Source organism: Sporosarcina sp. G11-34 (genome assembly GCF_026931025.1).
In genome coordinates, this window is record NZ_JAHNZW010000021.1 from 1 (window position 1) to 44,471 (window position 44,471).

Consider the following 44,471-nt stretch of genomic DNA (forward strand, 5'->3'; position numbering starts at 1 on the left):
GTGTTCCTCAGACCGGAGGTTTGCCGCTCGCTTCCTTCAGATTCCACGTCGCCGTGGACACCCTTGCGTTAAGCTAACTGTTACTTCTACCTTCACAGTTCGGGACTTACACCCTATAGATTACGCCCATGCTGGGCGCACACAAAAATACGGCCTAGGAATGTCCTGGCCGTATTAAACTCATACTTCTGTAGTTGTAATTTCTGGTGCGCCGTATTTGTTTTTTGCGCCGTGCAAGACAGGTCCAACGAATTCGTTTAGTTTCCAACCATTTGAGATTGCTGCTGTAACGAATGTCTTCGCTTCAATGACTGCATCTTTGACGTCCAAACCGTTTGCAAGATTTGCTGTAATTGCCGCTGCGAATGTGCATCCCGCACCGTGGTTATAATCAGTATCTGCTTTTTCTGCTTCAAGAAGTGTAAATGTTTTACCGTCATAAAATAGGTCCACTGCTTTATCATGAACCAATTGCTTACCGCCTTTGATCACAACATTGCGCGCACCCAAAGCGTGAATTTTTTCTGCGGCAACTTTCATATCTTCAACCGTTTTCGGTGTTTTCGTTCCTGCTAGTTGTCCTGCTTCAAACAAGTTAGGTGTGACAATCTCCGCTTTTGGTAACAAAAATTCAATCATTGCATCAACGGTACCTGGATTGAGTACTTCGTCTTCACCTTTACATACCATAACCGGATCGATTACGACGTGGTCAAGTTTTGATTCAGCAATTGCATTACCGGCAGTCTGAATGACTTCTTCTGTGCTCAACATGCCTGTTTTAATCGCATCAATTCCAGTCGACAAAGCTGTTTTAATTTGAGCTTTCAACACATCAATTGGAAGTGAATATACACTGTGGCTCCATTTATTATCTGGATCCATCGTTACAATGACTGTAAGTGCAGTCATACCGTATGTACCGTGTTCCTGGAAAGTTTTCAAATCCGCTGCAATTCCAGCCCCGCCTGATGTATCAGATCCTGCAATTGTCAAAGTCTTTTTAAGTCGCATATTTGAGGTCCCCTTTTGTTTGAATGAATATATCCTATTTTATCAAATTAAATCAAGATTACAATTTTTTCCGACTAAGAAATCTCAATATCCTTAGCAGTTATCAATTTATATGTGGAATAGAAGAGAAATCCCACGATGATGAATGTAATTGCCGCACTAATATAATGGGTGTAAATTGTCAACGCCACAGCAAAAGCGAGCAGGCCAACGAGTCCAATCCCCGCGCAAATGGAGAAAATTAGAAAACCAATTTTCTTTGGTCGTTTTGGAATCTGTTCACCATTACTTGCTACATCCATTACTTTTCTTAATTTATGGCGTAATTGCATATCAGGCACATCGCATCCCCCCAAAAGCCATCTTACCACTAGTTTCTAGTTGTTGAAATAAGATTTTTACTATATTGTAAACATACAAGAGTCAGTCGGAAAAAGAGGAAATGGGGGATAATATGTCGGAAAAGGAAAAGCTTAACGAAATTGAGCGGTTACTCAAGGAGTTAAAAGCGAGCGAAGAAGAAACTGCAGTGACGGTGGAAGAAGCGGAAGAACGACCATCCGGATTTTGGTCCGTTGGAAAAGTATTCTTTTCAATTTGGAAAAAGTCAATCTTACTTATTATTCTTCTAATTGCTACATTGTTGATTGCGCTGTCTTTTGCAACTTTTTATATATTAAAAAATGGAAGTACGTTTACAGAAAAACAAGGGGTGTTTCTTGAACGAATCCAGGAGATAAATGAACTTGCCACGGCTGAAGCCCATACAAAAGTTGTGATTGAACAGGAAGATAACAAAGTGTTTGGCCAAAGTATCGGACTCAATGTAGCCGGCACTAAGCGCAAAATGTTTGTCTTGATCCCGGGATCAGTGAAAGCTGGTGTCGATTTGGCAGGATTGACAAAAAAAGACGTTGTGATTGATGAAGATAAGAAGACGGCTAAATTGACGCTACCACCCGCAAAGTTCTTAGGGGGAGCCGAAATATACTTTGATAGAATTGAAGTGTTTTCTTACGAAGGAATTTTCCGCGGGAAAGCTAATATAGAAGAAGGCTATAAAATCGCTGAGGAAGCCAAGGAATTGATTTTGAAAGATGCTGCGGAGCAGGGTGTATTGAAAACAGCTGAAAATACAGCTGAAAAAACATTGCATGAAATGTTTTTATTCGCAGGTTATGACGTTACGATTGAGTTCAAGGAGTGACCAATATTGTTTGAAGAAAAGCTCGGAAATGATTGGGATGCACTATTACAAGATGAATTTAGAAAACCATATTATTTAAAACTTCGACAGTTTTTAGAAAAGGAATATACCGAGGAAGCAGTTTTTCCACAAAAAAATGAGTTGTGGACGGCTTTTAAATTAACCCCGTTTGATGAGGTCAAAGTTGTGATATTGGGACAAGATCCCTATCACGGTGCGGGACAAGCGCATGGATTAAGTTTCTCTGTGAAGTCGGGTGTGAAAATACCGCCAAGTTTACGCAATATGTTTAAAGAACTAGCTGAAGATATAGGTTGTGAGGTTCCGCAAGACGGGACGCTTTCCGGATGGGCTGAACAAGGTGTGCTCATGTTGAATACAGTACTGACGGTAAGAGAGGCGCAGGCCCATTCGCATAGGAAGCAGGGTTGGGAAACCTTTACAAATGAAGTCATCCGAGTTTTGTCGGCAAGAGATAAACCGGTTGTGTTCGTTTTATGGGGTAGACCCGCACAGGAGAAGAAGAAACTAATCGATTTATCGAAGCATGCGATTGTTGAATCATTCCACCCAAGTCCGTTAAGCGCAAGTCGTGGATTTTTTGGGAGTCGACCCTATTCGAAAGTAAATAAGATTTTGGCGTTATGGGATGAAGAACCAATTGACTGGTGCAGGACAGGCGGAGTCCTTTAATTCGCCTAGTACCCATGATAAGCTAATGGTAAGAGGTCTCGATGTGACCGTTAAAATTTTAAAAAGTGAATACTTTTATTTTACTTGGAATCAGCGAAAATTCTCGTGGATGTATAGCGTACGGTTTTAAAGCACGCGAACTTCCGTCGACTGTTGCGAAAATTTGTCAGGAAGAAAAGAGATGATAGAAAATGATTTCCTACGACCGGATTTTAGAGGAAATGGAACGACAATTAATCAATGCACGCAAAAGCACCAATGAAAACGAAATGCGGGAAGCGCTCGCAGCAATTCGTTCTCTCAGTGAAGTTGCGCTTGGAGGCAGTTCAGAAATGCCTGAAAAAGTTGCCCCGAAAATGATCAAGATGAGTGAGGTTCAATCACTTAATTCGTTGGAAGCTCAACCGCTGATAGAAAAAGACGCAAATGGTGGGTCACTTTTTGATTTTTAGTAGGACTAAAGATACTATTCACTGATATAGGCGGTCTGAACGCTGATAAGTGATTGGTAAGCGCTGATATAGGCATCTGAAACGCCAATAATCTGGGTGTAAGCGCTGATAGTGAGCAAAGAACAGTAGATACATTAATTTGGAAATAGGAAAGTAGGGGAACATATGCCATTCTTCATTATTGCAGGCGCAGTCAACGCAGCAATTGCTGTTATGTTTGGTGCATTCGGTGCACATGCACTAAAAGAAAAACTATCTGAAAAGTATTTAGCGATTTGGGAAACAGCCGTTCAATATCAAATGTTTCACGCACTCGGATTAGTGCTCATAGGAATTCTGATGAGTTCTTCACTCCTCGGACCACTTACACAACTCAATTGGGCTGGTTACTTACTGCTTGCCGGAATTATCATCTTCTCCGGTAGTTTGTACATCCTGAGTCTTTCAGGAATCGGTATTCTCGGTGCAATTACACCAATTGGCGGCGTCGCGTTTATCGCCGGCTGGATTATGCTGATTGTAGCAGCTACTAAATTTGCAAATTAAAAAACTTCCGCAAGCCCAATGGGGTTTGCGGAAGTTTTTTGTTAATCTTGACGCGTATGCATGGTTTGTGGAAAATAATTCACTTGGTCATCAAATTCCGCATAATCAAAATAAATCATAGGAAAAAGATATTGGCGACCCGTTTTAGCTTCATGTACGATAACATGATCGCGGCCGGCTTCTTCTACCCAACCAGTGATATTTCTTGCGTTTAGCGTCTCCCCAACTGTATTGGAAAAAGAAAAGTGGAAAGTTCCTGGTTGACCTATATTTAAGCGCAAAATATTCTCGATGTATGATGTTTCTCCAATAGGTAAGACTGGCCTTCCGCTCGGAGTTGCCGCTGAAGGAGGCATGGGAACTTGTTGCTGTTGAGTAGGCTGTTGAAAATTAGGATTCTGGAAATTCGGCTGTTGAAGATTTGGATTCCAATAATATTGGACCATTAATTCATCCCTTCTTTGACAGAATTAGTTTGAGTTAAACTGTTGGACAGTCACTTGCAAGTGGGGCGAAAAAGCAGTGCGACTTGTAACGACCTGTATTCCATTGACCATACCACTGCGCTGGACACTGACCCGTTGGCATGAAAAACCATAATGCGCGACTAGCGGGATGAAAACGTTCGCCCGCAATGACTCGTCTTGCAAGTTGTATATCTTCAGGGCGCGCGCGTTGGTAGAAGTAGCCCTTTGTAGTTGCTTCAAAACCCCCTGGGCGTTGGAACACCATCTGTTCTAAGCTGCGAATATCGGGAAAGTCTAGGCAGTCACCGAGTACACGGTTTACGCCAACGTTACCAACCATTAGCATGCCCTCAAGGCCATCACCTTCAGCTTCGGCACGCATTAGCCTGGCAAGTAATTCAACTTCCTTCTCGTTGTGTGCTATCACTCCCAAAGAATAACCTCCTCACCTAAAATGTATGCAGTGATGGAATTGAAAATGACAAAAAGATTGCTAGTTAGTTGGGAGAGGCTAGTAATTTGTAGATGATAAATAAAAAAGGTTATCGTGTATTGACAAACAAATCACCGAGTTGGTATAGTATGTGTAACCGGTTACACATCGTGAGGAAAGGTGATCAATTTGGCTAATATTCGTGATGTTGCGAAGAAAGCTGGCGTTTCTGTTGCCACAGTATCAAGGTTTTTAAACAAAAAAGGCTATGTAAGTAAAGAGGCACAGGCAATAATTGAAGAAGCCATTAAAGATTTAAATTACACGCCAAACTCGGTCGCTCGTTCATTAAGTACAAAACAGACGAAATTTATCGGTTTGATTGTGCCAGACATCATGAACCCATTTTTTCCTGAGCTGGCTCGTGCAGTAGAGGATGTTGCTTTAACTTATGGATACACAGTTATATTATGCAACTCTGATGAAAAGGCAGAAAAAGAAATCCATTATATAGAAACACTGAAACAGAAATACGTTGCTGGATTTATCGTAACAACCAATCAATTAGAGGCACTACATTATAAAAAAATAGATTTACCTGTCGTCGCACTAGACCGTCTCATTCATAGTTCCATTCCAACTGTATCGTCGAACAACAAAGAAGGTGCCCGTCTGGGAACAGCTTATCTAATAGAGCAGGGATGTAAAAACATCGTCTGTATGAGGGGCCCTAAAGGGGTAGCAACGGCAGATAATCGGCTTGAAGGATTTTTGGAGGCAACGAAGGGCTCAACAATTGAGACCCATATTATCGAAAGTCCGTTTGACTTTGAGCAATCTGAGCTCATTGCAAGAAGTTTTCTAGAAAAATTACCAGAAGTGGATGGAATCTTCGCAAGTAGTGATGTATCGGCTGCAGGTGCTCTTAAAGCGGCGCATTCACTAGGAATCAGTGTCCCAGAAAAATTACAAATTGTTGGCTTTGACGGTATAGCCCTTGGTGGAATGTTGACGCCAGGCTTAACAACAGTCGGTCAAGATGTGTATAAAATGGGCGCCATTGCAACACGCATGCTTATCAAACAAATTGAAAGAATTCCATTAGAAGAGAAAGAAGTACAAGTTCCGGTTAATTTAATTATTCGCGGAACAACAAGGAGTGAATTATCGTGATTACGATTGTCGGTAGCGTAAATATGGATTTGGTTGTTCAAACAGCAGATTTTCCGAAACAAGGAGAAACAACTATGGGTGAATTATTTACCACGGTACCCGGTGGCAAAGGAGCCAATCAAGCCGTTGCGGCAGCGCGTCTTGGAGGAGATGTTCATATAGTTGCTAATGTTGGCGACGATTTGTTTGGCAAAGAGTTGGTGGAAAACCTCCGAGCAAATTCAGTAAATAGTGAGGGCGTATCAGTAAGTGAGGGCGCGGCTTCAGGAATTGCAAATATTTTATTGTCAGACGGTGATAATCGAATTATTGTCGTACCAGGCGCTAATTACCAATTAACAGCTACGGAAATAGACCTGATGACAAAAAAGATTGAAAAAAGTGATCTTGTAGTCTTACAACTTGAGATTCCGATTCCTACGATTAAGCATACATTGGAGCTTTGTGCCGAACTAGATGTTCCGGTATTAATGAACCCAGCACCCGCAGGAGGATTTCAGAAGGAGTTTCTCCAATATGTAAAATATTTAACGCCGAATGAAACGGAATGTGAACAGATATTTGGCACGGATATGGAAACAGCACTTGAAAATCATCCGAATCAGCTTATCGTGACACTCGGAAGTGCAGGTGCCCGTTTTTATGATGGTGAAAAACATGTAATCGTAGAAGGCTTTAAGACGGAAGTTGTTGATACGACAGGAGCAGGCGACACTTTTAATGGTGCGCTGGCTTATGCATTAGTAGAAGGATTTGGCTTGGGGGAAGCAGTTAAGTTTGGTAACGCAGCTGGCTCGCTAGCGGTTGAGGAGTTTGGCGCACAAGGCGGAATGCCTTCCCGCGAGGATGTTGAACGACGACTCGGAGGCGAACGCTGATGAAAAAGAACGGAATTCTAAATCGAGAGCTAGCTGCCGTATTCGCATCATTAGGTCATACTGACCAAGTGACGATTGCGGACTGTGGATTGCCGATACCTAATGGCGTCCGATGCATCGATTTGTCATATAAGATAGGCAATCCAGCCTTTTTGGAAATATTAGAAGAAGTACTTAGTGATTTAGAGGTGGAAACAGCCTTTATAGCGAACGAAATGAAGGATGAAAATCAGACAGTCTATAAAGAGGTACATAAATTAATACCAAATCTCCAAGGAGTAACACATAATGACTTCAAACAATTAACACATCATTCAAAAGTCATTATCCGTACAGGAGAAGCTACACCTTTCGCAAATATTATTTTGCAATCGGGTGTTATATTCTGAAAGAAGGTGAGAATACATGATTGAAATGACAGGTATTTCAAAAGCTTTTGACGGAAATACCGTATTAAAAGATGTTCAATTCTCTTTACAAAAAGGAGAAATTCACGCACTTATGGGTGAAAATGGTGCAGGGAAATCAACATTAATGAAAATACTAACTGGTATACATACGCACGATACAGGGGAAATAAAGTTGAATGGTGAACTTGTAGATTTTAAAAACCCGAAAGAAGCAGAACGGGCCGGAATCGCGGTAATTCACCAAGAATTAAATATATTACCTGACCTAACCGTGGCGGAAAACCTTTTTCTAGGCAATGAGAAAGTTTATGGCAAGAGCGGAATATTAAAGACGAAACAAATGAACGCAGAAGCGAAAAAAATCTTATCTTCACTGGGCTTGGATGAAGATGTGAGAACACTTACAAGTGAACTATCTGTAGGGAAGCAACAAATTATTGAAATTGCTAAGGCGATGTCTTCCAATGCTGAAGTCATCATTATGGATGAACCAACAGCAGCACTTACGGACAGAGAAATCGAATCTTTATTTGAAACAATTAAAGGACTTCAAGCAAACGGGGTTTCGTTCGTATACATATCTCACCGTATGGAAGAAATTTTTTCTATATGCGACCGAATTACGATTTTACGAGATGGCGATTTTGTAGGCGTCAAAAAGATCAGGGAAACATCTTTTGATGAAATTGTTCAAATGATGGTAGGCCGTGAACTTGGCGAACGTTTTCCAGCACGGAATTCGGTTATCGGCGAAGTTAAATTGGCGGCGCAAGGATTGACGAGAAACGGATGTTTTGAGGATATCTCATTTGAACTCCGTAAAGGTGAAGTGCTTGGTATTTCAGGATTAATGGGGGCAGGGCGAACAGAAGTCGTTCAATCTTTATTTGGTTATAGAAAACTTAATAAAGGAAATCTACTGCTCGATGGAAAACCCGTGAAAATAAAAAATCCGCAGCAAGCAATAAAACTAGGTTTTGGCTATGTAACTGAAGATCGGAAGTCAGAGGGACTTATTGTAGACTTTTCTGTTAAAGAAAACTTGAGCTTAACGAATTTCCAAAAAGTATCAAACAATGGTGTCCTCAATTCACGCAATGAAAAAGAATTGTACGATTCGATGGTAGAACGCTTGGGGGTTCGTGTTTCGGGACCTGAACAAGCAGCGAAGTCATTGAGTGGTGGAAACCAACAAAAAGTGGTTATTGCCAAATGGCTCGGAATAGAGCCTGAGGTATTGATATTAGACGAACCGACCCGTGGAGTAGATGTCGGCGCAAAAAAAGAAATATATACCATAATTAATGAACTTGCAGAGAGAGGGGTCGCAATCTTGATGATTTCATCTGAGCTTCCCGAAATTATAGGAATGGCAGATCGCGTCCTCGTCATGCATGAAGGAAATCTTATGGCTGAACTATCAAAAGATGAAATGACACAAGAGAAAATTATGCATTATGCTACGGGAGGTGAGAAAGTTGCTCAAATCTAAATCAACTTCGATTTTTCAAAAAATAGGACCATTAATTGGTCTGTTACTTATTGTGGTCATTATTTCGATAATGAACCCGAGCTTTCTAGCGATGAACAACTTACTCAACGTATTAAGACAAGTATCTATCAACGCGCTCATCGCTTTCGGAATGACATTTGTAATTCTGACAGGGGGAATTGATTTATCTGTAGGCTCCATCTTAGCTTTAACGGGAGCTGTAACTGCAGGTCTGATGGCGGGTGGTATGGATCCAATGCTTGCCATGTTCTTAGGTTTATTGTTGGGTGCAATACTCGGTGCGATTAACGGAATTATTATCGCAAAAGGTAAAGTGGCGCCATTTATCGCAACACTTGCGACGATGACGATATACCGGGGATTGACGCTCGTTTATACAGAAGGGCGCCCAATTTCAGGACTTGGTGATTCAACTGCGTTCAAAATGTTAGGAAAAGGGTACTTGTTCGGCATTCCAGTTCCCGTTATTACAATGGCAATTACATTTGGTATATTGTATTTCATATTGAAAAAGACAACATTCGGTCGCAGAGTTTATGCGGTTGGCGGCAATGAAGAAGCATCTAAACTATCAGGAATAAGTGTTGATCGCATAAAAATATATGTGTATGCCTTAACAGGTTTGCTGGCAGCACTCGCTGCGCTCATTCTAACATCGAGACTGAACTCCGCCCAGCCAACAGCAGGCAATATGTTTGAACTCGATGCAATTGCAGCAGTTGTTCTAGGCGGGACAAGTTTAACAGGTGGGCGAGGTTGGATTGTGGGCACGTTAATAGGAGCACTCATTATTGGCGTATTAAATAACGGGTTAAATCTAATTGGTGTCTCTTCCTTCTTCCAGCAAGTGGTGAAAGGATTAGTAATATTAATTGCAGTTTTATTAGATCGCAAAAAAACAGCTTAAGGGAGATGTTAGAGAATGAAAAACATTAAATTAGTGTTAATGATGGCGGTTATACTTGTACTTGCTGCATGTTCTACAGATGCACCAGGAGAAAAAAAGGATAGCGGATCGAAAGGTACAGATGGTGAATATAATATCGGCTTTTCTATTTCAACGCTAAACAACCCGTTCTTTGTCACGCTGAATGAAGGAGCAGAAGCGAAGGCGAAGGAATTAGGCGCAGAGATGACAGTAATCGATGCACAGGACGATGCTTCAAAACAAGCAAGTGATGTAGAAGATTTAATTCAACAAGGTGTCGATTTGATTTTGATCAACCCTACGGACTCTCAAGCGGTTGTATCCGCTGTTCAATCTGCAAATGATGCGGGTATTCCTGTTATTACCGTTGACCGCAGTGCAGAAGGTGCTGTGGTAGTTTCTCACATCGCATCTGACAATGAAGCCGGCGGAGAATTAGCTGGAGAATACTTAATAGAGCTAGTCGGTGAAGGTGCGAAAGTAGCAGAATTGGAAGGTGTTTCCGGTTCATCAGCTGCACGTGACCGTGGTGCAGGATTTAATACTGTAGTTGAAGGTAAATTGGACATCGTTGCGAAGCAAACTGCAAACTTTAACCGTGCAGAAGGTTTGACAGTTGCGGAGAATATTATTCAAGGGAACCCCGATATTAAAGGGATATTTGCTCATAACGATGAAATGGCGCTTGGTGCAATAGAAGCAGTTGAAGCATCTGGAAAAGACATTATAGTCATTGGATTTGATGCAACAGAAGATGCTGTAAAATCGGTTGAAAATGGTAAACTAAAAGGGACAGTTGCTCAGAAACCTGACCTTATTGGTTCAAAAGCGGTAGAAACCGCAATCCAATCATTAAAAGGTGAAGAGGTTGAAGAATTTATTCCTGTTGAACTGGACTTAATTAAGAAATAACAACTAAAAAATAAAGCCCGAATAACGAACACGCAAAATGCGTTCAGTTATTCGGGCTTTTTTATGGAATAAATAGAGTTGTACTTAATATGCAATTCAAAGTTGCCTATTAAAGCATTTGTATACAATACATATTCAACTTATATAGCGAAGAATTCTGCCGTTTTCTTGTCATCTAAAATCGTACCGACGAAGAATGAACCGAATTCTGCATAGCGTGCGCTTACTTCATCAAAACGCATTTCATAAATGATTTTCTTGAACTGAAGTACGTCATCTGAAAACAGTGTAACGCCCCACTCGTAATCGTCAAAACCGACAGATCCCGAAATGATTTGTTTGATCTTTCCAGCGTAGCTACGACCAATCATACCGTGGTCATACATTAACTTTTTACGCGTGTCCATGTCTAACATGAACCAGTTATCATCGCCGTCGCGTTTTTTATCCATAGGATAGAAACAGATGTATTGGCTACGTGGCAGTTCTGGATACAAACGTCCGCGAACGTAAGGGTTTTCATATGGATCTGCATCAGAATCACCTGCAAGGTAGTTAGACAATTCAACCACTGAAACGTAAGAATAAGCTGGTATTGTAAAGTCGGCAATCGCAAGTTTATTAAATTCATTTTCAAGCTCTTGTAGTTCGTCCATTGTTGGACGCAAAATCATAAGCATGAAATCCGCTTTTTGCCCGATTACTGTATAGAAAGCATGGCTTCCTGTTTTATCATCATGTGCTTTTTGAAGTTTTTCAAGGTATTGATTAAATTCTGCAACGATTGTTTGGCGCTCTTCTTCTGAAATCAGTTTCCAAGAGGTCCAGTCCATTGACCGTAGATCATGTAATGCATACCATCCATCGAGGGTAATTGCTGCTTCGTTCATTTATAAGCCACTCCTTTTATAGTGTGTTTACATCGTCTCAAGTGTAGCATATTGGTATCGGAATGACCCTTGAAGCGCGGTGTTGTCACGAATTTGACATGAAGTGTGCGCCTGTTAAGATACGGGGAATTCGTGTATGCTATAAGCAGAAGAATGGATTGAAAGGCGGGCTACGAATGTCAAATTTATTTGAAGAAGTAAAAGAAAAGTTACGCGGAAACGAAAAATCAATTGTGCTACCAGAAGGTACGGATGAGCGAGTTCTTCAAGCAGCCTCTCGTTTACAGAGTGAAGGACTAGTGCAGCCGATATTACTAGGCAATGAAACTGAAGTGAGGCAGGCCGCTAAGGTATCAAATATAGATGTTACAACAATGATAATTATAGATCCTGAACAAGCGCCATACTTTGAAGATCTCGTTAAACAATTAGTGGAGCGCCGTGCTGGTAAAACGACAGTTGAGCAAGCACGAGAATTGCTGCTAAGCGTCAATTACTTTGGAACAATGCTTGTCTATTCCGGACGCGCTGACGGGCTTGTAAGCGGGGCAGTGCATTCTACGGCGGATACGGTTCGGCCGGCACTTCAAATTATTCGCACAAAACCTGGCGTTTCGAAGACAAGTGGTGCATTTATTATGATGAAAAATGAGGAGAAACTCGTATTCGCCGATTGTGCAATTACAGTTAACCCGACATCTCAAGAGTTGGCTGAAATCGCTGTTGAAAGCGCAAAAACGGCCCGCTCATTTGGCATAAATCCACGAGTCGCGATGCTGTCATTTTCAACAAAAGGCTCAGCGGTGACTGACGAAACGGAAAAGGTTGCGAAAGCAGCAAAAATTGCACAAACGCTAGCACCTGAATTGGCAATTGACGGAGAGTTTCAATTTGATGCAGCATACGTACCCGAAATTGCACAGACAAAAGCACCAAGTTCTGTCATTCAAGGCGATGCAAACGTCTTTGTGTTTCCAACCCTCGAAGCAGGGAATATTGGCTATAAATTAACCGAAAGACTTGGCGGCTACGAGGCGATTGGTCCGATTTTACAAGGGCTAAACGCACCGGTAAACGATTTGTCGAGAGGTTGTTCAGCAGATGATGTCTATAAACTTAGCTTGATAACCGCTGCCCAAAGTCTATGATCAGGAGAGAATAACATGTCAATTTATGATTCGTATTTACACATTCCAGAGTGGCGATTTATGGATGAATCCATTAGTGCACGCAATCGCTCCGCGCTCGAATCATTTGCTGCCGACGATACACTTTGCCATCTGGTCGGCCAAAAAATGAGTACCCCAACAATTCGTACATGGGTCCATGACAATACAGTCGTTCTCGGCATTCAGGATCACCGACTCCCGCTCATAAATGATGCGGTGTCGATGTTGGAGAATAAAGGATATAAATCCATAGTTCGTAATTCCGGCGGGCTCGCTGTGGTTCTTGACGAGGGTGTTTTAAATATTTCAATGATATTTACTGAACAGGACAAGTCCATTGATATTTCTACGGGGTATGAAGTTATGCTTGAATTTGTTCGGATGCTATTTCCGGAAGCTGACGGTCAAATCGAAGCCTATGAAATTGTAGGTTCGTATTGTCCAGGCTCCTATGACCTTAGCATTGACGGACGCAAATTCGCTGGAATCTCGCAACGTCGACTGCGCCAAGGTATTGCGGTTCAAGTCTATCTATGTGTGGAAGGCAGTGGATCAGAACGCGCCGAATTAATTCGCGACCTATACGAAGTTGGCTTGCAAGGAGAGGAGACGAAGTTCTCTTATCCTGCTATTAAACCCGAAGTAATGGCCTCACTTTCCGAACTACTTGGAATGGAACTCACTGTAAACGAGGTGGTCATCCGTGTTCAATTACTCTTGCAATTCCTTGCGAACGATGTTGTGATTGGCGGATTCCAAGAAGACGAAATGGAACTCTATTCATTTTATTTACACCGCGTTTTTGAACGCAATAAGAAAATGCTTATTTAATGATGAGAAAGGTTGTTCTCTAAACAAGAGGCCACTGAAAAACTAGTTCACTTTGGATATTCTAGTTGATTGGAGTGCAGAGCGGCGACTCCGGTGGGATCAGCGGGACAGGTTAGACCCCGCAGGAGCAGGTTTATGCGATGAGGAGGCTCACCTCCCGCCCCACGGAAAGCGTCAGGGAAAGATTGAACTGTAACTTTCCGCACTGTCCGCTCGGAACGGAAATCAACGGTGTTACAGAAAGTCAGACTTTTTCAGTGGCCTCCTAAACAAGGACAACCATTTTTTACTCAGAATAATGGTGTAAGAAATATATATAACCGCATACAGAAAAAAACCACCAATCAATTGCTGATTGGTGGTTCTTTTGATACGAGATTACCGTTTTGTTCCATCATGAAGACGGGAGCACTGCGGTCTTCGATGTCGTCTAATGTGACAAGGCGACGCGCGCGGTTCATAATTTGAACAAATTGTTCATAATCAGTTCGGAGTGTTTCATTTTCTTCTTTAAGTTTATTAATTTCCTTCTCTAGCTTATCGATAGTGGCGGTCGCTGCTTTTGCAGTGTGGCGCCAGCGTATTGATTCACCATCGCCCCCACCTGTATGGTGCAATCTTACAAGGTAGGCGATAACCGTATCTAGCGTGAGTGCTGATAACGGCACCGAGACTCTATTATCCTCATTACTGCCCTGTGTGGGCGTGTACAACTGTTGTCCGCGACGCTTAAAATCTTTACCTAGCATTCTGATAGCCTGTTTACGTTCTTTCTTCGACTCTTCAAGCTCTTGATCATAATCTCGCCTAACGACTGCATTCCATCTGAAACCACAAGCCGCGGCTGTACGATTCAGTGCATCGCCAACCTCTTCAAAAGCACTCAATTGCGTGCTACCTTCACGAACATGACGAAGTACCGTTTCGGCCAATAAAATATCATTTTCTTCCATCCAAGCATCCTGCCTAACTTTTACCATAGTAGTGCCTCCTGCCAATTTAGTAGTCTCTTTCTACTGTCAGTCTGTACACTAAATCACTATTTTATTCATTGATTAAACTCATTGTGTCAGGATTGTAAAAAATATTTCATATCGGAGGCTTTCAGAGATGGCTTTTTTTGAGTACAATGGAGTGAGGGAGTTACCGGAGGTGTGAAATGGAATACAAAAACGAAAAGCTAATTGAGGAAAAAGTATTCAAAGATCCAGTGCATAGATACATACATGTAAACGACAAAGTGATTTGGGACGTCATCGGAACACGAGAGTTCCAGCGCTTACGTCGGATCAAACAACTAGGAACAACGTATCTTGTTTTTCACGGGGCCGAACATAGCCGGTTCCATCATTCGCTCGGTGTCTACGAAATCGTTCGCCGGATTGTTGATGATGGCTTTAGCGGAAGGCCCGAGTGGAACGATGAAGAGCGTCTTGTCGCGCTTTGTGCAGCGTTATTGCACGACTTGGGACATGGCCCATTTTCACATGCTTTTGAAAATGTCTTTAATCTTGACCACGAACAATTCACACAGGCAATTTTACTGGGAGATACAGAAGTGAATAAAGTCTTGACCCGTGTATCACCCGAATTCCCACAAAAAGTCGCTGATGTTATCGGTAAAACATATCCAGATAAGCTTGTTGTAAGTCTTATCTCAAGCCAAATAGATGCGGACCGGATGGATTACTTACAGCGAGATGCTTATTTTACAGGCGTATCTTACGGTCATTTTGATATGGAAAGAATATTGCGCGTAATGCGCCCCTCAGAAGAGCAAGCAGTCGTTAAGTCTAGTGGGATGCACGCAGTAGAAGACTATATTATGAGCCGCTACCAAATGTACTGGCAAGTCTATTTCCACCCAGTCTCGCGAAGTGCGGAAGTTATTTTGACGAAAATCTTACATCGTGCTAAATATTTATATGAATCTGGGTACATATTTAAACAAGTGCCTACTCATTTTCAAACCTTTTTTGACCGGACATTCCTATTAGAAGATTATATCTCCTTAGACGAAGGTGTAATGACAACTTATTTTCAACAGTGGATGAAAGAGTCAGATTGGGTGTTGGCCGATTTAAGTTCTCGGTTTATTAACCGCAGATTATTCCAATACGTCGAATTTAATCCGGCAGAAGAGTACGAAAAACTACACGAATTAAAAAGCTTATTCATAGAAGCAGGCATAGATCCTGAGTATTATCTTGTTGTAGATTCATCATCAGATTTACCATACGATTTTTACAGGCCAGGCGAAGAAAACGAACGCTTGCCAATCTTTTTAGAAATGCCAAACGGGGAACTTAGCGAGATATCCCGCTCATCTGACGTAGTAGATGCAATTTCCGGAAAAAGACGAACCGATCATAAACTCTATTTTCCAGAAGATTTACTAGAAGCTGGCAAAGAGGATAATCCATTGTACGGGCAGATTTTACAGATGTTGAATAACTAGAAAGGGTGGACAACTTGTTGCAAGAACATGCTAAAATAGTCCAGTTTATTTCAGTGGCAGAAGAAGTAACAGGACGAAAAAAACTTCAGAAAATGATTTATATAGCCAAAAGAATGCAATTCCCTTTTGCCGAAAAATATGAGCTCCATATGTACGGACCTTATTCAGAAGAATTGACGCTACGGGTTGAAGAACTATGTGAGATGGGTTTTATAAACGAGCAATTCATAAATAAAGGATCTTATTCACAATACCAATACAACGTAACAGACGAAGGTCTGCGCTTTCTAGAAACCGCAGACCCTGTTCACGACAGACTGACCGGCTTTGCCCAAAAAATGCAAGTGCAAAGTTCACGCTTTCTCGAACTGGTCTCAACACTTTTGTACTTCGATCATCTCGATAAAAAAGAACAAATTGAAAAAGTACATATTGTAAAAAACAAATTAAGATTCACCGAACAAGAAATGACTGCCGCATTCGACTTCATAGAAGAAATGGAAAACTATGTAGTAAACTAAAAAACAGGCTCCCACGACAAAAAAGTCGTAGGAGCCTGTTTTTTATAAGCCTAAGAAGGCAATGAGTCATTTTCTTAGTACACCAAACTTAGTTGATTGGAGTGAAGAGCGGCGACTCCAGCGGAAATAGCTTGAGCTGAAGACCCTGGACTGAGCGCAGCGAGGGAAGCGGCTGAAGCCAAGCCCGCGGAAAGCGTCCGCTCGTAACGGAAATCAACGATTTAGTACCCAAGTATTGGGAATCAACATCCCAGCTAAAACAAAATTACTCCTCATCAACCGGGCGTTTCCCGGCTACAGAATAATCACTTTTGGACATTTCCTCGATAAAGACAACAACATTTTCAGCAGGTGCACCAGTTGTTTCAGCAACAGCTTCAGTGACCTTTTCACATAGCGCACGTTTCTGATCATCCGTACGTCCTTCGAACATTTTTACAGTTACATATGGCATTTTCTTTTCCCTCCCTCTAACTATCCAGTATACTAAGTAATAATATCAGAGTTGGAGGGGTAAACAAATGGAAAATGAACAGAAACCAAAACCAAAACCGAAACTAGGCTTTACAATTATAAAAAATGATCCAACCGACGGTCATAAAGGATTCGGGATTGGTTCATTGTCATTGGAAAACGTGTCACCAGTTGTCATTGATGTAGAAGAGGAAATCGCTACAATCGAAATTGGGGCAATGCATGCGAGAAGTCCACTAGAGCGTGGCATTCGATTTTTACCTGACCGCGAGGAATCCGCAAACGGAAAATTATACTGGCTCGTCTGGGTGACCATAGATTATAAAGAAGAAGGTCCTTACTATGCCGGCGTAACAGCTTGTGAAATGGTTATCGACCGTCCGATTCGACGAGGCTATAAAAATTTCATCGAGCATATGAACAAATTGGATAAATCGATGAAAGGCTCAATCATGGTTGATCATATAGACGATACTGCAAAACGTGTCCTAGCTGAATTTTTAGAAGGACATAATAAAGAGTTATGGGATCGTAGCCCACAGGAACTTCACGAGGGACTTCGTATTCAAACCTCGTAAATATGGACGACGTTCTTCAAATACTTTCATCAGTAGGCTTGAATGTACGCTTAAAAGAAAGTACACTAAGGATAGCTTGCTAATGTAAGCTAGGACTGCCGAATTAGTCTACGTAATTAGGCAAAGGAAATCAACCAAACCCAAGCGCGGTTTCCTTTGGTTGAAAACGCACTAAATTGGCAAAAAAAGCTTCTTTCCTTCAAATGAGGGAAAGAAGCTTTTTTAATACATTGATATATATATATATTATTTACCTCGTTGGATAGTTAAAAATCAATCTTTCCTGTGGAAAGTTAAAAATCAATCTTTCCTGTGGAAAGTTAAAAATCAATCTTTCCTACTTAATCAAAAAATGAAAATGGGAATAAGTTGAATTCTTTTCCTTCACTTGAATTGCGCAGTTCTTGGAGTGATTTGTCCGTACATAGTTTCTGTGGCATATCTTTATCTTTCACATACACAAGGCGTTGTCGCTCGCACTCGGTAACCGCAAGTCCACCCGTTTCCACGTCAATAATTACACTACTCACACCGGTTGGAGGGATAAAGGGTTCGGGTGGCGTACCGCTTAGCGCCGTTTCCATGAACTCAATCCAGATTTTTTTAGACGCAGCTTTATCATCGCTATTTTCTAATCGTTCATCCACATCATAACCAGTCCAAATCCCAGCAGTTAGTGAAGGCGTATAACCAATTAAATATTGGTCCCACTCCGTTGTCCCAGATTTTGCGGCGTACGGCCTAGTTTGTTTAGGTCGCATGGATAACCCAGTTGCTGCGGAATAGTCATTGAAAACGGGATCGAACATCCCAGTTAATAAGTGGGTTAAAACAAATGCATCTTGCTCCGACATAATTTGTTTAGGTTTCTTTTTCGTACGTTCATAAACCGTTTTTCCGTCTGCATCTGAAATCGAGATAATTGTCGTCGGCATTAACTCAACGCCACCAGCCGCAATCCGACTGTATGCATTCGTCATTTCGACTAATGTGACGACAGAAGTACCAAGCGCAACCGCAGGGACCTCATTAATTTTAGCATCAATACCCAGGCGCTCGGCCATATCACGGTACTTTTTATAACCGATATCCTCCAACGTCTTCACCGCAAATATATTATCTGAAATCGCTAGTGCTTGCGCAAGAGAAATAGGATGATCTGCAAACTTTCCGTTCACATTTTTGGGCTCATATTTTTGTCGTCCATCATCAAATGTAAAAATCGTCTTTTCTGGCAATAAAAAACTAAGCGGATTAAATCCGTTTTCAAGCGCTGCTGCATACAACACTGGTTTCATTGCAGATCCAGGCTGTCGCTTTGCCTGAGTTGCACGATTATAAGGACTTTGTGCATAATCAACACCGCCTACAAGTGAAGTAATGGCACCATTTTTCGGATCAATCGACATAAAGCCAATTTGAAGTCCGCTTTTTGGCATCCATTTATCAATAATTTCTTCAGCGGTTTGTTGGTGGTGGACGTTAAGTGTTGTTCGGATTGTCCAGCCGCCTTCAGCGGGATAGCGACCTTTCTCGGTGAGTAATTTTTCGGCTTCGCGCCAAACCTCATCTAAAAAGTAGGGGGCAATGCGTTCGGTGTCCTTCCATTCCTTTGTTTTGAGCACAATATCTTCTTCAACCGCGCGCTGTGCCTGCTTATCCGTAATGTAGCCCTGTGCCGTCATTAATGCTAAGACAAGTTCTTTTCGTTCCTTTGAATTATTTGGATGATCAAGTGGAGAATATACGGAAGGGCCTTTTGCGATTGCTGTTATGACTGCCGACTCCTCAAGCGTAAGATCCTTTGCAGGCTTACCGAAGTAAAATTGGCTCGCCGCCTCAACGCCGTACATGCCGTGTCCAAAATAGACTGTATTTAAATAACCCTCCAAAATGTCATCTTTATCATAAAAGATTTCCATACGGTAGGTATACAATGCTTCAGTTGCTTTTCGGGTCCATGTTTTTGCTTGTGATAAATACAAATTCTTGGCGTACTGCATTGTAATTGTACTTGCGCCCTCAGCCTTACTTTGCGTTTTGATGTCTTTCAGTAAAGCCCCGGCAATTCGTTTATAATCAAATCCATTATGTTTGTAAAAGTTTTTATCTTCCGTCGCAATGACTGCATCTAGCAGAAATGGGGAAATCTCATCTAGACTAACCCAATACCTCCGCTCAGCAGAAAATTTGTCGCCAATTTGCTTTCCGTCTTCATCCAAGAAAACGGAAGCTTTCGGAACACTGAGAGACGGGGCGCCGGTAATTTGCGCATAAAGCCTCAGAGCTCCAAATAAAGTGAGGGCGGCTGTAAGTGCGGTAAGTGCTAGCAAAGATAATCGACGCCAAAAGATGCGCTTTTTTTTCTCTTTCTGGTAAACTGCTCGCCGCATAAAATCCCTCCCCGTCGATGTATTTGTTTGTAGTATGCGACGCCGACGTCAAGATTAAACGGCTATTTCACATTATTTTAAGATAAATGACAGGCTTAATTGGAATGTCATGAAGAAGAGCGATATAATAAGAAGATATTTTTAGTAAGAGGGCGGTGAACGAAATGGAATCGAAAACGTTAGGTCGACCTGTACAAATCCGGCTCCATTCGTCAATTAAACATCCAGGACAGGATAAAGAGACGCATGAAATACAAGCGACAGGCCGATACATCGAAAAAATCAATTCTTTGTATTTGAAATATGAAGAAGAACAAGATGGGCAAAAAATTCAAACGACCGTCAAGTTGGATGACAGCGAAGCATTTATTATGCGAAGTGGGGCTGTTAAAATGCGGCTACCATTTGACACTGAACGCATCAGTACAGGTGAATACGGGAATGGTCCGGCATCGATGAAGTTGCACGTGAAAACGAATCGGCTTGAGTTTATGGAAAAAGAAGATCTGGGCAATGGGCGCTTTAACGTAGCCTATGAATTGCATGCAGAAGGTTCACTTCTAGGCACGTACGAAATAACTATTACATATTCGGAGGGAATAAAATGAATGCAGTCGAAAAGATACAACAAGAAGTAAAACTAGCGCTACACAACGCCGTTATTGAGGCGAAACTCGTGGAAGAAGCGGATATGCCAGTCATTATGCTGGAAACACCAAGAAGTAAGGAAAACGGGGATTATGCAACGAATATCGCCATGCAACTTACAAAACTTGCAAAAAAACCACCACGTGCGATTGCAGAAGCAATTCTGGCAAACATCGATAAAGAGAGTGCATCCATCGAATCAATTGATGTTGCGGGTCCTGGGTTTATTAATATTACGCTGAAAAAAGATTATTTACAGGAAGTCGTAAAGACAGTTATCGACCAAGGCGCGGAATACGGACGTACGAATTCGGGTCAAGGTGAGAAAATCCAAGTTGAGTTTGTTTCGGCAAATCCAACGGGCGATTTACATCTAGGACATGCGCGTGGTGCAGCTTTAGGGGATTCACTTTGTAATGTCCTAGATTTTGCGGGATATGAAGTTGAGCGCGAATATTATTTAAATGATGCAGGTAACCAAATTGATAACCTTGCATTATCAGTTGAAGCTCGGTATTTCCAAGAACTTGGAGAAGAACGTGAACTTCCAGAAGGCGGCTATCAAGGTCAAGATATTATTGGTATTGCTAAAAAACTCGTCGAAGAATTTGGCGATAAATATAAAAATGTACCTGATAAAGAGCGCTATGACTTTTTCCGTGCATACGGCTTGAAGTATGAGATTAAAAAATTAGAAACTGACTTAGTGAACTTCCGTGTTCCATTCGACAGCTGGTTTTCAGAGTCGTCGCTATACGGTAGCGGAAGAATTGAAGGGGCAATGGACAAATTACGTGAGAACGGTTATATATTTGAAGAAGACGGTGCGACGTGGTTCCGTTCAACAGCATTCGGCGATGACAAAGACCGTGTGCTAATTAAAAATGATGGAACATTTACGTACATCACACCAGACATTGCCTATCACGAAGACAAGATTCAACGTGGATTCGATAAACTCATTAACATTTGGGGAGCGGACCATCACGGTTATATTCCTCGTATGAAAGCAGCAATAGAAGCACTTGGTTATGGGAAAGATAAATTGGAAGTAATCGTTTCGCAAATGGTTCATTTATACAAAGACGGCGAACGCATGATGATGAGTAAACGGACTGGAAAAGCAGTCACAATGCGTGAACTTGTTGAAGATGTTGGACTTGACGCGACTCGTTATTTCTTCGTAATGAGATCAGCAGATACGCAAATGGATTTTGACCTAGACCTAGCTGTTTCTGAATCAAGCGAAAACCCGGTTTACTATGCACAATATGGACACGCACGAATTTCTTCGATTTTACGTCAATCGAAAGACATGAACCTATCAGCTTCAGTAGACGGGGCCGCATTATTAACTGCGGAGCGAGAAATTGATTTACTTAAGAAAATCGGCGACTTCCCGCAAATTGTAGCGGACGCAGCGAAAACACGTTCACCACATCGTGTGGCGACGTATATTCAAGAGTTAGCTTCTGCATTCCACTCATTTTACAACGCAGAAAAAGTATTGGATGCCGATAATCGCGAAATGTCGGAGGCACGCCTTGCATTAATTACGGCAACTCGCACGACAATAGCGAACGCACTCAAACTGATTGGTGTATCTGCTCCTGAAAAAATGTAATACCTATTATTAATAAACACGTAGCGCTTGTCCACTGAAAATTGGCTGGTTGCTACGTGTTTTCTTTATAACGCCAGATAATAATTAGTTTAAGGGAGACCTTATAAGCGCAACTTAGGCTCCGCTGTCGCCTAGTTTTCATTAAATTTCAGGATGGGGGGATTTTATTGAGAAAGGTTATACCTATTCTATTCATTGTAATTGGTGCACTGTTTATTATTTATGCAGGTGGTCAATTTGCTACTTCATATTTTGAACAAGAAAAAAACCTGGAAGAAGCGAAGGGATTTATTTCTGAAGAGGTTATTCCACGTGAAGAAAGCGATGAAATTGAAGTGTATAGTGATATTAAAGAAGGCGATTCGATTGGCGTTTTGTATATTCCGCGGTTGGACCGGGAAATACCGATCATTTCAGGCACGCATGAGGATGAGTTAGCTAGAGGTGTCGGGCATTTTATAAGTACTGCCTTACCTGGCCAACAAGATCAGATTTTATTGTCGGGTCATCGTGATACTGTTTTTCGTCAGTTTGGAGAACTTGAACATGGCGATGAAATCCACGTGAAAATGGAAAAAGGAACATTTATTTATACGATTTTCGATACGGAAATTGTAGACGCAGACGATCGAACCGTAATCCGCTCCACAGCTCCGGAAGAAATATTAACCTTGTCGACCTGCTATCCTTTTACATTTATAGGAAGCGCTCCTGACCGATATATTATTTATGCAAAATAATTAAGATGACTACACGATTGTGTGGTTTTTTTGCTTATATTGCTAGAAACTGTAGTTGGAAGGTCCCGACTTGCAAGCAAATTCGGTTGAGTGCAAGCAAATGGGGTGCGGGTGCAAGGAAGGTCAAGCTGAGAGCAAGCAAACCCGACTGAAGTGCAAGGAAACTTAAAAAAACAATGTCCACAGCCAAAAAATCTTAGTATTGCATTAAAAATCTACTCCTATATACTTACAGAGAATCTGTTGGCCATTCATTAGTGGCATGAAAACTTAATAATTTGATTTTGGTATTTTTGCTTAACGCAAAATTTTAAAAAGGAATCAGGTGAAATACCTGAACGGTCCGGCCACTGTAATTGGGGAGCAAACTCTATTTATGCCACTAGTAAACTACTGGGAACACAGAGGAAGCGATGATCCATAAGTCAGGAGACTTGCCAAAGTCAGTATGCAATTAAACACCTTCCAGGAAAAAGGTATGCATCGTGTATCTGTCAATTTTTCGAGTTTATTTATTGAACATACATATGCCTTTACCTCTTTCTGGGGGTGGGGGCTTTTTTATTTGCCCGAATAATTTTCAGCGTTTTTTGTTCAAAAAAGGGGAGATTTATAAATGAGGAAGTACCGAAAGTTAACCAGTTTTACAGTCTTATTTTCACTGTTGTTTATGCTCATATTTGCGCTGATAGCACCGGTAGCCGCGCAAAACGGAGAGGAAAACATAACACAACTAGAAGTGAAGGATTATAACACACTCGTACAATCTGCTATCAATGATGCAAGCGCTAACATGCTAGACGAAGGTGTAATTAGCGAGTGGCAAGCAATTGGTCTAACAAAGGCTGGTAAAACGGTACCAGCTGGATACACGGATAATTTTAAAGAACATATCGAAAGTCAAATAACTAAAGGCCTTGATACTGGGCGCTTTAAAATTACTGACAGTGAGCGACTTGCGATGGCGGCTGTTGCCATTGGGATTGATCCCCGGGATGTTGGCGGTCATAATTTAATTGAATTAATTTACAACAGTCCTGATCGTAATCTATGGGATGGTTCGGTAGAAGATACGCTCACTTATCAAGGGAACAACGGCATTATTTTCGCATTAATTGCCCTAGATACAAAAGGTTTTGCAGTGCCAGAGGATGCTAGATGGACACGCAATCAGTTAGTTGCAGAACTGCTAAAATATCAAAAAGACGATGGTTCGTGGAGTTTATCAACTTCAACAACTGGGTCAACTAGCTATGATATTAGCGCAATGGCTCTCATAGGGTTAGCGCCATATACTGGACAACCGAAAGTGAAAAGCGCTGTTGATAAAGCAGTTTCATTTTTGTCTAAGGAACAAGGGGATACCGGCGGATTCGATGAAGCATTTGTAGGTGGAATTTCAAGTGAAGCGACATCGCAGGTGATTATTGGTCTAACGGCTAATGGAATAGATCCAACTAGTGAACGATTCACGAAAAAAGGAATTAACTTGATTGATCATTTATTAAGTTTTGCCGCTGATAATGGTGGATTCAAGCATACTTCCGGTGATCGTTCATCTAACACTATGGCCACTGAACAGGCTTTGCAGGGCCTCGTGGCTTACGACTTATATGCAAATGGTGGAGGTAGACTCTATGACTTTGCTGATAAAGTAGTAGAACCAGAACCAGAGCCAGAGCCAGAGCCAGAGCCAGAACCAGAACCAGAACCAGAACCAACCCCAACCCCAACACCAACACCAACACCAACACCAGAGCCAGAACCAGAGTCAGGGCCAGAACCAGAACCAACACCAGAGTCAGATAAAGTAATCGACTTCAATAAACAAATCGAAGTAAAGAAAGGCGAGAAGATTTTTATAAGTGACAGTAACTCATTCCTACAATTACCTAAGGATTTACCAGAAGGAACTAAATTAGAAGTACAGCATCCAGACGAAAAAACAGTACCTTTTAGTGGTTTGACATTAACTGGAGATTGGTATGATTTTCAATTTGAATATCCAAGTGGAGTCAAACAAGGAACAGGTAGCTATGGTTTAAGCATGGCGGTTCACGAAGGAATTGATGCCGAGAAAACGGGTGTTTATTACTTTAATGAACAGACGAAACTATGGGAATATGTAGCTGGATGGGGTGCTGCAAAAGATGGAGCGATTATGGTAGACGTCAATCACTTCTCAATATACGGTGTCTTTACCGATACATTCGGCCCAGAAAATCTTCAAGTTACCGAGGAAGAAACGACGGTTGACAGCATTAATTTAAGTTTATCGGCGGACGATCCTTCTGGAGTTAAAGAGTACATCATTTACCGTGAGGACAAGCAACTAGCGGTTGTTGAAGGAGCTGAAAGCGAATTTGTCGATGCTGATTTGAAATCAGCGCAAACTTATGATTATGAAGTAATGGCTGTAGATAAGTTGGGTAATGAATCTGAGAAGGTAACTCTTTCTGCAAAAACAAAAGTTGTTGAGAAAGTAGAGTCTGATGAAGTTTTAGTAGTTGAAGATATTAATAAGAAAGTACCCACTAGTGAGAGTGAAACTGTATCTAAAGGAAAAGAAACTGACACAGTCAAAGACGTTGGATTAGGGGCCCTACTTCCGAAAACAGCGACAAATACATTTAATTTATTAATAGTAGGTATTGGTTTATTAACAATTGGTAGCATTACTTGGTTCGTTCGCAGAAGAAATGTCTTGAATTCGTAAATAAAAGGGGGCTTTTATCCATGAAGTACTATTTGAAAATCATTACTTCTATTTTATTAACATTCATCGTCGTTATTGGACTGAGTGCTTGCGGAACTTCATTGCAGAAGCCTTCAGGATTAGAAGAAAGTACGGAGCAAAAAACGATAGCGAATGACACGAAAGAAGCAGAAAAGAAGAATGTCGCCGAAAGTAAAGTGAAAGAAGAGTCTGAAGATGCTAAGCCAGATGTGGCTGACTTAAGTAAAGAGGACGTTGAAAAGGAAAAGCAGACTAAGAAGGATTCTAGTGAAAAGCTTGTTAAATCGCTGAAAGAAGATAAAGATCCTTCAGCGGCTGAAACTAAGCGAAGTGAAGTAACACCTAAAAAAAATCAGGAGAAGCCAAAAGTAAAAGAACCAAGTACCAAAAGCGCGAATGAATCGGGTAATACTACGGTTACTAAGTCGGGAAATACAAGTAAAGCAGTAGAAACAGTTAAGAAAAAAGTTGAATCAAATCCAACGGCGAAAGCAACACCAAAGGCAACACCAAAGGCAACACCAAAGGCAACACCAAAGGCAACACCAAAGGCAACAGAAAAACCGACAGAAAAACTAACACCAACACCGGCTCCAAAAGAGGAGGCAAAAGAAGAACCAAAAACCGAGCCGAAAAAGAATACGATTGTCCATTCAATCGTTCTCTCTTCAAGTGAAGTCCCATTGCCACCGACGGAAATGGAAATTAAGGATGGCGATACGGTTTTAGACGCATTGATTAAAATTACCATGGCCAATAAAGTTCATATGGACTACCGCGGAGGACAAGGGGCCACTGCTTATATACAAGGAATGGCCAATGTATATGAATTTGACCGCGGGCAAGGAAGCGGCTGGATGTACCGAGTGAATGGTATTTTCCCAGACCGGGGAGCAGGGGTAGTCCCACTACTTGGCGGCGACCGTGTCGAATGGCTTTATACAACAGATTTAGGCGTTGATTTAGGCGCAAATCTAAAACCATTTAGGCGGTAAAATAGTTGGAAAATACGACCTGACGTGCTTCGCTTCAGGTCGTATTTTTAATAGATATAAAGAGGTGAATATCCAATAGAAGCTGGTTTTCGTTCGTATCATCCAATGGTTCTTGTGAGTTACTATATTGCCGTAGGCGTTCTTCTTCTCTATTTCAATCATCCGTTATTTTTACTGCTCATATTTCTGTTTCTTATAGCACTTAATCTCACGCATGACAGAGGAAAAGAAATGAAGAAATGGCTACCACTGCTCTTAATTATGAGTAGTATTATTGTTATGTTAAATCCATTTTTAGTTTCTAGAGGAACTACTATTTTGTTTTACTTTCGTGGAAAACAAGTGACGGTAGAAGCATCAGTTTACGGAGTGGTTATGTCGTTATCAATCGTAGGCATTATCATATTATTTATTTCGTTTAATTTAATTTTAAATGGAAATAAGTTCTTATATATCTTTTCACGCGTTCTGCCGAAACTTGCATTTTTGTCTATGCTAGCAATTCGTTTTGTCCCACTATTACGCGTGCGATTAGGGGAGATTACGGACGTTCAGCGTATTCGAGGGATTGATATGCGGTCGGGTTCCATTTGGAATCGAGCTAAAAGTGGAATGATCCTCTTACAAATATTATTGACTTGGTCACTTGAAGAAGCGCTGGAAACCGCAAATTCCATGGAAGCAAGAGGTTACGGAATAGGAAAGCGTAGCTCGTACCTTCCTTTTCAATGGGAAAGGCGTGATGTCGGTTGGTTGTTGATTATCTGGTTACTTTTCATTGCCTGCCTACTCGGAGGAGTATTAGGCTATGGGAAGATTTTTATTTATCCAGAACTAGGCACCCTGCAATTTTATGCGCTTGATTGGGTCCTGCTTGGATGTCTATTGATTCTAGTGGCGTTTCCACTATTAGTTGAAGGGAGAGAACAGATGCGATGGAAACTATCAAGATAGAAAACCTTAGATTTCAGTTTCCTGACGCTTCCGAATGGGCACTTCAGGGTGTAAATCTCACTGTAAAAGAAGGAGAGTTTATTGTTATTTGCGGTCCCAGTGGTTGTGGGAAGACAACCCTATTACAATTATTAAAAAACGAATTAGCGCCTGCAGGGACTCAGGTAGGTGAAATATATTATAAAAATAGCCAGTTAGCGGATTGGGACAAAAAAACGTTAATCGAGGAAATAGGTTTTGTATCACAAGACCCAGAAAATCAGATTGTTATGGACGAAGTCATGCAAGAAATTGTTTTCGGCCTTGAAAACTTAGGGTATTCGAACTTTGAAATGAGAAAAAGAGTTGCGGAAATGGTCAACTTTTTTGGAATGGAAGATATGTTAACGTTAAAACCATCCGAGCTATCCGGCGGACAAACGCAGATGCTGAATTTGCTTTCCACACTTCTTTTGAAACCGAAGGTCCTGTTGTTAGACGAACCCACTTCTCAGTTAGATCCGATAGCTGCAAGAGAATTACTGACAACATTAGAACGACTAAACCAAGAGATGGGCATAACAATCATTCTGGTGGAGCATCGTCTAGAGCAGTTATTTTCATCTGCGGACCGTATATTATTTATGGAAGAAGGTGCGATTAGTTACGGTGGAGCGAGTCGGCAAGTCATTGAAGAGTTATACGAGCGCGGAAATAAACAACTCATTCCTTATCTACCTTCCTTGGCACGCCTTTATATGGAAACTACAGAAACGGTTGTACGGGAGAAGATTCCGCTTACGGTTAAAGAAGGCAGGGAATGGTTTGTCGGTTTGCCTGAACCATCAATGCTTAAGTTAGAAGGGGAAACGGTTGACTTTAGTAGTAGGGATTTGGCCGTTAGTTTAAAAGATGTATATTTTCAATATCGGAGGGAGAGCCCACCCATCCTGAAAAAGCTTTCTTTGGAAATTAGGGAAGGTGATTTTTTTGCGCTGGTTGGTGGAAATGGATCAGGAAAAACAACGGTTTTGAAAGCATGTATTGGCAGCATTAAGACACAAAGAGGAAAGGTATTGCTACGCGGGGAAAATATAAATAAGTCGCGCAGTAAACAACGATTTGACGGTGTTGCTTATCTGCCGCAAAATCCAAGAACCTACTTTGTTCACGATACAATCGAAAAAGAAATGCGGGAAACAGTCATACGACATAATGTTGCCAATGGTGAATCAGTGATTGTCGAGCTACTTCAAACTTTTGGCATTGCGCATTTGAAAAATCGTCACCCTTATGACTGTTCGGGGGGGGAAATTCAAAAAACTGCTCTCGCTTGTATGCTGATTGCCACTCCTGAAATATTATTTATCGACGAACCGACGAAGGGACTAGATTCAGTTTCAAAAGAAGAATTATCAACGCTTTTACAGCGACTACATAAGTCTGGAATAACGATTATTATGGTAACCCATGATATTGAATTTGCGGCTAAAAATGCGATGAGATGCGCTATGATTTTTAACGGGGAAATTACTGTGACTGGTACGCCAGCGCAATTATTTAAAGGAAATTACTTTTACACGACATCCATAAACCGAGCAAGTCGAGTAAGTGAAGAAAAAGAATCGCTTACGTTAGAGGAGGCATTGTTAAAATGGTAAACAACAGACGTTACTTAACGATTGTTTCCATTTTGATATTCGTCTTGTTGGTCATATCGATTGCTGTCTTTCGGTATAATGCGTATTTAATGTTGAGCTTTCTAATTATTAGCATCATCATGCTTCCGTTTTTTATTCGTTTTGAAATGCGTAAAGTTGCGGTACGAGAAATTGTTATTTTAGCTATGCTTGCCGCAATTGCTGCGGTGGGACGGGTTCCTTTTGCCGGTTTGCCAAGTGTTCAACCAACTTCATTTGTTATTATTATGGCTGGTTTGGCATTCGGTGCGGAATCTGGATTTATTGTCGGCGCAGTCGCTGCGATAGTGTCGAATATATTTCTCGGTCAAGGCCCTTGGACGCCGTGGCAAATGTATGCTTGGGGCATGATGGGGATGAGTGCGGGGCTTCTCCGAAATACGTGGTGGATGTCAAAACTATGGGGGAAGGCCGTATTTGGATTTATATGGGGATACCTATTCGGTTGGTTCATGAATTTATGGATTATAGTAAGTAATTTGGAAAACATGACCTGGGAAGCGTTCTTGGGGATTTATTTCGCCAGTATTTATTTCGATTTAGCTCATGGCATAGGCAACGTATTCTTTATTCTCGTCTTTGGTGCCAGTTGGTTTAAAATTCTGCAGCGATTTCAGAGAAAGTATGGCTTATTGGAGGCTTAGCGAATAATTCACAGGTTTTGATTCGCATTGCTTAGAAAAGTGTTAAACATTTTATAGTCGTAAGGTCCCGACTTGCAAGCAAATTGGATTGAGTGCAAGGAAATGCTCTACCGGTGCAAGCAAAGATTGGAAGAGTGCAAGCAAAGAGTAGTCGGGTGCAAGCAAATGACATCCGGGTGCAAGCATAAAAGTCGAAACGGAATTAAAGCTAAAAAGAGATATTTAAGAAGGCTTTAAGTGTTTTTTAGGAAAACAATGGTTTTATTGCGCCGAAACTGTAGTGCCAAAGTAATAATTCGCTGATAAGTACCCCGTGGGCGCTGATATCGGGATGTCGAGCGCTGATAAACTACTTCCAACCGCTGATAACCAGTACGCGAACGCCGATAACTCGTACTCGACGGCTGATTTCACAAAAACGTTCGTTTCACGGAATGATAGTGCAATCAACCAAACCACTCTTTCTCGACACAACCTTTATATGTAGTATAATAAGAACCGGATACAAATTACATAGACCAAACATAAAGGTGCCTCGTCATAATTGTCGAGGTTAAAAGGGAAGTCGGTTTAATGCCGACGCGGTCCCGCCACTGTATGTGTGAGCAAGTCGAAAAAAAGTCACTGGAAATCAGTTCCGGGAAGACGCGACAAGCTGCGAGCACGAGCCAGGAGACCTGCCTTTATGAATCGCCCATACGCCTACGAGGATTAGGATTGGTGGAAATCGGCACCTTTGTGTTTAGATTTTTACTGACTTTATTCCTCCGTAATGATACGGGGGATTTTTATTTGGAAAAACAGGAGGAAATTAAATGAAGAAAAAATGGCAATTATGGCTCACATCAATTTTAGCAGTGTTCTTGCTTTCAGCATGTGGCGGCACGGCAACAGAAGATAAGCCGAAAGTAAATGAAACACCAGAAGTAGAAACAGTTGAAGAAGGCACATTCCCGCTTACATTGACTGATGCAGTAGGTAATGAAGTAACTTTAGAAACAGCGCCAGCAACGGTTGTTTCAATGATGCCGAGCAACACGGAGATTTTATTTGAACTTGGACTTAATGAAGAAATAATCGGTGTCAGTGATTATGACGATTATCCTGCTGAAGCTTTGGAAAAAGAAAAAATTGGCGCGCAGGAATTTAACGTTGAAGCTATCGTAGCTATGGATCCTGAAATTGTATTTGGGCATGAATCAGCATTCGGAATGGCCGAAGATGGTTATGAACAAATTCGTGCAGCGGGAATTCCTGTATTTATCGTGAAAAATGCAACGAACTTTGATGAAACGTATGATACGATTGAAACAATGGGTAAAGCAATGGGTAAAGCAGAAAAAGCTAATGAAATTATCGAAAGCATGAAAGCAAAAGTTGCTGAAGTGTTAGAGAAGACAGACTCAGTTGAAAACAAAAAGACTGTATTTGTAGAAACATCACCAGCTCCTGAAATTTACACGCCAGGAAAAAACACATTTATGCAAGAAATCCTTGATATGGTCGGCGCAGAAAATATTGCGGCTGACGAAGAAGGTTGGGTCATGATGGATCCGGAAGTAATCGTAGATAAAAATCCGGATGTCATTGTCGTTATGTATGACTATATCGACACGGCTGTTGAAGATGTCTATAAACGTGACGGATTCGATACGATCACTGCAATTAAAGACGAACAAGTAATTCAAGTAGATGAAAACATAACGAGCCGTACAGGTCCACGCCTTGCAGAAGGACTGGAAGCAATCGCGAAAGCAATTTACCCTGAGGTTTTCGGTGAGTAAATCAAGCGTTGCCTACATCGTTTCCGCCGCCACACTTCTTGTGGTGGTGTGGCTCGGTGTTTCGATTGGATCGGTGAAAATACCGATTAGTACGCTATGGAATACAGGAGCGGATACGACAGCGACGAACATCTTATGGAAAATAAGAATGCCGCGTGTTATATTGGCCGGACTTGTCGGCGCATCGCTGGCGATTTCCGGTGCTGCTTTTCAAGGGCTATTAAAGAATCCGCTTGCTGATCCATACACACTCGGAGTGTCATCCGGCGCCTCGGTCGGTGCTGTGATGACGCTCTTTTTTGGTATATCGATACCGATTTTAGGCACTTATACGCTACCCATATTTAGTATGATAGGCGCGGCACTTACGATGTTTCTTGTTCTTGGGTTTGCGCGACTTGTCGACAGGGCCATGAAAATGGAAACAATTATTTTGACAGGTATTATTTTCGGTTCGTTTCTAGGTTCGGTTTTGTCACTCATGATTGCGCTGACAGGAGAAGAACTTCGCCAAATTATCGGATGGCTTCTCGGGAGTGTTTCGATGCGTGGCTGGAATCATATTACAATGATTTTGCCGTTTGTAATTGTTGGTTCCGTAATGCTTTGGTTAAATCGTCGCGAACTAAATGCGATGCTATTCGGGGAAGAACGTGCACATCATTTAGGTGTTAATGTGAAGCGGCGAAAATTTGCGATTTTAATTGGCGGCTCGATTTTAACAGGTTCAGCCGTTGCAGTATCAGGGACAATTGGCTTTATCGGCCTCGTAGTTCCGCACATGACACGACTTTTATGGGGGGCAGATCATCGTCATTTGCTCACGCTTTCATTTATGAACGGTGCCTCGCTCCTTATTATTTGTGATTTAATCGCGCGGACTATTATTTCACCGACGGAACTTCCAGTTGGCGTCATTACGGCGTTTATCGGCGCACCTGTATTTGCGTTTATTTTCTACAGACAAAGAAGAAAGGGAGCTATGTAACATGCTACAAGTTGAAAATGTTTCAGGTGGTTACGGCAATAGCCTCGTTGTAAAATCAGTTAGCTTTGACGTGAAAAAAGGGGAAGTACTCGGGATTTTAGGGCCAAATGGCAGTGGTAAATCAACATTGCTGAAAATTATCTCAGGCATTCTAAAAGCAGAGAGCGGGACCGTGACCATCGACGGGAAAAGTGCGTCGCTTTATTCGCAAAAAGAATTTGCAAGGAAAGTTGCCGTGTTGCCGCAATTACATGCCCATGCATTTTCACATACCGTCCGAGAAACCGTAGAACTTGGGAGATATCCACATCAGGCAGGGTTATTTTCTTCCTGGTCAAATGAGGACGAGCGAGCCGTAACTGAAGCGCTGGAAAATACGGCGATAACGCGTTACGAGAAACAGTCCATCGAACTCCTGTCCGGAGGCGAGCAGCAACGCGTTTTCGTTGCACAAGCACTCGCACAAGAAGCACCAATATTGTTATTAGATGAACCAACAAATCATTTAGACATCGCGCATCAACAGCAACTACTCGACACAATACGAAATCAAGCAGTCGATAAAGGACTTACGGTGATCTCGGTATTCCACGACATTAACTTAGCGGCAATGTACTGCGACCGTTTACTATTATTGGATAAAGGCGAGGTATCTAAAATCGGTTTGCCACAAGATGTGGTGAAAGAAGAAGCAATTGAAGCCGTTTATAAAGCGCGTGTCAAAACACAGCCCCACCCTGAAATGCCCAAACCACAAATCACCTTACTTCCTGATACAAAAGATGAAATTCGAGTAGCTGTTGTGTCCAAAGAAGACTTTTCTGTTTCAAAGGAATTCGTTGCACTGCAAACAAAAATCCCACTTAAAACGTTATCATCCGCGGTCCATAACGCTGGATTAGGTTGGTATAAAACATTTGTGAATCGCCATGTCGACAGCAATTACAATGCAGATGACGTAAAAACTGAAATGGCTGCATATCTAGAGAAGCAAGGCTTTCCACTGAATGAAACAGTAGGAATGATGACTGCTGTTTTGACAGAGCACGTAGAAATAGGTGTATATGAAGGCGATTTCGGAACGGTCTTAATTGCCGTCACGGCCGGAATAGGTAATGCGGTAGATGTATCCAAAGCACGCAGTCGCGATGAAGCTCCGCGGGTTGGAACAATAAACACATGGGTAATTATTAACGGAGAGTTGCCAGACGAAGCGTTCATTCAAGCGATGATTACCGCGACAGAAGCAAAGGCGAAAGCGCTCCAAACTGAAAATGTAAAAGATCAACTGACGGGAACAATCGCAACAGGCACATCGACAGACAGTTTACTCGTGGCTGCCACGCAACAAGGGGAATGGCTACCATATGCCGGCCCTATTACGTCACTTGGGAAATTGGTTGCACACGGTGTATACGAATGCACAGTTAAAGCAGTACAAGCTTATAAGAAAGCGAAAGGATGGACGACTTGATACCAGCACACTTTTTAGCCATCGCCATCGGTTTTTTCCTTGATTGGATAATCGGAGATCCACCAAAATGGCCACATCCGGTTCGTTGGATAGGTACATTTGTTTCAAAAATGACCGCTATTTTAAATAAAGGAAAATTCCGCACAGCAAAAGGTGCATTTTTGCTCGCGCTGACCACATTAATTGTTTTCAGCCTAGTATTTTCTGTAACCGTTTTTGCTTATTCCATTCATTTATTTGCAGGAATTGCCGCAGAAAGTATACTGATTGCGATTGGTCTTGCTCAAAAAAGTCTGCGCGTGGCTGCACTCGATGTGTACCGACCACTTGCTGATGGTAATTTAAGTGAAGCACGTAAAAAGCTGTCCATGATTGTCGGCCGTGATACCGAGAAGTTAAATGAAAGCGAAATTGTGCGCGCAACAATTGAAACTGTTTCTGAAAATACAGCGGACGGTGTTACGTCACCACTCTTTTGGGCCTTTTTATTTGGAGCACCGGGCATATGGGTATATAAAACAGTGAATACACTCGATTCCATGATTGGCTACAAGGATGAGCGTTACGAAAAGTTCGGTAAATTTGCAGCGCGGACAGACGATGTGATGAACTTCATCCCCGCACGAATTACGGGGCTGTTTATTATTTTATATGCGTCGAATAAAGGCGGGATTTCATTTTTTAAACGCTTTGCTGGTTGGACCAAGGATGCGCGTCGACACGCGAGTCCTAACAGTGGTTATTTGGAAGCGGCGACAGCTTGGCAACTGGGCATCACATTAGGCGGAAAATCGACCTACCGCGGGAAAAAATCAGAGCGCTCTGAAATCGGACCTGGCAAATTTCCGCTAGAAGCTTCTTACATAAAAGCGTCTGTATTTGAAATGCATACGACCTCATTTATATTTTGGATACTATTTACGATTATTGGAGTGTTGTTTAATGGATTTACCTAAACACGGTGCGAATCCGTCCAAGGTTTATGCGAATCTTGGGATTGAACGTCCCACTGATGTCGTTGATTTCAGTGAGAACGTTAATCCTGCGGGTCCCCCAAAAATCATTCAAGAAGTATGGGCGGATCTTGCAACGAAAATCACGGCCTATCCAGATCCTGACGGCGAACCGTTTTTATCGGCAGCTGCAGCGTTTCACGGTGTTGAAAAAGCGTCTATTTTCGTTGGAAACGGTGCGGCGGAACTGCTTGCATTCGTTGCGGAACGCTACCGCGGGGAGAAGGCGATCGTCGTCCATCCAACTTTTTCCGAATATGAAGCGACTTTGGTGGCAAAAGAAGTGGACGTTATTCGGGTTTTATCAACTGAAGAAAACGGATTCAAATTACCCATCAATCAGATTAAAGAGGCGATGGAATCAGCATCTGTTCTTTATTTATGCACCCCGAATAATCCGACGGGCATCTTGCCAGAACGCGATGATCTGGATAACATCATCCGTTTCGGAGCGGAAAAAGATTGTGACATTGTCCTAGATGAAGCTTTCATTGATTTCATCGGAGAGTCTAGTTCCTTTATTTCGGAATTAAGTGAAAATCCTCATGTGACAATCATTCGGTCTATGACGAAAATGTATGCCATTCCGGGAATCCGGCTTGGCTATGTCTTGGCACATCCAACAATTATTAATGAAATAAAAGCACTTGCACCGCACTGGAATGTGAATGGTGTGGCGGCACATATCGGAGCGCTTTGTTTAGACGCGGACAAATACCGGGAACGAGCCATTCAACATAGCAATGGGGAACGATTAAAAATGAAGGTATTTCTAGAAGCACGCGGTTGTATTGTGACTGACTCCGAAGTGAACTTTCTAACGTTCAAACCAGGAGAAGGGCAGACCGCGCGTAAACTGTACTTGGATTTATTGAACAAAGGAATTGTGCTCCGGCATACTGAAAACTTTCAAGGGATGGACGGCCATTGGCTGAGGATTGGTATGAAAAAAGTAGCGGAAATGAATGTTCTTAAAGAGGAGCTGGCGCGATGGTTCGTGGCAAACTGACCTTCATTAGCGGCGGCGTTCGAAGTGGGAAAAGTGCATTTGCTGAAAGGCAGCTCGTCACAGCATCCAAGCGTAACGGCGGGCGTCTTGTCTATATCGCATCTGGGGTAAAGACGGATATAGAGATGAAAAAGCGAATCGACAAGCACCAAATCCACCGCGCAGAACATAATTGGACTACTTTTGAACAGCCGGTGAAGTTGGAAGAATTACTCCCGTCGATTCAGCAAGGGGACTTTGTCTTGTGGGATTGTTTAACGACGTGGTTAGCAAATGAATTGTACGCTGGTTGGGAAACGGGAACGCCGTGCATTCAACAGCCGGGCTGTATGGAACAAAAAGAAGCAGAACTTTATAAAACAATCGATGCGCTAGTAGACAAAGTCGCAGAGCTAGTCATTGTTTCGAATGAAGTACTCGATGAATTGCCGTCAGCCGATGCAGAGACCGAACTATATAGTATGTGGCTTGGTCGAATTCATCAAAGGCTTGTTGTGAAGGCGAACACTGCGATTGAGATGGACTACGGCATCGCGGATTATTGGAAGAAGTGATAGGTGTGACGCCACCGTTAATTTCCGCTACAGGTGGACGCTTTCCGCGGGGCGGGAGGTGAGTCTCCTCGTCGCAGGCTCCTGCGGGGTCTCACCTGTCCCGCTCAATCCCGCCGGAGTCGCCACCTTCCGCTTCAATTAACTAACTTTTATTCTTTCCTAATGATTAAAAAACTTCATTCCAACGTAAAAGGAGGTTTTGCAATGAATGGTTTGATTGTTTTGGGTACAGCATCGGATTCTGGGAAAACGATGATTTGTGCGGCGCTATGCCGTATATTATCCGATGAAGGAATTCGGGTAACGCCTTTTAAATCACAAAATATGTCCGGGTTTTCGGCAATAACGGAAAATGGTGAAGAGATGAGCCGTGCGCAGTTCATACAAGCAGAGGCCGCGAGAACAATTCCGTCGATCTATATGAATCCGATTCTATTAAAACCCGTAGCCGAGATGAAATCAGAAGTACTCTTTTTCGGGGAGAAGTTTGGACCCGTAGCGGGCATGATGTACCGAGAACAGTTTTTCAAACGCGGTATTGAGGCAATCCACACTGCACTAGCCAAGCTTTCGGAGACATACGAAACAGTCATTATCGAAGGAGCAGGCAGCCCAGCGGAAGTAAATCTCAATGACCGAGAAATTGTCAATATGCGTGTTGCTGAAATTGCAAATGTACCCGCTGTGTTAGTGGCTGATATCGACCGCGGCGGCGCAATTGCATCCGTCGTTGGAACACTGCAGCTTTTATCGCCAGCACATCGTTCGCGTGTAAAAGCGATCATCATCAATAAATTTCACGGCGACCTTTCTTTATTCCGAGAGGGTGTTGAATTTATCGAAGAATACACGGGAATCCCTGTTGTAGGTGTCATTCCATACAAACTAGACCACGGAATTGAAGAGGAAGACGCAAATCGTCCTTTTGTCGAGGCTCCTGTTGGCGTCGATATATACGATGCTTGGGCGGCGCATGTGAAGGGGCATCTTAACTGGCCGCTAATGAAGGAAATTCTTGCACAATCCGAGGGTACAACATGAACGGTTTACTGCTCGCAATTCAATTTTTCACAGTGCTTCCGATTAAAAAAGAATTGCCGATCGGTCGAAAAGAAGTGACGGCAATGTTTATAGCACTTCCGTTCGTCGGCGCGGCAATTGGCGCAGTTATGTACGCGGTTTCTCTGTTGATGATTGATGTGATCGGCACGGGAACGCTTCTTACAGCGGTCTTTATCGTCTTGACAGGCATCATACTGACAGGCGGTTTACATCTAGACGGTTGGGCAGATACGGGCGATGCATTTTTCTCCTATCAAGACCGTGAAAAACGGCTGGAAATATTGGAAGACCCACGTCTAGGCGCATTTGGGACGATGGCACTTGTCCTACTTATCATTGTTAAGGTTGCATTGTTTCATGAAATCTTGGCGCAAGACCTCGGACATATCGCGTTATTTATCGCCTTGCCACTTCTTGCACGGGTGGGCATGAATCTTTATTTATCTACAATCAAGTCTGCTAAGAATAAAGGGCTTGCTTACTTTTTCAAAGAAAAGATTGGGACGGGTAGTGTCAATCTATTGTCGATGGTTATCGGAGGCGCAGTTCTAGTCGGTCTCGGCTATGTAGTTGGAAACGCGGTGCTTCCTCTTCTTTTATTCGCAGTCATTGCTGTAGGACTTATCCTCTTCCGAAACTGGTCGCTGAAACATTTCGGCGGAGTTACTGGAGATTTACTTGGTACGTTTATTGAAGGAATGGAGGCGCTGTTATGGATAGTCGTGTTAGTCTCACTTTAATACGTCACCTTCCAACGCTTGGTAACCAACAACGGCAGTACATCGGGTGGACTGACGAAGCGATTGTGGATATCAACGGAACAAACAGTAAGCTCCCATGGGAACCTAAAACTGTTTACGGGAGCGACTTACTTCGTGCTAAAGAAAGCGCAGCGCTCTATTTTCCCGAAGCAACCTATAAACCTGATTGGCGTTTTCGTGAAAGTCATTTCGGGGATTGGGAAGGTAAAACGTATGATACGTTGAAAGATAATAAGACCTACCGTAATTGGATTGACAATCCGTATGGACATGCGCCCCCAAATGGTGAAAGTTTACTGGAAACAGAAACCCGTGTAGTGGCGGCAGTGGCGGCGTTGCCCGACGATGAGAAAAATCATTTTGTTGTTACGCACGGAGGCCCAATTCGGCTACTATTAACGCAGTTATCACCAATGAAACAGGATTTCTGGTCGTGGATGATTCCGCATGGTTCCATTTGGCGCCTAGAATGGGACAACATCAACGATTTTAAGGAGGGGAAGCGGTGCACGTCATTATCGGAGGTGCCCATAACGGGAAACGAGCATACGTGAAAACGCTCATAAAAGAGCAAGGCAATAATCACGTACAATGGTTCGAGGGTGAGTTACCCAAACCGGGAAGTGAAAGCGTTGTTCTTGCTGGGCTTGAGAAATGGCTAGAACAATGTGGACTTGGTGAAGAAGAAGCAATTGCTCGTGTCATAAAATCAGTGGAAAACCGAGCTGCAATACTTATTTTAACTGATATTGGACGAGGTATTGTTCCAATAGAAGCCTCGCAACGCGAACTACGCGATGTTTGCGGGCGTTTGTATCAAAGATTATTGGCCAAAGCAGACGAAGTAACACGTATTTGGTACGGCATTGCAAAAACCATAAAGAAAAGGGGAGAATTATCATGAAGATTTATACAAAAACAGGGGACAAAGGGAAAACAAGTTTAATAGGCGGTCGCGTGGACAAAGACGATCTTCGCGTTGAAGCATACGGCACAATGGACGAATTGAATTCATTCGTCGGAAAAGCAATGACGGAGCTTGATCCGCAGATTTTCATGGATTTACTAGACGACCTTGAGGCGATTCAAAACGAATTATTCGACGGCGGGGGAGATCTTTCCAACGTGATGAAAGAGCGTCATTACAAATTGACTGAAGAACCAATTACCGTATTAGAAAAGCGGATTGATGAATTAATGGAAGAAGCACCACCACTAGAAAAATTCATTTTACCAGGTGGATCGCCTGCAGCTGCAACGCTTCATATCGCAAGAACGGTCACGAGAAGAGCTGAACGTAAAACAGTAACACTGATGAAATCGGAAGATGATGTATCACCAGTTGTTGTGCGCTATTTAAATAGACTCTCCGATTACTTTTTCGTTGCAGCACGCATAGCAAATTCGCGAATTAATATTGCAGATAATGAATATGTGCGCAGTGCAAAAGTATTTAGAACGGAAAAGACAGATAAGAAATCGGGTGAGTAATCGGTGCAAGTTAAAAGGTTAACAGTTACAGCAATGTTCGCGGCGTTATGTGCGGTAGGGGGCTTACTAATTATCCCCCTGGGCATTGGTTCGACTGCACTTGACTCGGCACCAGCGCTCGTATCGGCTGCATTTTTACCACCAGTTTATGCGGGCATTGTTGCGTTATTAGGCCACACAGCTTCAGCGATGTATGCGGGATTTCCATTAGGCCCATTTCATGCACTCATTGCGCTTGAAATGTTTATCATTGTTGCAGTTTTTGCACGTCTGCATCAAGTGAAGCGCAATGTGTTGAAATGGGTGTTTTTCATTATTGCGAACGGTTTACTTGCGCCGCTTCCTTTTTACTTCTTAATTTCGCCAGCCTTTTTCATAGGCGCACTGCCATCAATCTTTATCGCAACCGTTGCTAACGCTGCTATTGCGGCTGTCGTCATACCAGCGCTTCGCAATGTTACGAGTGGCCAGTTGGGTGAACTGCGATGAGGAATGCAATTGAAATAGGGAACGACTTCATCGTAACAACGGATAATTCAGGCGGTATCGGTGAAAAATCAGCGGATTTCGTTACTGTCCCAGATCGTGTGACAGCCCATTTTGCGGCGCGTGTCACACTTCTTGAACAGTGGTCGGCAAATGCTGAACCGGTAACTGTGTTAATTCATAATTTCAGCGGCAGTTCAAGTTGGGAAAATTACGTGCAAGGTGTGAAGGATTTGTTCCAAGAGGTGGGGCTGGATGTACCGTCAATTAGCGGAAGTACGGAAACAAATATTGAACTCGTACAATCCGCTGTGGCGGTGACGATGATCGGCAAGAAGAAAGAGGTTCGTCCCGTTGGTGATTTGACATGGTTTACATACGGCACGCCACTTGTAGGCGAAGAAGTGATAGTGCGAGCGGACGAAGTTGCGTCAGTTCGCAAAATTTATGAAGCGATTAACCGTGGGGTCGTCCACCGAATTTGGCCAGTAGGGTCGAAAGGCATAGTAGAAGAAATTCGAAATATGACAGGAAATAACGAAGCGGTTGTTGAAACCGTGCTGGACACTAAAAAGTCTGCAGGACCTTCCACCGTAGTTTTATTAGCTATCTCGGCTGAAAAATTAGCAGAAGCGAAAAGTCTTTTTGGTGCACATTTGAAAGATATACATATTGAATAATAATACTGTCAATTTTAATTTCGCGTAATTCATGGTAAGCTTTTCAAACACTTTTTAGTTTTTGATGAAAGATACATAACGGTATAGTCATGGAATAATTGTCGACAATAGAACACGGGAAGGAGGAATTGAACTTGAATCTTCAAAAAGCTGCATTGTTGCTAATAGATTTGCAAAAAGAAGGCGGAACATCGAATGTAGCTGGAATGGATCAAATTTTGCAGAAAACAGCTTTGCTTATTAAAAGCTGCCGTGAAATGAACATCCCTATTATCTACACGCGACATATTAACCGAGGCGATGCAATCGGGCTGGCTAATAAGGAGCCATTAAACGCTCAAGGAGAACCGCTTTATTATCATGATAAAACGGATGCGATTGAAGTGGCCGATCTCATTAAACCTGAACCGCATGACATTATTATAGATAAATATCGCTATAGTGGCTTTCATGAGTCTAGTTTAGATTTAATGTTAAAGGGACTAGGGATAGAGCATTTAATAATTGGTGGCGTACTGACAGATGTCTGTGTCATCTCAACGGCCATGGATGCTTATTATCGTGATTATCAGGTGAGTCTAGTCGAGGACATTTGTGGCACAACGACTGAAGGTGCTCATATGGCTGCAGTTTTAATGATGGCGAACTGGATCTATGACCTTCAAATATATGAAGCAGCAGAACTTTGCAAACGACTGAACAAGGAAGAATTTCGCGTTTGGACGTCTAGTGAACCGGATGAACTTCAGTTTACACCAGATAATATGAGAGACGTGTTTTCTAAAATAACGGCTCAAAAGTAACTCTATAAGTTGAAATGAAGAATTCGACTTTTTAATTGATTGAAGTGAATAGTGGCGACCCTGTTGGGATTAGCGGTAGCCCGTTGAAAAAATTACCTTTTAAAATGAAATTTAGTTGGTTGGAGTGTAAATCGGCGACTCCAGCGGGAACAGCGAGCCGAACGACGTAGGGTTCGGTTTGTATAATTTCTGTGTCCTTTACAGAAATTATACATGTACTTGATTTTGGCCCCACAGGAAGAGCCGTCACGAAGAACGGCTTTTGCGACCGAAAAGCGTTAGCGTTTGGGAGCACGGTTTAAGCGACGAGGAGACTGAAGCAGTGCCCGCGGAAAGCGTCAGGGAAAGATTGAACTGTAACTTTCCGCACTGTCCGATTGGAACGGAAACCAACGGCTTGTTTGAGGTAGAATATTTAGGTGACAAATAGCTATTAATTAATTCGAAAAAAGAACCGTACGTCAAGAAAGGGATGGAAGAATTGTCGAAAGCAAGTGAAGAAGAGCCCGGGTACCAGGGGCAGGGAAGTCCGGCTCCTGGTAAAAAGGTTGAAACGATAGAGTATTACGCAACAGATGAAGTGCCAATGAGCCAGAGAAACATCGGTTTTTTTGACATGATTGCCATATGGGTCGGAGCAAATTCAAATAACGCCTCTTGGTACGTAGGAGGAACAGTGGCAGGTGCGGCATTTGCGGGTGCGATTTCGGTAACCTTAATCGCCAACCCAATTGCTTATATTATCCTTGCACTCGTTGGTTATATGGGTTTTAAAGTAGGAACATCGACAATGGCTTTAACGAGACCTGCGTTTGGCATCAAGGGAAGTGCCTTGCCGACTGTTTTAAACACAATTGTCTTTTTAGGCTGGGCGGTCGTTAATACCTTTATAGCCGTTATTTCGATGAGCTTTATATTTAGTGATCTATTTGGGTGGCCAGCATACGGTGAACCCGGCAGTGCCGGACCGATGATTATTGGAATTATTGTGATGACAATATTAAACTTGGCTGCGGTTTCTTTAGGTAGAAACTCAATTAAAATAGTTGAAAGAATCGGGATGGTTCTTGTCCTCGTGTTAGGCGTTTGGATCACGACGGTTGTCTTGAAGTCGCATTCAATGGCCGACATTATTGCGTGGAAGCCACCCGCTGATTTAAAAATGCCAACGGGCGTCGCAATTGATGTTATGGCAGCTTTCAGTTTAGCATGGGTGCTTGGTGTGGCAGAATTTACCCGCTATACACGCTCTGTTAAAACAGCGACTGTTGCACCTTTAATTGGAGCATTGGTAGCATTAGCTTGGTTCGCTTTCGTAGGGATCATTTCAACAATCGGTGCAGCTTTGACGACGGGTGTTTATGATCCGAATAACTCTGATCCAAGTTCACTTGTGACGAATCTCGGCCTGGGTTGGGTAGCATTAGTACTAATTGTCGTAGCGTGCGTGACAACAAACGTCGTAAACTTAATGGCCGCTGGAATTTCAGTGACGAATGTGACGAGAAAAGTGAAACCACTTCACTCAATTTGGCTCGTAACTGTTATTTCAGGTGTCCTTATGCTCGTTCCGCTTTATATGACAAGCTTCCTTGATACATTTATGATTTTCCTTGAGTACATTGGGATGGTTTTAAGTGCACTACTTGGAATATTAGTAGCAGACTTCTACTTCGTACATAAAAAACGTTATGATGTAAAACAATTTGATGTAGTAGGTGGAAAATATTGGTACCATAAAGGCGTCAATTTGAAAGCCGTATCTGTCTGGGCACTAGGCGTTGTATTTTTCTTGGTAGTTCAAAACGTAGGATTCATTATGAATACAACAGGAGCAGTATATCCAACGATTCTAGCGACTGCAATACTATACAGCTTCATTTCACGAATTAAGAAATAGAGAGTTATTTAATCATGACTCTCTTAAGTGACTAACTTAATGGGGTAAATAAAAAACGAGCGGCCCCTAAAAAGGGGTTCGCTCGTTTTCTTATTAATCTTCGAATTCACCGAAAATCTCATCTCTCGTTTGATCATAAGACTTTTGCAGGTTTTGTAACTGAACTTCTTTTTCATCTTGCCGCAAAGTGGTCGAGTTGTTTATTTCCGCTTCAAATTTTGAATACGCAACAGCGAGTGGCGTTGCTTTGTTCATACTGTAATTAGTCATTATTGCTTCTTTGAATGAATCTTTATAATAAGCAGTTGTTCCTGTTTTCATGTTCTATCGTCTCCTTAATAATAAAAAAGCATCCTCTTGGTGCTGCACCCCAAAAGTTAGAGCTAAAAATCTAACTCTTGGGGTGTTTTTATATGGCGAAATATAGTGATGAATTTAAATTAATGATAGTTAAAGAATATCTTGAAGGACCTCTAGGATATGAGCTGTTAGCTCAAAATTATGG

At 42.2% G+C, this 44,471-nt stretch carries 48 protein-coding genes and 2 riboswitches; of the genes, 38 read left to right on the top strand and 10 right to left on the bottom strand.

Going from position 1 to position 44,471, the window contains the following annotated elements:
• Positions 1-180: 180 nt before the first annotated feature.
• Together thiD and KSU66_RS19615 are read right to left on the bottom strand one after the other, a co-directional pair.
• Entirely contained in the window at positions 181-1,014 is an 834-nt protein-coding gene (gene thiD / locus KSU66_RS19610) for a bifunctional hydroxymethylpyrimidine kinase/phosphomethylpyrimidine kinase (protein WP_269053152.1), read from the bottom strand.
• Positions 1,015-1,088: 74 nt separating this feature from the next.
• Positions 1,089-1,355, bottom strand: coding sequence for a hypothetical protein (locus KSU66_RS19615; protein WP_269053153.1), 267 nt, complete (start codon positions 1,353-1,355; stop codon positions 1,089-1,091).
• A gap of 113 nt (positions 1,356-1,468) precedes the next feature.
• Between KSU66_RS19615 and KSU66_RS19620 the strand changes: the two genes are divergently transcribed.
• From KSU66_RS19620 to KSU66_RS19635, 4 genes are all read left to right on the top strand, one after another.
• Positions 1,469-2,221: a DUF4230 domain-containing protein gene (locus KSU66_RS19620; RefSeq protein WP_269053154.1), complete on the top strand. Its 753-nt coding sequence runs from the start codon at positions 1,469-1,471 to the stop codon at positions 2,219-2,221.
• Between the two features lie 6 nt (positions 2,222-2,227).
• Positions 2,228-2,914, top strand: coding sequence for a uracil-DNA glycosylase (locus tag KSU66_RS19625; RefSeq protein ID WP_269053155.1), 687 nt, complete (start codon positions 2,228-2,230; stop codon positions 2,912-2,914).
• A gap of 191 nt (positions 2,915-3,105) precedes the next feature.
• Positions 3,106-3,366 carry a YwdI family protein gene (locus KSU66_RS19630; protein ID WP_269053156.1) on the top strand — a complete coding sequence of 87 codons (261 nt, stop codon included), beginning with the start codon at positions 3,106-3,108 and terminating at the stop codon, positions 3,364-3,366.
• A 165-nt stretch (positions 3,367-3,531) separates the two neighbouring features.
• The gene (locus KSU66_RS19635) at positions 3,532-3,912 is read left to right on the top strand and encodes a DUF423 domain-containing protein (protein ID WP_269053157.1); all 381 of its coding nucleotides are present in this window, start codon (positions 3,532-3,534) and stop codon (positions 3,910-3,912) included.
• A 41-nt stretch (positions 3,913-3,953) separates the two neighbouring features.
• Here the strand turns inward: KSU66_RS19635 and KSU66_RS19640 are convergent, their stop codons facing one another.
• Entirely contained in the window at positions 3,954-4,358 is a 405-nt protein-coding gene (locus tag KSU66_RS19640; RefSeq protein ID WP_269053158.1) for a spore coat protein GerQ, read from the bottom strand.
• A gap of 34 nt (positions 4,359-4,392) precedes the next feature.
• The gene (locus KSU66_RS19645) at positions 4,393-4,761 is read right to left on the bottom strand and encodes a cell wall hydrolase (RefSeq protein ID WP_443029012.1); all 369 of its coding nucleotides are present in this window, start codon (positions 4,759-4,761) and stop codon (positions 4,393-4,395) included.
• Positions 4,762-4,992: 231 nt separating this feature from the next.
• On the opposite strand from KSU66_RS19645, the gene KSU66_RS19650 reads away from it, so the two are divergent.
• From KSU66_RS19650 to rbsB, 6 genes are read left to right on the top strand one after another with little or no spacing between them, the layout of a single operon-like run.
• On the top strand, positions 4,993-5,985 hold the full coding sequence (locus KSU66_RS19650) for a LacI family DNA-binding transcriptional regulator (RefSeq protein ID WP_329958865.1): 993 nt from the start codon (positions 4,993-4,995) through the stop codon (positions 5,983-5,985).
• Positions 5,982-6,863 (top strand): ribokinase, encoded by an 882-nt coding sequence (gene rbsK, locus KSU66_RS19655; protein ID WP_269053161.1) that lies wholly within the window; start codon positions 5,982-5,984, stop codon positions 6,861-6,863. Before KSU66_RS19650 ends, rbsK begins: the two co-directional genes overlap by 4 nt.
• Positions 6,863-7,252: a D-ribose pyranase gene (rbsD, locus tag KSU66_RS19660; RefSeq protein ID WP_269053162.1), complete on the top strand. Its 390-nt coding sequence runs from the start codon at positions 6,863-6,865 to the stop codon at positions 7,250-7,252. Before rbsK ends, rbsD begins: the two co-directional genes overlap by 1 nt.
• A 16-nt stretch (positions 7,253-7,268) precedes the next feature.
• Entirely contained in the window at positions 7,269-8,765 is a 1,497-nt protein-coding gene (locus KSU66_RS19665) for a sugar ABC transporter ATP-binding protein (protein ID WP_269053163.1), read from the top strand.
• Complete coding sequence (gene rbsC, locus KSU66_RS19670; RefSeq protein ID WP_329958866.1) at positions 8,752-9,693, top strand: ribose ABC transporter permease; 942 nt, start codon at positions 8,752-8,754, stop codon at positions 9,691-9,693. The genes KSU66_RS19665 and rbsC overlap by 14 nt, the downstream gene beginning before the upstream one ends.
• A 15-nt stretch (positions 9,694-9,708) precedes the next feature.
• Positions 9,709-10,626: a ribose ABC transporter substrate-binding protein RbsB gene (gene rbsB / locus KSU66_RS19675; RefSeq protein ID WP_269053165.1), complete on the top strand. Its 918-nt coding sequence runs from the start codon at positions 9,709-9,711 to the stop codon at positions 10,624-10,626.
• A gap of 140 nt (positions 10,627-10,766) precedes the next feature.
• Here the strand turns inward: rbsB and hemQ are convergent, their stop codons facing one another.
• Positions 10,767-11,516, bottom strand: a complete 750-nt coding sequence (gene hemQ, locus KSU66_RS19680) for a hydrogen peroxide-dependent heme synthase (protein ID WP_269053166.1) — start codon at positions 11,514-11,516, stop codon at positions 10,767-10,769.
• Positions 11,517-11,692: 176 nt separating this feature from the next.
• On the opposite strand from hemQ, the gene pta reads away from it, so the two are divergent.
• On the top strand, positions 11,693-12,664 hold the full coding sequence (pta, locus tag KSU66_RS19685) for a phosphate acetyltransferase (protein WP_269053167.1): 972 nt from the start codon (positions 11,693-11,695) through the stop codon (positions 12,662-12,664).
• Between the two features lie 15 nt (positions 12,665-12,679).
• Positions 12,680-13,516 (top strand): lipoate--protein ligase family protein, encoded by an 837-nt coding sequence (locus KSU66_RS19690; protein WP_269053168.1) that lies wholly within the window; start codon positions 12,680-12,682, stop codon positions 13,514-13,516.
• Positions 13,517-13,860: 344 nt separating this feature from the next.
• Here the strand turns inward: KSU66_RS19690 and KSU66_RS19695 are convergent, their stop codons facing one another.
• Entirely contained in the window at positions 13,861-14,496 is a 636-nt protein-coding gene (locus KSU66_RS19695; RefSeq protein WP_269053169.1) for an RsfA family transcriptional regulator, read from the bottom strand.
• 179 nt (positions 14,497-14,675) lie between these two features.
• On the opposite strand from KSU66_RS19695, the gene KSU66_RS19700 reads away from it, so the two are divergent.
• A complete protein-coding gene (locus KSU66_RS19700; protein ID WP_269053170.1) occupies positions 14,676-15,974 on the top strand; it encodes an HD domain-containing protein in 1,299 nt (432 codons plus the stop codon).
• A 14-nt stretch (positions 15,975-15,988) separates the two neighbouring features.
• Positions 15,989-16,495: a YwgA family protein gene (locus tag KSU66_RS19705; protein WP_269053171.1), complete on the top strand. Its 507-nt coding sequence runs from the start codon at positions 15,989-15,991 to the stop codon at positions 16,493-16,495.
• 265 nt (positions 16,496-16,760) lie between these two features.
• On the opposite strand, the gene KSU66_RS19710 is transcribed toward KSU66_RS19705, so the two are convergent.
• Positions 16,761-16,973 (bottom strand): 2-hydroxymuconate tautomerase, encoded by a 213-nt coding sequence (locus KSU66_RS19710; RefSeq protein ID WP_269053199.1) that lies wholly within the window; start codon positions 16,971-16,973, stop codon positions 16,761-16,763.
• Positions 16,974-17,016: 43 nt separating this feature from the next.
• On the opposite strand from KSU66_RS19710, the gene KSU66_RS19715 reads away from it, so the two are divergent.
• A complete protein-coding gene (locus KSU66_RS19715; RefSeq protein ID WP_269053172.1) occupies positions 17,017-17,547 on the top strand; it encodes a YwhD family protein in 531 nt (176 codons plus the stop codon).
• 341 nt (positions 17,548-17,888) lie between these two features.
• Here the strand turns inward: KSU66_RS19715 and KSU66_RS19720 are convergent, their stop codons facing one another.
• Positions 17,889-19,940, bottom strand: coding sequence for a transglycosylase domain-containing protein (locus KSU66_RS19720; RefSeq protein WP_269053173.1), 2,052 nt, complete (start codon positions 19,938-19,940; stop codon positions 17,889-17,891).
• A gap of 164 nt (positions 19,941-20,104) precedes the next feature.
• Here KSU66_RS19720 and KSU66_RS19725 point away from each other — a divergent pair, with 164 nt between their 5' ends.
• The 8 genes from KSU66_RS19725 to KSU66_RS19760 all read left to right on the top strand — a co-directional run bounded on the left by KSU66_RS19725 (position 20,105) and on the right by KSU66_RS19760 (position 29,961).
• The gene (locus KSU66_RS19725) at positions 20,105-20,548 is read left to right on the top strand and encodes a DUF1934 domain-containing protein (RefSeq protein ID WP_269053174.1); all 444 of its coding nucleotides are present in this window, start codon (positions 20,105-20,107) and stop codon (positions 20,546-20,548) included.
• Positions 20,545-22,212: an arginine--tRNA ligase gene (gene argS / locus KSU66_RS19730; RefSeq protein WP_269053175.1), complete on the top strand. Its 1,668-nt coding sequence runs from the start codon at positions 20,545-20,547 to the stop codon at positions 22,210-22,212. Before KSU66_RS19725 ends, argS begins: the two co-directional genes overlap by 4 nt.
• Before the next feature lie 167 nt (positions 22,213-22,379).
• Entirely contained in the window at positions 22,380-22,952 is a 573-nt protein-coding gene (locus KSU66_RS19735; protein ID WP_269053176.1) for a class D sortase, read from the top strand.
• A 268-nt stretch (positions 22,953-23,220) separates the two neighbouring features.
• Positions 23,221-23,408: riboswitch (cobalamin riboswitch) on the top strand.
• A gap of 160 nt (positions 23,409-23,568) precedes the next feature.
• Positions 23,569-25,668: an LPXTG cell wall anchor domain-containing protein gene (locus KSU66_RS19740; protein ID WP_269053177.1), complete on the top strand. Its 2,100-nt coding sequence runs from the start codon at positions 23,569-23,571 to the stop codon at positions 25,666-25,668.
• Positions 25,669-25,688: 20 nt separating this feature from the next.
• Positions 25,689-26,684, top strand: coding sequence for a DUF4430 domain-containing protein (locus KSU66_RS19745; RefSeq protein ID WP_269053178.1), 996 nt, complete (start codon positions 25,689-25,691; stop codon positions 26,682-26,684).
• A 114-nt stretch (positions 26,685-26,798) separates the two neighbouring features.
• The gene (locus KSU66_RS19750; protein ID WP_269053179.1) at positions 26,799-27,638 is read left to right on the top strand and encodes an energy-coupling factor transporter transmembrane component T; all 840 of its coding nucleotides are present in this window, start codon (positions 26,799-26,801) and stop codon (positions 27,636-27,638) included.
• Positions 27,620-29,278, top strand: coding sequence for an ABC transporter ATP-binding protein (locus tag KSU66_RS19755; protein WP_269053180.1), 1,659 nt, complete (start codon positions 27,620-27,622; stop codon positions 29,276-29,278). Before KSU66_RS19750 ends, KSU66_RS19755 begins: the two co-directional genes overlap by 19 nt.
• Positions 29,272-29,961, top strand: a complete 690-nt coding sequence (locus KSU66_RS19760) for an ECF transporter S component (protein ID WP_269053181.1) — start codon at positions 29,272-29,274, stop codon at positions 29,959-29,961. Before KSU66_RS19755 ends, KSU66_RS19760 begins: the two co-directional genes overlap by 7 nt.
• Positions 29,962-30,222: 261 nt before the next feature.
• Here the strand turns inward: KSU66_RS19760 and KSU66_RS19765 are convergent, their stop codons facing one another.
• Positions 30,223-30,411 carry a hypothetical protein gene (locus tag KSU66_RS19765; RefSeq protein ID WP_269053182.1) on the bottom strand — a complete coding sequence of 63 codons (189 nt, stop codon included), beginning with the start codon at positions 30,409-30,411 and terminating at the stop codon, positions 30,223-30,225.
• A gap of 61 nt (positions 30,412-30,472) precedes the next feature.
• Positions 30,473-30,660: riboswitch (cobalamin riboswitch) on the top strand.
• 116 nt (positions 30,661-30,776) lie between these two features.
• Between KSU66_RS19765 and KSU66_RS19770 the strand changes: the two genes are divergently transcribed.
• From KSU66_RS19770 to KSU66_RS19840, 15 genes are all read left to right on the top strand, one after another.
• Complete coding sequence (locus KSU66_RS19770; protein ID WP_269053183.1) at positions 30,777-31,745, top strand: ABC transporter substrate-binding protein; 969 nt, start codon at positions 30,777-30,779, stop codon at positions 31,743-31,745.
• The gene (locus KSU66_RS19775) at positions 31,738-32,733 is read left to right on the top strand and encodes a FecCD family ABC transporter permease (RefSeq protein WP_269053184.1); all 996 of its coding nucleotides are present in this window, start codon (positions 31,738-31,740) and stop codon (positions 32,731-32,733) included. The genes KSU66_RS19770 and KSU66_RS19775 overlap by 8 nt, the downstream gene beginning before the upstream one ends.
• Position 32,734: 1 nt before the next feature.
• Positions 32,735-34,207, top strand: coding sequence for an adenosylcobinamide amidohydrolase (locus KSU66_RS19780; protein WP_269053185.1), 1,473 nt, complete (start codon positions 32,735-32,737; stop codon positions 34,205-34,207).
• On the top strand, positions 34,195-35,163 hold the full coding sequence (gene cbiB / locus KSU66_RS19785; protein ID WP_269053186.1) for an adenosylcobinamide-phosphate synthase CbiB: 969 nt from the start codon (positions 34,195-34,197) through the stop codon (positions 35,161-35,163). Before KSU66_RS19780 ends, cbiB begins: the two co-directional genes overlap by 13 nt.
• Positions 35,150-36,229 (top strand): pyridoxal phosphate-dependent aminotransferase, encoded by a 1,080-nt coding sequence (locus KSU66_RS19790; RefSeq protein WP_269053187.1) that lies wholly within the window; start codon positions 35,150-35,152, stop codon positions 36,227-36,229. The genes cbiB and KSU66_RS19790 overlap by 14 nt, the downstream gene beginning before the upstream one ends.
• A complete protein-coding gene (locus tag KSU66_RS19795) occupies positions 36,211-36,783 on the top strand; it encodes a bifunctional adenosylcobinamide kinase/adenosylcobinamide-phosphate guanylyltransferase (protein WP_269053188.1) in 573 nt (190 codons plus the stop codon). Before KSU66_RS19790 ends, KSU66_RS19795 begins: the two co-directional genes overlap by 19 nt.
• A gap of 204 nt (positions 36,784-36,987) precedes the next feature.
• Entirely contained in the window at positions 36,988-37,824 is an 837-nt protein-coding gene (locus KSU66_RS19800; RefSeq protein ID WP_269053189.1) for a cobyric acid synthase, read from the top strand.
• Complete coding sequence (cobS, locus tag KSU66_RS19805; protein ID WP_269053190.1) at positions 37,821-38,585, top strand: adenosylcobinamide-GDP ribazoletransferase; 765 nt, start codon at positions 37,821-37,823, stop codon at positions 38,583-38,585. Before KSU66_RS19800 ends, cobS begins: the two co-directional genes overlap by 4 nt.
• Positions 38,558-39,160 carry a histidine phosphatase family protein gene (locus KSU66_RS19810; protein WP_269053191.1) on the top strand — a complete coding sequence of 201 codons (603 nt, stop codon included), beginning with the start codon at positions 38,558-38,560 and terminating at the stop codon, positions 39,158-39,160. Before cobS ends, KSU66_RS19810 begins: the two co-directional genes overlap by 28 nt.
• On the top strand, positions 39,112-39,510 hold the full coding sequence (locus KSU66_RS19815; protein ID WP_269053192.1) for a bifunctional adenosylcobinamide kinase/adenosylcobinamide-phosphate guanylyltransferase: 399 nt from the start codon (positions 39,112-39,114) through the stop codon (positions 39,508-39,510). Before KSU66_RS19810 ends, KSU66_RS19815 begins: the two co-directional genes overlap by 49 nt.
• A complete protein-coding gene (locus KSU66_RS19820; protein ID WP_269053193.1) occupies positions 39,507-40,097 on the top strand; it encodes a cob(I)yrinic acid a,c-diamide adenosyltransferase in 591 nt (196 codons plus the stop codon). The genes KSU66_RS19815 and KSU66_RS19820 overlap by 4 nt, the downstream gene beginning before the upstream one ends.
• 3 nt (positions 40,098-40,100) lie before the next feature.
• Complete coding sequence (locus tag KSU66_RS19825; RefSeq protein ID WP_269053194.1) at positions 40,101-40,586, top strand: ECF transporter S component; 486 nt, start codon at positions 40,101-40,103, stop codon at positions 40,584-40,586.
• Positions 40,583-41,263, top strand: a complete 681-nt coding sequence (locus KSU66_RS19830) for a hypothetical protein (RefSeq protein ID WP_269053195.1) — start codon at positions 40,583-40,585, stop codon at positions 41,261-41,263. The genes KSU66_RS19825 and KSU66_RS19830 overlap by 4 nt, the downstream gene beginning before the upstream one ends.
• A gap of 134 nt (positions 41,264-41,397) precedes the next feature.
• On the top strand, positions 41,398-42,066 hold the full coding sequence (locus KSU66_RS19835) for a cysteine hydrolase family protein (RefSeq protein WP_269053196.1): 669 nt from the start codon (positions 41,398-41,400) through the stop codon (positions 42,064-42,066).
• A 481-nt stretch (positions 42,067-42,547) separates the two neighbouring features.
• On the top strand, positions 42,548-43,966 hold the full coding sequence (locus KSU66_RS19840) for a purine-cytosine permease family protein (RefSeq protein ID WP_269053197.1): 1,419 nt from the start codon (positions 42,548-42,550) through the stop codon (positions 43,964-43,966).
• A 93-nt stretch (positions 43,967-44,059) separates the two neighbouring features.
• On the opposite strand, the gene KSU66_RS19845 is transcribed toward KSU66_RS19840, so the two are convergent.
• Positions 44,060-44,287 carry a hypothetical protein gene (locus KSU66_RS19845; RefSeq protein WP_269053198.1) on the bottom strand — a complete coding sequence of 76 codons (228 nt, stop codon included), beginning with the start codon at positions 44,285-44,287 and terminating at the stop codon, positions 44,060-44,062.
• Positions 44,288-44,471: the final 184 nt, after the last annotated feature.

Excerpts from the sequence above, each read along its gene's own strand:
- KSU66_RS19620 (WP_269053154.1), top strand. The coding sequence starts at position 1,469 with ATGTCGGAAAAGGAAAAGCTTAACGAAATTGAGCGGTTACTCAAGGAG.
- KSU66_RS19690 (WP_269053168.1), top strand. The coding sequence starts at position 12,680 with ATGTCAATTTATGATTCGTATTTACACATTCCAGAGTGGCGATTTATG.
- KSU66_RS19760 (WP_269053181.1), top strand. The coding sequence starts at position 29,272 with ATGGTAAACAACAGACGTTACTTAACGATTGTTTCCATTTTGATATTC.
- argS (WP_269053175.1), top strand. The coding sequence starts at position 20,545 with ATGAATGCAGTCGAAAAGATACAACAAGAAGTAAAACTAGCGCTACAC.
- cobS (WP_269053190.1), top strand. The coding sequence starts at position 37,821 with ATGAACGGTTTACTGCTCGCAATTCAATTTTTCACAGTGCTTCCGATT.
- rbsB (WP_269053165.1), top strand. The coding sequence starts at position 9,709 with ATGAAAAACATTAAATTAGTGTTAATGATGGCGGTTATACTTGTACTT.
- KSU66_RS19820 (WP_269053193.1), top strand. The coding sequence starts at position 39,507 with ATGAAGATTTATACAAAAACAGGGGACAAAGGGAAAACAAGTTTAATA.
- KSU66_RS19695 (WP_269053169.1), bottom strand. The coding sequence starts at position 14,496 with ATGGTAAAAGTTAGGCAGGATGCTTGGATGGAAGAAAATGATATTTTA.
- rbsD (WP_269053162.1), top strand. The coding sequence starts at position 6,863 with ATGAAAAAGAACGGAATTCTAAATCGAGAGCTAGCTGCCGTATTCGCA.
- KSU66_RS19640 (WP_269053158.1), bottom strand. The coding sequence starts at position 4,358 with ATGGTCCAATATTATTGGAATCCAAATCTTCAACAGCCGAATTTCCAG.
- KSU66_RS19645 (WP_443029012.1), bottom strand. The coding sequence starts at position 4,761 with ATGCGTGCCGAAGCTGAAGGTGATGGCCTTGAGGGCATGCTAATGGTT.
- KSU66_RS19800 (WP_269053189.1), top strand. The coding sequence starts at position 36,988 with ATGAATGGTTTGATTGTTTTGGGTACAGCATCGGATTCTGGGAAAACG.
- KSU66_RS19740 (WP_269053177.1), top strand. The coding sequence starts at position 23,569 with ATGAGGAAGTACCGAAAGTTAACCAGTTTTACAGTCTTATTTTCACTG.
- KSU66_RS19715 (WP_269053172.1), top strand. The coding sequence starts at position 17,017 with ATGGAAAATGAACAGAAACCAAAACCAAAACCGAAACTAGGCTTTACA.
- KSU66_RS19700 (WP_269053170.1), top strand. The coding sequence starts at position 14,676 with ATGGAATACAAAAACGAAAAGCTAATTGAGGAAAAAGTATTCAAAGAT.
- KSU66_RS19780 (WP_269053185.1), top strand. The coding sequence starts at position 32,735 with ATGCTACAAGTTGAAAATGTTTCAGGTGGTTACGGCAATAGCCTCGTT.
- KSU66_RS19755 (WP_269053180.1), top strand. The coding sequence starts at position 27,620 with ATGGAAACTATCAAGATAGAAAACCTTAGATTTCAGTTTCCTGACGCT.
- KSU66_RS19845 (WP_269053198.1), bottom strand. The coding sequence starts at position 44,287 with ATGAAAACAGGAACAACTGCTTATTATAAAGATTCATTCAAAGAAGCA.
- cbiB (WP_269053186.1), top strand. The coding sequence starts at position 34,195 with ATGGACGACTTGATACCAGCACACTTTTTAGCCATCGCCATCGGTTTT.
- KSU66_RS19665 (WP_269053163.1), top strand. The coding sequence starts at position 7,269 with ATGATTGAAATGACAGGTATTTCAAAAGCTTTTGACGGAAATACCGTA.
- KSU66_RS19795 (WP_269053188.1), top strand. The coding sequence starts at position 36,211 with ATGGTTCGTGGCAAACTGACCTTCATTAGCGGCGGCGTTCGAAGTGGG.
- KSU66_RS19790 (WP_269053187.1), top strand. The coding sequence starts at position 35,150 with ATGGATTTACCTAAACACGGTGCGAATCCGTCCAAGGTTTATGCGAAT.
- KSU66_RS19810 (WP_269053191.1), top strand. The coding sequence starts at position 38,558 with ATGGATAGTCGTGTTAGTCTCACTTTAATACGTCACCTTCCAACGCTT.
- KSU66_RS19720 (WP_269053173.1), bottom strand. The coding sequence starts at position 19,940 with ATGCGGCGAGCAGTTTACCAGAAAGAGAAAAAAAAGCGCATCTTTTGG.
- KSU66_RS19635 (WP_269053157.1), top strand. The coding sequence starts at position 3,532 with ATGCCATTCTTCATTATTGCAGGCGCAGTCAACGCAGCAATTGCTGTT.
- KSU66_RS19830 (WP_269053195.1), top strand. The coding sequence starts at position 40,583 with ATGAGGAATGCAATTGAAATAGGGAACGACTTCATCGTAACAACGGAT.
- KSU66_RS19630 (WP_269053156.1), top strand. The coding sequence starts at position 3,106 with ATGATTTCCTACGACCGGATTTTAGAGGAAATGGAACGACAATTAATC.
- KSU66_RS19770 (WP_269053183.1), top strand. The coding sequence starts at position 30,777 with ATGAAGAAAAAATGGCAATTATGGCTCACATCAATTTTAGCAGTGTTC.
- thiD (WP_269053152.1), bottom strand. The coding sequence starts at position 1,014 with ATGCGACTTAAAAAGACTTTGACAATTGCAGGATCTGATACATCAGGC.
- KSU66_RS19745 (WP_269053178.1), top strand. The coding sequence starts at position 25,689 with ATGAAGTACTATTTGAAAATCATTACTTCTATTTTATTAACATTCATC.
- hemQ (WP_269053166.1), bottom strand. The coding sequence starts at position 11,516 with ATGAACGAAGCAGCAATTACCCTCGATGGATGGTATGCATTACATGAT.
- KSU66_RS19725 (WP_269053174.1), top strand. The coding sequence starts at position 20,105 with ATGGAATCGAAAACGTTAGGTCGACCTGTACAAATCCGGCTCCATTCG.
- pta (WP_269053167.1), top strand. The coding sequence starts at position 11,693 with ATGTCAAATTTATTTGAAGAAGTAAAAGAAAAGTTACGCGGAAACGAA.